The following is a 57,671-nucleotide window of genomic DNA, read 5'->3' as shown; positions in this document are numbered from 1 at the left end:
AATACACGGCGCGCAGCAATCTGGTAGGCGTTATCACCAATGGCAGTGCTGTTCTGGGTTTGGGCAATATTGGCCCGCTTGGCGCCAAGCCGGTCATGGAAGGCAAAGCGGTTCTGTTTAAAAAATTTGCCGGTATCGATGTATTTGACATTGAGATAGATGAGCAGGATCCGGATAAGTTATGTGACATCATTGCCGCTCTGGAACCTACATTTGGCGGCATTAATCTGGAAGATATCAAAGCGCCGGAATGTTTTGATATCGAGCGCAAGCTGCGCCAACGCATGAAAATTCCGGTTTTTCATGATGATCAACACGGTACGGCGATCATAGTTGGCGCGGCCGTTCTGAACGGTTTAAAAATTGTCGGCAAAAAAATGTCTGATTGTAAACTGGTGGTTTCCGGTGCAGGCGCAGCGGCCTTGGCCTGTCTGGATTTAATCGTTGATCTGGGCTTGCCGGTCGCCAATATCTTTGTGACCGACATTTACGGCGTCGTTTATCAGGGACGCAAGGAATTGATGGACCCCAATAAAATCATTTATGCCCAACACACCAGCGCCAGAACCCTGGCCGAAGTCATTACCGGCGCCGATATATTTCTGGGATTGTCAGCAGGCGGCGTATTAACGCAAGACATGGTAAAAACCATGGCGGCAAAGCCCTTGGTGTTTGCATTAGCCAACCCAACGCCGGAAATAACACCTGAGGAAGTCAAGGCCGTTCGGGATGATGCCGTGATAGCCACAGGCCGTTCGGATTATCCGAACCAGGTTAACAATGTTCTTTGTTTTCCCTATATTTTTCGAGGCGCACTGGATTGCGGCGCAACGACTGTAAACCGGTCAATGGAAATCGCGGCTGTCCATGCTATCGCCGAACTGGCAGAAGCAGAACAATCGGATATTGTGGCTGAAACGTATGGCGTCAAAAATTTATCATTTGGCCCCGACTACCTTATTCCCATGCCTTTTGATCCGCGCCTGATGGCCAAGATCGCACCGGCAGTGGCACAAGCCGCTCAGGATTCAGGGGTTGCAAGCCGTCCTATTGTTGATATGCCAGGTTATATCGACCGGTTACAGCATTTTTCATATCAAAGCGGCACGATAATGCAGCCGATCTTTCAGATCGCGAAAAAGACTCCCGATGCCAAAAAACGCGTGGTATTTGCCGAAGGCGAAGATGAACGGGTTTTGCGCGCAGTACAAATTATTGTCGATGAAAAAATCGCCGTTCCCATTTTGGTAGGCCGCCCCGCTGTCTTGGAAAGCCGGATTGTGCGGTTCGGTTTACGGCTTAAATCCGAAATTGATTATCAGGTTATCAACCCGGAATACGATGAACGCTACCGTGATTTTTGGCAGAGTTACCTGCTGATGACCGAAAGAAAAGGGGTAACGGAACAATATGCAAAACTGGAAATGCGCCGTCGGCACACGTTAATCGGCGCCATGTTGATCCATAAAGGTTATGCCGACAGCATGATCTGCGGAACATTCGGCAATTCCACCCTGCACCTGCATTACATCGATCATGTCTGCGGCAAGCGTAAAGGCGTAAATACCTATGGCGCGATGAATTTTCTGATTTTACCAGATAGACAAATTGCCATTGTCGATACGCATGTCAACGAAAATCCAACGGCCGAACAACTGGCCGAGATTACTATTCTGGCCGCCGAACAACTGCGCCATTTTGGACTGATCCCGCGCGTGGCCTTACTGTCGCATTCAAATTTCGGCTCCGGCAACAGTGAATCCGCACAAAAAATGCGCGCCGTATTAAATATTCTCCAGACAATCGCGCCTGAGCTTGAGGTTGACGGCGAAATGCATGGCGATATTGCTCTTGAGCATGGCTTATTAAAGAAAAGAATGCCGAATACCGCGTTAACCGACAGCGCCAATTTATTGGTGATGCCGAATATCGATGCCGCTAATATTTCTTATAATTTATTAAAAAGTGCGGCCGGTAATGGCGTCGCGATCGGCCCCATCTTGCTGGGCTGCGCCCGCTCTATCCATGTCTTGTCGCAATCGGCCACTGTCCGAAGAATTGTCAATATGACAGCGCTTTCGGTGGTAGACACCGAGAAGTAATGTGCCGGTGAAAAAGCGCCTTGCGCTATTAATAGCAAGGCCTTTTTCAGTTTGGCGATAATTGAAAAGAATGACCTATTTTTAAATTCAGAAGATCCTGGGCTTTGCCTTGGTTAACGGCAATTTCGATCAAACCGGATGAATTACAATACCAAAACGGCCGGCCTGTTTCCACTGAACAGAATGTTGACGCCTGATCAATGCAATGCCCATTGATGAATAACTGACAGCCATCCAGATCTGGCTTGTAACGACTACCTGTCATGACGTTCCCGTAAAAATCAAAGTAAATAATTTGATTACAATCTGAGGACCAGCTACTGAGGTCGGATTTTGGCAGCGGTTTGCAATAATCGGACAGCAATCCGTTCGCTAAGGCACAGGCTACCGGAGCAAATAGATCGCGGCCATGAAAGCTGGTTGAACAGACATCAGGACGCCAAATAACTTCATACCATTCAACTGTCTCGGCCTGAACGGCAACGGTATTTAACAGACCATTATCCGGTCCTACAAAATACTGTCCCTCTGCAAACAGCACAACAGGTCGCCGGGTGCCGCCTACACCGGGGTCAACAACGGTTAAAAAAATGGTATTTTCGGGAAAACTGCTTCGCAGCGCGGCTAACAGGTAGCTGCTGGCGAAAGGATTTGCAGAAGGCGCATCACTGACTAAATTAATGACGGGGAGATGCGGAGCAGACTGCCGGAGAACGCTCTCCATTTGACCAAGGTAGGGACCTGCCGGGCCAAAATCAGTGAACAGAGCAAAACAGAAGCTCATGGATCATTGCGCGAGAAGAGATAAGCCCGTGGAAAAATCAATGACTTCACAGTGTTCCAGCGAGCCTTGTTTGAGACCTTCAAAATCAAATAGCTGTCTGTCCGCCAATTGTGAAGGCGCTACGTTTTGCAAGCTGGTAAAAATGGTTTCCAAACGGCCCGGAAACTGTTTATCCCAAGTTTTGAGCATAACCTTCATCGCCTGGCGTTGCAGATTTTCCTGAGACCCACACAGATTGCAGGGAATGATAGGGTAATCTCTGAATGCGGAATAACGTTGAATGTCTTTTTCGCGGCAATAAGCCATGGGACGGATAACGATATTTTTTTTGTCATCGCTTAATAATTTGGGCGGCATGGCTTTTAACTTGCCGCCGTAAAAGATATTCAGAAAAAACGTCTCCAAAATATCGTCACGGTGATGACCCAAAGCAATTTTGGTTATGCCGTGTTCCTCTGCAAAACCGTATAAAGTGCCCCTGCGCAGTCTGGAGCAAAGCCCGCAGGTGGTTTTTCCTTCCGGAATAACGCGCTTAACAACACTGTAAGTGTCTTTTTCAATCACATGAAAAGGCACACCGATGCTCGTCAAATACTCAGGCAACACATGCTCCGGAAATCCGGGCTGTTTTTGATCCAGATTCACGGCAATCAATTCAAACTTTACCGGTGCGGTCCTTTGCAGATTCATCAGGATATCCAGCATCGTGAACGAATCCTTGCCTCCGGACAGACAGACCATGACTTTATCGCCATCCTCGATCATGGTGTAATCGGCAATCGCGTCACCCACCGCGTGACGAAGACGTTTTTGCAGTTTATTGAATTGGGTGCGGGACTTCTGGTTCAGATCGAACATAATCGGCGGAAAAGACTTTTGGGTGTGGATTAATGACAACCGGGCCCAGTAAACGGGTCCGGTTGTTCAATGTATGGGTTTAACTGGCGTAGCGCTGAAAAATAAGGGTTGCATTGGTTCCGCCAAAGCCAAAGCTATTGGACATGATAGTGTTCAGCGTTATGTTATCTTTGTATTTACTGACGATAGGAATGCCTTCGGCCAGTGGGTCAAGTTGAGTAATATTCGCAGAAGCGCTGATAAAGTTTTGCTCCATCATCAACAATGAATAAATTGCTTCATTCACACCGGCGGCGCCTAAGGCATGACCTGTCAATGATTTGGTAGAACTCACAAAAGGCACTTCTTCGCGGCCGAATACGGCTCTTAATGCTTCAAGTTCACGGGTATCGCCGACGGGGGTACTGGTTCCATGCGCATTGATATAATCGATCTTGCCGTTAACTGTTGCCATAGCCTGCTGCATGCAGCGCACCGCGCCCTCCCCTGATGGTTGAACCATGTCATAACCGTCGGACGTTGCACCGTAACCGACCAATTCGGCATAAATTTTGGCTCCACGCGCTTTTGCATGTTCCAGCTCCTCGATTACAAGCACGCCGCCGCCGCCTGAAATAACAAAGCCGTCACGGGTTGCATCATAGGGACGAGAAGCGGTCTCCGGGGTATCGTTATATTTGGAAGACAATGCGCCCATGGCATCGAACAACAATGACATGGTCCAATGGACTTCTTCGCCGCCGCCGGCAAATACGACATCTTGCTTGCCCATCTGGATCAGTTCCATCGCATGTCCGATACAATGTGCGCTGGTCGCACAAGCCGAACTGATCGAGTAATTGACCCCTTTGATTTTAAACGGAGTAGCCAAGCAGGCGGTATTGGTACTGGACATGGTTCTGGGAACCATGTAAGGGCCCACTTTTTTAATGCCTTTTTCACGCAATATATCGGCAGCTTCAACCAAATTGGATGTCGACGGACCGCCGGAGCCCATAACCAGACCGGTTCGGAAATTAGACACGGCGGACTCTTCCAAGCCCGAATCATCAATCGCCTGCTGCATGGCCACGTAGTTGAAGGCCGCGCCATCGCCCATGAATCTTTTGATTTTACGGTCGATATAATCATCCAGATTGATATTGATTGCACCGCGAACATGGCTTCTGAAACCTAATTGCTCGTAATCTTCAGCAAATGTAATACCTGACAGACCTTGTCTAAGGGAATCGACAACTTCATTTCGGTTGTTTCCGATGCTGGAAACAATACCTAAACCGGTCACTACCACTCTTTTCATTTTTGCCAGCCTCTAAAAATCTTCAGTTGAAGTAAACAAACCGACACGTAAATCGGTCGCTTCATAGATCATTTTGCCATCCACTTCCATTGTTGCATCAGCAATTCCCATGACCAGTTTGCGCATGATCAGCCTTTTTAGATCGATTTTATAAACCACTTTTTTTGCAGTCGGTAACACCTGGCCGGTAAATTTGACTTCCCCTACCCCTAGCGCACGGCCTTTTCCAGGACCGCCCATCCAGCACAGATAAAAGCCGACCAACTGCCACATGGCATCTAATCCCAAGCACCCCGGCATAACTGGATCGCCTTGAAAGTGGCAAGCAAAAAACCACAAATCGGGATTAATGTCGAGTTCAGCAATGATTTGACCTTTACCGTATTTACCGCCTTCATCGGTAATAAGAGTAATACGATCCATCATCAGCATGTTAGGTAATGGTAATTGCGCATTTTTAGGCCCGTACAACTCACCTCTTCCGGACTTTAATAATTCTTCACGCGTAAAACTATGCTGTTTCTCCATTATTTCCGTACCTGCCGATATGTTTTTCATTTAAAACTTATTATTATCCATGACTCGCTAAAAAAAATCAGCTCAATTTTTACTTCGCTGATACATCTCGCATAAATTGACTGGCTTTAAGTTCTTCACGATTTAATTTCAATTGATAAATAATCGCATAGCCCAATACTGCCGATATATATTCCCGGGTTTCCTTATAAGAGAGTGTTTCCATCCAGATATCAGCAGGCATTGCCCCACTGTTTAAAAGCCAGGCATCGACCTTAGAAGGCCCGGCATTATAAGCGGCCACCGCCAGCATAAAATGACCGTTAAAGCGATCAAGCATCTGCTTGAAATAGTGAGCGCCCAACCGGATATTGACTTCAGGCTTCAACAAGTCATCGACTGATTCCCAAGGTGAGTTGAGCGCCAAGGCCATTTGCTTTCCAGTTGCCGGCATAAGTTGCATCAATCCTCTGGCACCTGCCGGCGATAGGGCCTCAGGATCAAAGATACTTTCTCTGCGGATCAGACCCAGAATGAGTGATGGCTCCAGTTGGTAAGTGACAGCGGCTTGATTGACATCAGCCATAAAGTCCAGCGGAAAACGAAGATTCAGATCATCCCAATATTCCGCTCTGGCCAGGGTTGTCACGGCATTATGATGCCACCCCCATTGCTGGGCTGTTTTAGCAGCCAAAAGGATTTGCTGCTTGTCCAGCTTACTCAACAGATATTGCCAGTACTGGCCCGCCTCGCTGCGCTGATTTATTGCTCTTAATTCGCTGACGATCAGCAAGTCGGGTTTTGTTTGAAAAGCTGTAAGTTCGGCAGGATCGAGTAAAAGCGGGCGGTCATTTAATTCCGGTTTCAAACCTGATTTTTCAGCAGCCAAAAATCCAAACAGGCTTCGATCTTTCGCCAACGTTTGATAGAGCCTGCGGCTGTTATCGACCTGCCCCAAAGCCTCTAATGTTCGAGCGCGCCAATACTGCCATCGCGGCAGATTAATTTGTTGCGCATCAAGACTGTCCAGGGCATTCAGCACATGCTGCCAATTGCGCTCAATTAATGCAGCTCGCACTTTCCATTCCCTGATTGATGAATCGGGGGTGACGACACGACTGAGCCTTGAGAAAGATGCTGGGTTCTTTTTGAATGTCAAAGCCAAACCCAGCCGTCCTTCAACATAATCTTTACTTTCGGGGGTCAAGGCAAAACGTGAGTTTGTTGAATCCCACACCTCGATAGCCTTATCCACATCGCTATCGGCCAGACGCACAACACCCTGCGCGAAAATTTTTTCCATCCCGACGATACTGTTATCCCAGTTAATTGCCCCGGTAACGCTGGACGGGTCGTTATACACCTTGAGCCACAAGGAGGCTTTTGCCTGATCCGGTTCAGCCATCAACACCATCAACTGACTCGCCAGAGTGGTTCGGTTTTTTTTGATCGATAACTCGAACCGTTCCCACAGAGCCTCTTTTGAAAAATAGTCAGAGTGAATCAATCCTTCGAATAAGCTATCGCAGGCCTGCGGCGTAGTCTCTGATGTGACCCACAGTTTTTTTGCTTCCTGTAACGCTGAGTCTCTATAACCGCTATTCAGCCGTGCCCATTGATAGTGACAGACCAGGGCCCGGTTTGAAGTGGGTTTATAGATTTTTATAAACTCCGGCCATCGGGTTTGTTCAGCCAAATAAAACAGATAATCCCTTCTTAATAAAGCGCTATAAAGCGTATCGGAATAATCGGTCAAAAATCGCTCAACGGCCTGATTCTGATTCAGATTTTGTTTAAGCCACTGATAGCGTAAAAACGGATACAAAGGATAATTTTTCAACGCCTCAGCTGCATCGGGCCAGGGTGCTTGAGGTTGAGTAGTTAGATTTTTGGATATGTTCAAAAAAGAGGCGCGCTGTTCATCAAGTGGTACCGAAGCACCGGCAAGAGAAACCATGAAAAACCATAATACCAAAACAAATCGTGTCATCAGGGCTTATTACTTTTAAGATTGGGTTTATAAAAAAGGGCCGCATCGCTATAATCGGCTTTTTATGACAGGTTAAAGCAACGGTGCAATCAAAAGCCTCCCACCCTCCCAAAGCGTTTACTTACACGTGGGACTACCTTTTTGGTGTTGCTTTACAACACAAAAAACAACTGATCATCGCTCATATCATAGCGATTCTGGCAACGATTGCCAGCGTTCCGGTTCCTTTGCTGATGCCTTTGCTGGTCGACGAGGTATTACTCAAAAAACCCGGCATTACCGTTCACACCATTGATTACTGGGTACCCGCCAACTGGCAGACGCCGGTTGTCTATATTTCAATCGTGTTGTTTGCCAGTTTATTACTTCGCGTCGTATCGATTGCGTTCAATATCGTGCAGGCCAGGCAATTTACCCTAATTTCCAAGGATATCGTTTTTCGCATCCGCCATCGATTGATCAATCATTTGCAAACGATCTCCATGGCGGAATATGAAAGCCTGGGCTCAGGTTCGGTAGTCACGCATCTGGTTACCGATCTTGATACCATCGACAATTTTATCGGCTCAACCATCAGCCGGCTTTTGGTCGCCATTCTAACCATTCTGGGCACTGCTGTTATTTTGCTGTGGATGCACTGGCAGCTCGGCTTGTTTATTTTATTGCTGAATCCCCTGGTAATTTACTTCACTCGAACGGTTGGCAGCCGGGTAAAGGATTTGAAAAATAGGGAAAATTCCGCGTATGAAATTTTCCAGCAAGCACTTACAGAAACGCTGGAAGCGATTCATCAAATCAGGGCGAGCAACCGGGAACGCCATTATTGTCAATTATTGGTCGATGCCGCAAGAACTGTCAAAGAGCAATCCGGCGCTTTTGCCTGGAAAAGTGATGCCGCATCCCGCTTGAGTTTTCTTGTCTTCCTGTTTGGATTTGATGTTTTTAGAGCGACGGCCATGCTGATGGTTTTCTATTCTGACCTGAGCATAGGCGAGATGCTCGCTGTATTCGGCTACTTGTGGTTTATGATGGCCCCTGTTCAAGAGGTGCTGGGTATCCAATATGCCTATTTTGCCGCCAAAGCCGCACTGGCTCGGATAAACCGTTTGACAAAATTACAACAGGAACCGCAATACCCGCACCTCAATAATCCTTTTAAAAACAAAAAAAGCGTTTCCATCCGTGTTGAAAACCTTCATTTCAGTTACACCGACGAACCCATTCTGAACAATATCAATCTGACCATCAAAGCCGGAGAAAAAGTTGCCTTGGTTGGCGCAAGCGGCGGCGGCAAATCGACTTTGGTGCAAACGCTGATAGGACTTTACAGCCCCAGTGCCGGAACCATTTACTACGACAACATTCCCATTGAACAGATTGGCCTGGAAGTGGTCAGAGAGCATGTTGTCACTGTTTTGCAACACCCCATTCTTTTTAACGATACCATTCGCGCCAACCTGACAATGGGTAAACCTGAAGATGATTCTGTTCTCTGGCAAGCCTTGCAGATAGCTCAACTGAAAGACACCGTTAGCGATCTTCCTTTGGGTTTGGATACTGTCATCGGACGACACGGCATGAGGCTTTCCGGCGGACAACGACAACGCATGGCTATCGCGAGAATGGTTACGGCAGATCCTAAAGTCGTGATTCTGGATGAGGCCACATCGGCCCTGGATTCGGCAACCGAGTATCAGGTTCATCACGCGTTGAATGATTTTTTAAAAAATCGCACAACGATTATTATTGCTCACCGTTTAAGCGCGGTTAAGCAGGCCGATCATGTTTATGTGTTTGAAGAAGGCACCGTATGTGAACAGGGACGGCATGACACCCTTATTCAACAAAAAGGCCTTTATGCAAAACTTTATGGCGAGTACCAGTAATCATGACTGAGATATACGATCTTCACTGTCATTCAACCGCATCGGATGGCGCGTTATCACCCCGGGATTTAGTCAGCCGTGCCAAGCAATACGGTGTCACTCACCTGGCATTAACCGATCATGATACGGTGGCTGGCGTTGCTGAGGCTCAACGTGCTGCAGAAATGGAGGGCATCAATCTGATTACCGGTATCGAGTTTTCAACGACATGGCAGTCGCATTGCCTGCATATCGTCGGCTTGAACCTGGACCCCTCCCATCCTTTGGTAGCTGAAGGATCTCACGCGATACAAACGATTCGTAATGAACGCGCTGAAAAAATTTCCATCAAGCTTGAAAAAAAGCGGATTCCCGGTGCATTCGAATCTGTAAAAAAAGCCGCGGGAGACGGCATGATCACGCGTACTCATTTTGCAGAATTTTTGCTGTCTCAAGGTTATGTAGACACCTTGCAAGGCGCATTTGATAATTATCTGGGTGATGGCAAACCCGGTTATGTTTCTACACAATGGCCTGGTTTGGAAGAAGTCGTTAACTGGATTACCGCATCAGGTGGTATTGCTGTTCTGGCGCACCCTATGCGGTACAAATTAAGCGGGTCATGGATGAGGCGTCTTCTGATAGATTTTAAGGAAATGGGGGGATTATCAATAGAGGTGGTGTCAGGAAGAAACAACCCGGACGAAATCAATACTTTAGCGCGCTATGCCAAACAATTTGACTTGGCAGGATCGGCAGGTTCTGATTTTCATAATCCCAAGAATATCTGGGTGGAATTGGGTCGTTTAAACCCTATGCCTGACTTTGTTACACCGGTCTGGCATTTATTCGAAACAAAGGCTTTGACTTCATAATTAAAAACCGGATTAGCGGTTCAAACAAAAAACCGATCTAACCCGGTTGTCTAATTGATAGCGTCTAGCGTTAATCAGGATACAAGCGACATAACAGCAATACCAGCCAGAATAAACCCAACTGCAAAATAGACAACAAATTTATCGTCATCAATATCAGGTTTCATAATGCCTCCGAAGAAGTGTAAACGAATGCGTTATTCACGCAGTTCGATTTAACCATGCATTACCGTTTTATGTAAAGCTTAACGCAGTCAGAGACAACCTCAAACTGCGTTTTAACCTGAAGCTTTTGGTTTTATACCTTTCGCACTTCAAATTTCGGCAGTGCCTAAGGAGGCATCGGGTTGTTCGGCAAAGGCTTTGCCAGCATGGATGCTGGCATAGAGCCTACATGGATGTATTTACGGCGTCCTTTGACGGACACCCCGGTGCCGAATTTCGATCTACGATGGGTATATTTTGTCTAAAAAGGACTTTCCAGAATAATGGTTTCATCTCTGTCAGGTCCGGTAGAAATAATGGCCACTTTTACACCGACCAATTCTTCTATTTTTTTGATATAGGCTTTTGCGTTCTCAGGCAGGTCGTCATAATTCGTCACGCCTGCTGTAGGTTCGCTCCAACCCGGCAACTCCTCTATCACTGCCTCGCAGACTTCATATTGATCAGCTCCTAACGGCGCAATTCCGGTCAATTGCCCGTTTAACCGGTAAGCGTTGCAAATCCCGATTTTTTCAAGACCATCCAGTACGTCCAGTTTGGTTAAGCAGATTCCGCTTAAACTGTTCATGGCCGCAGATTTGCGCATAGAAACTGCATCAAACCAGCCTGTTCGCCTTTTTCTGCCGGTTGTCGCGCCAAATTCATGACCTTTTTGACCGATGTGTTCGCCGATATCATTCAGCAGTTCGGTAGGAAACGGGCCGTTTCCGACTCGCGTTGAATAGGCTTTAGTAATACCCAACACATAATCCAGACTTAAAGGTCCCACACCGGTTCCGGTGGCAGCCCCTCCTGCGGTAGTGTTGGATGAAGTCACATAAGGGTAAGTTCCGTGATCGATATCGAGCAATGCACCCTGAGCCCCTTCAAATAAAAGATGCTTACCTTGCGCCTGATACACCGACAAAATTTCACCTACATCGGCTAACATCGGCTTGACCTGCTCTCCAAACTGCAATGCTTCATCCAGCATGGATTGGACGTCTATTGGCTCAGCATGATAATAGTTTTTCAGCATAAAATTGTGCAGATCGGCAAGTTCGTGCAACTTCTCAGAAAAGCCTTTGACGTCACGCAAATCACCTGCCCGCAGCCCTCGCCTGGCAGCTTTATCCTCATACGCGGGACCTATGCCTCTGCCCGTTGTGCCAATGGCCTTGCTGCCTCTCGCCTTTTCTCTTGCCAGATCAATGGCAACATGGATAGGTAAAATCAATGCACAGGCTTCACTGATCAATAAGCGTTCCCGCACCTTGATGCCGGCTTTCTCAAGAATCTCGATTTCTTTAAGCAAAGCCTGCTGGCTTAATACGACACCATTGCCTATCAAGCATTGGACGCTCTCACGTAAAATACCCGAAGGTATCAGATGCAAGACTGTCTTTTTACCCTGAATCACCAGTGTATGTCCGGCATTATGTCCGCCCTGAAAACGGACCACCGCATCTGCCTGCTCGGTCAGTAAATCAACCAGCTTACCTTTGCCTTCATCACCCCATTGAGTGCCGATTACAACTACATTTTTTCCCATTTTCATTCCAAATTTAAGCCAACGCTTTAACAATCCAGTCTTTATTATTTTTTTCAAGAACCGCAGTGCAACCCATGGAGCGATAATCTCCGGATTGACCTGGCAATTCCTGAACTACACATCTGCCCGCCGCGCGCAGATTTCTGACCGCTTCAGATAATGCCGAATCATTAACGGCCGGTGCAAAAATCAATTCCGCCTGTTCTTTATTTTCGGACGGATTCAATTCTGACAATACTTTTAAATCCGCACTAAATCCGGTCGCGGGTCTGGCCCGGCCAAAGACAGCGCCAATATTGTCATAACGTCCCCCCCGGGCAATTTCACGGCCAACCGACGAAACAAATGCAGCGAAAACAATACCGGTATGATAATGATAACCGCGCAATTCTGCTAAATCGAAGCTGATAGGCAATGAGGGAAAATCAAGCGCCAACCGATCGGCCAGCAAGGTCAGTTCCTGCAATGCTTTATTGACAGTTTCATCCGCCTTGGACAAGACCTGACTCGCTTTGACCAGGGTTTCCCTGCCGCCATTCAGTTCAGGTAAAACCAGCAAAAATTGTTTCAATTGCTCATCGATATCAAGCTCCTGAACAAATACTTGCAATTCTGACTTGGCTTTACGCTGCAAGATGTCAAACAATGACGTTTCCTGAATTTTAGAAAGCCCGGCCTGTCGGCATAACGCCCGGTAAATGCCTACATGCCCCAGATCAATATGGACGTGCTGAATCCCTGAAATAGCCAGCATTTCCAGCATCAATTGAATAATTTCCAGATCGCTTTCCAGTCCATTATGACCGTAAAGCTCAGCTCCGATCTGCATCGGACTTCTGGATTTTTCCAGCGCATCGCCAACTGTGTGGAGAACGGTGCCGGTATAACAAAGGCGGGTCGGCCAGGCATGTTTGAGATTGTGCGCATCAATTCTTGCCACCTGGGGCGTCATATCGGCACGAATACCCAACATTTCGCCGCTTAATTGATCGGTTAGCTTGAAAGTCTGCAGATCAAGATCATGGCCGGAACCGGTCAAAAGTGAATCCAGATAATCAATGAACGGGGTAATAACCAATTGATAACCCCAGCGTTTAAAAACATTGAGAATATTACTTCTAAGGTTCTCAAGACGCTTGGCATCTTCAGGCAATACTTCCTCTATACCTTCAGGTAAAAGCCAGGAATTTTTTTGTTGCATGTTTTTTTATGGGTCTACTCAAACAAAACGCCCCGTTAAAAACGGAGCGTTCATTTTTATTGAAACAATCTCAGCGTTGAGAACGCCGATGTCAGTGATTTACTTTTGTGATTTAAAATACCTGAAAAAATCGGACTCAGGATCTATCACCAGCATTTGATCCGGTTTATTGAATGTTTCACGGTAAGCATTCAAGCTTCTGTAAAACGAATAAAACTCAGGATCTTCTGTGTAAGCCTTGGCGTAAATCTCTGCCGAACGCGCATCACCTTCACCGCGTAACTTTTCAGCTTCTTTGTATGCATTAGCCAGAGTAACTACACGTTGCCTGTCTGCATCGGCTCGAATACGCTCAGCCGCTTCCGAACCTTGAGACCGGAATTCACGAGCTACTCGTTCACGCTCCGCTTCCATTCTCAGGTAAACCGAACTGCTGACTTCGCTAGGTAAATCAATACGTTTAACCTGCACATCAATGATTTCCAGACCAAGATTTGCTGCGACTTCTCTAGACTTCGCTATCAAAATATCGCGGATGATCTTCCGGTCGGTCGAAACCAGTTGCTTGATATCACGCTTACTGAATTCGCTTCTGAAAGCATCTTTGATGATTTGATCGAGACGAAGATTCGCCTGGTTAATATCACCGGCAACAACTGTATAGAACGTTTTTACGTCTCCGATCCGCCATTTGACGAAAGAGTCAACGATCACGTTTTTCTTTTCAGCCGTTAAAAAACGCTCCGGCTTACTGTCCATGGTCTGAATCCGGCTATCAAACTTTTTGACGTTGTTAACAACAGGCAATTTGAAGTAAAGACCCGGCTCGTAATCGTCTTTTACTATTTCACCTAATTGAAATTTGATTGCTTTTTCGGTTTCCGAGACAGTAAAGATACACATTATGCCTAGAAATAAAACCGCTGCTATTCCTATTAAAATTTTATTTTGCATCATTGACGACCTCTTACGTCACGGCCACGCACTGCGCCTCGCTGAATATTCTCGACTGGTTGCGGCTGACTTAAGCTAGGCTGAGGTAAGTTGATAGTCTCAACGTTAGGCACCGGTTGTTTTGCCAGTTTATCAATAGGCAAATAAAGTAAATTATTTCCGCCTTTGACATCGATCATTACCGTATTGGTTTTACTCAGAACGCTTTCAATCGTCTCGATATAAAGTCTTCTGCGAGTAATATCAGGTGCTTTCTTGTATTCCACCAGCAGATTGGTAAAACGGGTTGCTTCACCTTCTGCCTGAGCAATGACCTGTTCTTTATAACCTTCCGCTTCCTGAGATTTTCTGGCAGCAGCACCACGTGCTTTGGGCACTACATCGTTCGAATAAGCTTGAGCTTCGTTGATCAAACGCTGCTGATCTTCTCGAGCCTTGATAGCGTCTTCAAATGCGCCTTGTACCGGTTCGGGTGGCTGGGCATCTTGCAAGTTGACACTGGTAATCTGGATTCCGGACTGATAGGCATCCATGACTTCTTGTATTTCTTTACCGATTTGAGCAACAATTTCGCTGCGGCCTTCTGTTAAAACGAAGTCCATGTTGCTGGAACCGATAACACCTCTTTCAGCGGATTCAGTGACTTGTTTCAGTGTTTCAGAAGGGTTGGCAACATTAAACAGAAACTGTTTGGCATCCTTAACCTGATACTGAACCGCCAATCTGACATCGACAATATTTTCATCTTTGGTCAGCATCAATGCTTCTCTGGGCACAGAACCTAAAGTTTGTTGCGCACCTCCGCTTCTATAACCCACTTCGATGAAACGTTGTTGCTTGACATTGACGATTTGCACCTGCTCAATCGGCGCAGGCATATGCCAGTTTAAACCGGCTTGTGTCGTGTCAGTGAACTTACCGAAACGAGTAACCACGCCATGATTACCTTCGTCGACAATATAGAATCCGCTTAGACCCCAGAGCACAACTGCGCCGGCCGCCAGATAGCCTATGCTCTTCATTGACGATCCGGGCTCATTATTTCCGCCACCGCCAAAAATACCGCCTAATTTCTCTTGTAATGAGCGGATTGCCTCATCCAGATCGGGAGGCCCTTTTTCACTTCCGCGCCCACTCCAAGGGTCTTTTTTATCGCCGCCGCCAGGTTCATTCCAGGACATACATATGCTCCATTGGGATTTTAGTAATTAAAATGATTTTGACTCATTAACGCGAGGGGTTTGATAGACCAATCCGTATAACTTACAAAAATTAATGCTTAATAGAAACAAGCTAAAATTTTTGAAAGTTAAAGAATTTTTCAACTCGTCATATTTTCTTAAATTAAGATTATCCCTATCAGTGGTTTCATATTACTGACTAGAACAACAATATGAAACTCTAAATAACTTTCTTATCTTATCACGATAGTTCAGCATTAAAAGTCATTGCCAATTATCTCGGATAAAAAACTTACATTCAAACTAGGTTATTAGGTATCTGCGCACTCCCTCCCATTTTATTGGGTGTAGAGCCTTGATTTCAACGGACGCATGAATACGTCCCTGTTGAAGAAGCTTTTTCAATCAATCACCTACACCCTCAACTCCAAGCAGGCAAGTGGTTGTGTTATTAGTTAATTGGCTGGTTTCAGAGTATTTAGAAAAATTATTACTACTCTGGCTCCTTAAAAAAGGTACTAAAATTCTTCCATAACAACATCTTTCAATAAGCCCAGTTTTTTTTGATCGATTTCCATCCAAATATCCCAGCCGCCATCGTCCTGGCATTGCTCATTGATGATTTTTGCAAAATCAAACAACTTGGCACGAATGCCGGCCTGATCAGGCCTTAACCGGCAATGCCTTCTGATTTTAGAAGGTGTAAATGATTCGGCCAAAACCTCTTGCAATAAATCCAAGCCTTCGCCCGTCTGAGCAGACAGCCAGATTCTGACCGCGTTGCCCGTATCGTCCCTATCGACATGGGGCTTTACATCAGGAAGTAGATCTATTTTGTTAAATATCTGCAACTGTCTTATCTGGTAAGCATCAATATCGGTTAACACCTGATTGACTTGAAAAATTGTGTCATCCCTGTCTTCTGCGTTGGCATCAATGACATGTAACAATAAATCCGCCTCACTGGCTTCCTGCAGCGTAGATCGGAAGGCTGCAACCAGTTCATGCGGCAAATGACGGATAAACCCTACCGTGTCGGCCAAAACGATTTCAGTATTATTCGGGAGCAAACAATTGCGTAAAGTAGGATCCAGCGTCGCAAATAACTGATCGGCCGCATAGGCATTAGCGCCCGTTAGGGCATTGAATAGGGTAGATTTACCGGCATTGGTATAACCGACTAGCGAAACTGAAGAAATCTCGGCTTTTTTTCGTTTCAGGCGTCCTTGATGACGCTGCTTTTTAACTTTCTCAAGGCGGGCCTGGATTTGTTTTATCCTTACACCCAAAAGCCTTCTATCGGTTTCCAACTGAGTTTCACCCGGCCCTCTCAGACCAATGCCGCCTTTCTGCCTTTCAAGATGGGTCCAACCGCGAACCAATCGCGTCGACAAATGCCGCAATTGCGCCAGCTCAACTTGCAATTTACCCTCGAAAGTCTGCGCGCGCTGCGCAAAAATATCCAGGATAAGCCCATTTCTGTCCACCACCCTGACATTGAGCGCTTTTTCAACATTGCGCTCCTGGCTGGGAGAAAGCGAGTGATTGAACAACACCAAGTCGGCAGAATGCTCTTCTACAGCCTGTCTGATTTCTTCCAGTTTGCCGGTTCCAACAAAATATTTCGAATCGGGGCTTCGCCGGTTGCCTACCACTACGCAAACAGGCTCAGCACCCGCTGATTTGGCCAGTTCCCGCAGTTCCGATAAGTCTTCTTGATTGGCTTGTAGTGTTAGGTGAACGAGCACGGCCCGCTCACCCGATTGAGGACGCTCAAACAATTAAGCGCTCCGAGAAGTTTGATAATAGTTTAATCTTCAATGATTTCGTTTTCGCGGCTAAGTTTGACAGGTTTGCCCGGTACAATCGTTGATATCGCATGCTTATAGACCATCTGACTGACAGTATTCTTAAGCATAATCACATACTGATCAAATGAATCAACACGCCCTTGCAGTTTAATACCATTAACTAAAAAAATGGAAACGGGGGTGTGTTCTTTTCTGAGAGTATTTAAAAAATTATCCTGTAAATTTTGCCCTTTCGACATCCAATTTCTCCTTATTATTACTATTGAGTTCAGTATAGGATCAATTATGCACTGTACCAACACTTGGCATTAAGTCTAACCTAATTTAACAGGTTTTTTAACTTGAATTTTCCTTATTTCAAATTACCAAGGCATGCAAATGAAAACCCATCTTGAGTTATGACGTTTCATTTCTATCAATTACATCTAAAATCCCAAGCGTATTCCGGTTGAATCCAGACGCAACTTGCACAACTTTTAAGTCAGTTCAGCGCTTTTTAGACCAACATCAGGTTTTATACCGGCACTCCACCAAATCCGGCAGGCACCTTCATCAGAAACCATACAAGGCCCTACCGGTTGACTCGGCACACACAAACGGCCATACAATTTACAGTCAACCGGCTTGATCTTTCCCATAACGACGCGCGCGCAATCGCAACCGGGCGGCATTTCGCCGACATGACGGCGCGCGTCTTCCCGGAAAGACCCAAAATGCAGCTGAACATCATGGTGGGCAAAATGCGCTTGTAAGGTATATCCAGAATGAGGAATCGTACCGATACCCCGCCACGGTGCATCGGACACCTCAAAAACTTGAGACAGAAACTGTTGAGCACGGCGATTACCTCCGGGTTTGACCACTTGTTCATAACAATTATCGACGAACAAATGGTTATCCATGCGCTGCCGCAGCACCGAGTAAATGGCTGCCAGTAAACTGTCCGGAGTAAAACCGGCAATCGCAACAGGAAGCTGATGGCGCGAAACGACAAACTGCCATTGTTCGGGACCCATCACCGTCGCCACATGCCCTGGCGCGATCAGCGCATCGAAATTCGGCTGCTCTGAATCCAGCAACAAAGCCACTGCCGGCCATGTCAGACGACCGCTGCTCAAAATCAGCAGATTTCCAGGCGCGCCTTCTGCCAGCATTGCGGCCACAGGCGCGAATGTAGTTTCAAACCCCGCCGCAAAAAATACGACGGTTTGCCCGGGATTCTCTTTTGCAATCATCAACGTCTCGATAGGACTGGCAATCGCTCGAATATCCGCACCGGTAGCTTTAGCCTGCGATAAGGTACGAATAGCCTGTTTACCCGCATTGACAGGCACCCTGAGCATGTCGCCGAAGGCGGCCAGGATGATATTTTTCTCTAGCGAAAGCTGTATAGCTTGATAAATATCTTCCTCGGGACAGACACAAACTGGACACCCCGGCCCGGGTATCAGCTCTATCCATTCCGGCAGCACGCTGCGAAGCCCTGACAAAGCAATTGTGCGCTCATGACCCCCGCAGACATTCATGATTTTTGTCGTTTCAGTCACCGGCAATTCGTTTATTTTTACCAGCCATTGCTGAGCACTTAAGGCCATTATCTGCTCTCTCTATGACTTGCTTACAGGATGGACGGGGCTTAATAAAATGCGGGTTGCATGCAACCCGGCATCAGGCTGTCGCACAGGCCGGAATGAAGGCCGATTTTTAACGTGTTGCTTTTGAAGCTGAATCTGCTCTTCCATCCAGTCCAACCAGACATCGATGCCCTCTCCGTTCCGTGCGGACAAATGAAAAATCGGTACCTGATTGGCCAGATTGCGTAAATTTTGCGCTGCCCTTTCATTTGAGAACTCATCCAGATAGGGCGACAAATCTGTTTTGGTAATCAGCATCACATCCGCCGCGCGGAACATCACCGGATATTTGGCTGGTTTGTCATCCCCTTCCGCAACGGACAACAGAATCACATTGAGATGATGACCTAAATCAAAACTGGCAGGACAAACAAGATTACCGACATTCTCAATAAATAGCACATCAATGCCTGAAAAGTCGATTTTATGCAGCGCCTCGTGGACTAAATGGGCATCCAGATGGCATGCCGAACCGGTTGTGATTTGGTGCGCCTGAACACCGTGTGCGCGGATGCGCAGTGCATCATTTTCAGTTTCCAGATCCCCTTCAATCACGGCCATTCGAAACCTTTCCCGACCCTGCACAATCGTGGCTTCAAGTAATGCGGTTTTACCCGAGCCGGGCGAAGACATTAAGTTAATGACCAAAACACCCAGTTGATCAAAATGCATGCGATTATGGTCAGCCTGCAGATCGTTACCGGCCATCAGCCGGGTCAAAACGGAAGTTGCCCCCCCGTCAGCCGACTTTTCCACTGGAATCTGAGACTCGTTTCCTGATGTAATTTGACAACCACAGGTAGTACACATCTGTTTTAACCCTTAACTTGAATGGATTGGTTCAAACTAAGTATCTACTTACCCCCCATTTTTTGGGTGTAGGTGCTTGATTTCAAAGGACGCATGAATACTTCCCTGTAGCTCTCTGCAGCATCCCTGTTGCAGAAGCCTTTTCAATCAATCACCTACACCCGCTATTCCAAGGGGGCGAGTAGTTACCAATCTTAAATTCTTACTCTTTCAAATGAGAGCGCCGACCGATTACCTGCCGCATCCATTCAGGACGCCACAAAAAGCTCAACCTGACTCAAGATGAACTCGCTGCCACTGAGCAGTTGCGTATCCAAACTTTTGCATGCCGGGCATATAAGTCTATTGGGATCAACATCGGCTTCACGTCCGCAATGATCGCATCTAATTCTGACCGGTACGGTGTTAATGATCAGACGGGCATTCGACGCGGCAGTTCCCGCTTTGAGAATTTCAAATGCCTGGACTAGCAAAACCGGCTCGACACCTGATAATGTGCCTAAACTGACAGTAACTCGCGCGATATTTTGAGCATGATGCTGATCCGCAAGCAATTGAACCTGTCTGATCAAATCATCACACAGCGACAATTCATGCATAGTCTGATTCATTGACGGCGAGTTGATCCAGCAATTCCCAGGTGGAAAAGGCCTCCTCTTCATCAACTTTCTGCAGCGCATAACCAACATGAATCAGAACGTAATCACCCACCTGGATCTCTTCATCCTGTAATAAAAACAAATTAACCGTGCGCTGTATCCCTTTAAATAAACAACGGGCTTCAAAACCATTAATTTCAACAATCTGCATTGGAAAAGCCAGGCACATCGCACTACCTCATTCTGTTATATACTCATTAAAACTCACGACACGACTTTAAACAATAGGGCCCTTTTTATGTCTCTGATAGCGATTTACGCCTTCCATACTGAAAAGTCGTTCGACGTGGCTAATGATGCGGGATGTGTCTGTCGAGAACCACCGTGAACCCGTCCATGGGGGCTTGACCGCAGCTTCCCTGCTGCCGACATCCTCGCCAAACACACCCCACACCATCTGGAAACCAGACGTTTTTTCGATTAGAAAGGAGTAAATCAAACTTATTTTCTAACCCTATCGATCACTTTTCAAATCCATCAGCTGTTCATTCAAAATGAATAACGACCTACTTTATACAAGTTTAACATGAACTCACCCATCCAATTTCCCGATACTCATATCAGTCTTGCTCACGGCAACGGCGGACGGCGCATGCGCGAACTGATAGAAAAACTCTTCGCCAGGCACCTGGCCATCGATACGCTCGATATTCAAAGCGATGCAGCCACTCTCAAAATACCCGTCGCTACTGATGATTTACTCATTACAACAGATGGCTATACGGTAGAACCCCTGGAGTTTCCGGGCGGTACAATCGGCAGTCTCGCGGTTTACGGAACGGTTAATGATCTTGCTGTATCGGGCGCTGAACCGCTGTATATGACATTGACTGCATTCATTGAAGAAGGGCTTGAAATCAGCGTGCTTGACCGGGTACTGAACAGCATGGCGAATGCCTGCCGGGAATGCAAGATAGCTGTCGTTGCCGGTGATACCAAAGTCTTAAAACGCGGCGAGGGAGGTGGAATTTATTTTTCGACCACAGGCGTGGGCTTTAGAAAAACGGCCAGCAACCTGGGTTTGAAACAAATCAAAACCGGCGATCTCATTTTATTGAGTGGCACGGCAGGAGACCACGGCACAGCAGTCATGCTAGCCCGCGAACAATTCGGCCTCAGCGGCACGTTGCAATCGGATGCGGCCAGTGTGCTGCCTATTACCCGTATCCTGATGGCTTTACCCGGCCTGGCTTTTATGCGCGACCCCACCCGAGGCGGAGTTGCAACGGTCATGCACGAAATAACTCAAGCCTGTAACAAAACTGTTCGTCTGTTAGAGTCGTCAATTCCTGTCCACGATCAAGTCAAAGCCGTTTCGGAAATATTGGGCTACGATCCTCTCTATATGGCCAACGAAGGCCGCGTTGTTGCTGTTGTTGACCCTGAGCATGCCAATCAGTCATTGTCGGCGCTTCATGCCTGGGGCTATACCGACGCGGCTATTATCGGTCGGATTGAAGATGGGCGTAAGCACGTCATATTGGAAACCACCATCGGCGGCGAACGGCTGCTTGAACAATTGGAAGACGACCCCTTACCACGGATTTGCTGACATAAGCCAATAGCTACAAAAATATAAGGGCTTTTCCGCACCTTGAAACGGGAGTATGCTGATAGCTGTTTTATTTAACCCTAAAGTACCCACTGACCCCGATTTCTCTTGGCCTGTCTATGAACCATGAATAAAAATCGCGCCCCCTTTATTTCCTCGCATGATCGGCTAAAAAAACTGCGTACTGCTCTGGCAATTGGCCGAGGCTGTCAAGTGCTCGCCAGCTTACAACTGGAAGCTGAAGGCACAATTTCTCATGACGTTACCAAGCGTGTTACTTATCTCACCGGACTGTTTTCCAGGATACACCGGGAAATGTTTCAGGACTGGCGGGAGCAAACCACGGTGAGCCATCGGCCCGGAACAATTGTCGATGCGGATAATCGTCAAAAATTCCGGAAAACCATAGCCCGTCTGGTCCTCGATGAGGACAACAACAGGGATACTGCGATTTTCGACAACAATGGTTTTGTAATTTATACCGAGACTATTGCGGAAAGACTCGCTGATTTTTATGCCAAAATGCGCGAAGTCAGGCCGTTTGGCTATGGAAACCGAATCACGCTGGATCTGTTTATTACTTTATTGGGTAAATTGCCTGCATTTAAAAGCGTTTATCCTCATGGCATCGATTTTCGGCGTATTGATCAAAACGATTCTCAGGCTTTGCATGGCCCCGATTCAGCTCATCCCTTGTTGACCATCGCTTTCCTGCATGCTTTGGACCCATTACGTAACAAAGTCCTTAATAATACGCCCAACGGCTACGGTAAATGGCCGGAAAATAAAAAGTTTATTTCAGGCATTCCTTTTTTGTCGCACACCACAGCCGACGGTGTTAAATGTCTTGTGACCGTTAATGGCGCTTTAATGCCGATTGAGTTGATTCGTGAAGAATTATTTATAGCCGGCAAACATATAGCGGATTACCCTTATTGCACACCTGAAAACATCATCGGCTATCTGCCGGGAACCGAAGATTTGCGTCAGCCGGGTAAAACCGAAATTGACGGTATCACGCTGGGTGATACCGGGTCAGCACCTTTGTTCTGCCTGGATATCAACATGCTGACGGGGCTGCGCTCACCCAGCCATATCGAATTACAGGAATTAATCAGAGAATGTGTGGGTGAAAAAAAACCGGTTTTTGTGTTGGCAAACAACGAAGTACTGAAACAAGAACTGATTAAAGCAGCAAATGGCGACCAGCGTTTGGTCCGAAGTGTCGAAATCGCTTATGAAAGACTGGCCAAAGTCATCCGCATTCTGGATGCCGCAGAAGCTGAGATTTTTTCCGGTAAAACGCCCGACTCGAACCCCAAACTCTTTATGGCAATGGGGGGTGCAGGCGCAGGAAAAACCGCCGTACAAGAAATTGCGCACGCCAGTTGTGGCGGCAATTACGTTATCGCTTCTTTGGATGATTTCCGTAAAAAAAGTGATTTGTACAAAGTGCTGACCGCCGCCAATCATCACAGTGATGATTACGTCTATGTAGAACCGTTTGCCAACCGGCTGCGCGATTCAGTCGCCATGCGGGCCAAACAGCATCGTATCAATCTGATGTATGACGGCACGGGAATCCCCTATAGCCCTCGCTATTCAGGCATCATCGCCAACTTTAAACAGGCGGGCTTTACAACACAAATTATCGCCGTCGATGCCTTTCTGGTAAAACCCGAGGGCCGCGAACACGAACTATCAAGGTTGTCGGTGGTGGGCAGTGTCAAAAAGCGTTTCGGCAAAACCGGCCGCGCCCTGCCCTGGGTTATTACCATTTACAAACATATCCACGCACCCGAATCATTTCTAAATGCGTTTGACGACATGAATCTGGATAAAATCGTTTTGTTTGCCAATGATGGTGATAGAACAAATCAGTATCTGGTGGCCGAAAGCTTCGAGTTGTCCGATCATGAAATCGACATGATCAAAGAACACCAGCAATCGGGATCACTGGCAAAATATCTGACCGGGTTGAGCAAAAACAGGGAAGATTCTGTTTACAGAAACTTTTCCGCTGATGATAAAAATTTATTGAAAGAACTGATTAATCGCAATCCTGAACGCGGCGAAAATAATGCCGCTTATTTGATCACTAACGGAAATAAAGTCTTGGCAATTTATAATGCCCGCCGTTTGGTGGATTTTATCGAAAAACGTCAATTGAACCCCAATGCCTCCTATGAAGCAGGACTGGTGCACAAATCCGCTTCACTGTCGTTTCATGTCGACCCCGATTCTGACACGCCTTGGCTGGTCAGGCTTCAGGATGCTTTTCAGGGATAACAGCCAAGAAGGGAAATGCTGCCATCTTCAGGATCTGCGGTCAAAAGTAAAACCTTGTCAATTGAATTATTTTTGTTTTTTTTCGGAAGGGCCAGAATATTCTCAAGATCATTTATCTTTCTTTTTAATTTAAAAATACAAGAAAAGACCTGATGTTAGGTTGTTGAGCCAACTGGTGCCACAAGAAAAGATGAGGCATTTTTACAATCGGCAGGAAATTATTTACTCAAATCGGTTTGCGATTTTTGAGTAACTTAACTTTTCATTAGAGGCGCTATAGACAAAAAAAGACTTTTGAATAACAGCCAAGTTATTTTCCAAGCCAAATATCGTATGGCTTTAACTCCAAAGAAGAACACAAAGAAAGCTATTGGCAAACCCCGGATTATTTAAAGGCTAATGACCGGGTACCTTATCGAGCATAGCCAGACCGCAAAGTAGTCCAATCGTACCCAGCATCAAAAAATACGGGCCGAAAAACCACAAAATGATCGGGAGGCTGAAAAAGAAAGAACGAGTTCCCAAGGTATAAAAACTGCCTGCTTTGTTTAAAAAGGCACACGTTTTTTTAAACAAAACGTTATCCGTCGACCCTAAACCGGGAACATTAATCATATAGCCGACATGATTAAAGTAACGTATTGCCATCGAGAAACAATAAAAGGCAATAGAAAAATTGAGAAGCAATAATCCTAGTTTTAGTTGCCATAATTCGGTGGATACGGATACTGCTAAATGTGATGGATGCCAAGCGAGTGCCCAGGACCCAATTTTTTCACTTAAGTTTAAGGTTCCGATTATCAACAATATGGCGGTTGTTGCCATGAAGTTTGCCGCCATGACAGAGTTGCGCAAAGTTTGAATAGCCAGTATTTCCATATTGCCTCTCGTCATCACCATTTCCACCCATTGCTCCCGGATAGTGGAATTTAGCGAATGCAGGCTTGACTCCGGTTCAAGCCGGGTGCGCCGTTTTAAATAGACATAATAAGCCAATACCAGCAGGAAACAGACTATAAAAGCAATGATATCGTAAGACATGCGGTTGTTTCCTTTTTGGTACTTTAGGTCAAATACAGTAAGACTATCAGTTCGCGAGATAACTCATACTTCTAATTTTAGGCCGATTGAACGGTTTAATCTTTCTAAACTGTCTTTATGTGTGTTTCACGCAAGGTAAATTAGCTTGAATGATCTTATAATATTAGAAGATAATAATATACTCTTATCTAATCGAAAAAACGTCTGGTTTCCAGAAAGCATGAGGCGTGTTTAGCAGGGATTTCGAAAGCTTGAAGAGCTTTTAAGTAAGCAACGTGGCGACAAAAACAGGGATTAAAACATATTGAGTTGTGCCGGCCTTTTTTGGGTTCCTGTAAAGGTATTCTGAGCTTTTTACTTAAAATGCAGAATTTCTTATTTATTGAAAGGGGAAACGCAGTGGAAAGCAAATTTAAACCGTTCGCTTTCATTGGCTTAACGGGGTTAACTCCCACATCGTTGAGCAAAGAAATTCTTGCGGCTTTAATTGTAAAATTTATTTTACTGAGCGGTCTCTGGTGGCTGTTTTTTGCCGGTAATAAACAACCGGTGGACGATCAGCGGGTACACACATTATTTTTTAATGAATCTGAAGGTTCAATCGAGAGGAAGTAGCTGATGATTATCAATGAAGTCGTTGAATTGTCGAGACTACAGTTTGCCTTGACAGCCTTGTATCATTTTTTATTTGTACCGTTAACCTTGGGCCTATCGTTTCTGCTCGCCATTATGGAGTCGGTCTATGTGATGACCAACAAACTCATATACAAGGATATGACGCGCTTTTGGGGAAAGTTGTTCGGCATAAATTTTGCCATGGGGGTGACAACCGGCATTACCATGGAATTTCAATTCGGCACCAATTGGGCTTACTACTCACATTATGTTGGCGATATATTTGGTTTGCCGCTTGCCATCGAAGGGATGATGGCCTTTTTTCTGGAATCGACCTTTGTCGGCTTGTTTTTCTTCGGATGGGACCGGTTAAGCCAGTTACAACATCTCATGATTACCTGGTTGTTGGCATTAGGCACGAGTTTATCTGCTTTGTGGATTTTAATTGCCAATGGCTGGATGCAACATCCGGTCGGCGCTGAATTTAACTTCGAAACCATGCGCATGGAATTGACCAGTTTTCCTGATCTTTTCTTCAATCCGATTGCTCAGGTCAAATTTGTGCATACCGTTGCCGCCGGTTATGTCACAGGATCCATGTTTGTATTGGGTATCAGTGCCTATTATTTATTGAACAATTGTGATGTTGCCTTTGCCAGGCGGTCTTTTCGAATCGCTGCCGGGTTTGGCTTGGCTTCTATTTTATCGGTTATCGTCTTGGGCGATGAAAGCGGCTACACGGTGGGTGAAGTACAAAAAGCCAAACTGGCGACCATTGAAGCCGAATGGGAAACTGAGGAAGCCCCCGCCTCTTTTACGCTGATTGGTTTTCCAAATGAAGACACGATGACGACTGATTACGCTATCAAATTTCCCTGGCTATTGGGACTGATTGCCACGCGGACTTATGATGAAAAAGTAGGCGGCATCAAGCAGATTCTTGATAATAACCGCGAACGCATCAAAAACGGCATGTTGGCTTATCAGAGTTTGGAAAAGCTGAGAAAAGATGCCGCCAATCCTGTTTTGAGGGCGGAGTTCGCAACCCGGCAGGATGATTTGGGCTATGGCTTATTGCTTAAAAAATATACACCGAATGTAGTCGACGCGACGCCAGAACAAATCGAAGCGGCAACACGTACTTCCATTCCAAAAGTCGCCCCCATGTTCTGGGCTTTTCGGGGTATGGTATTTAGCGGCGTCATCATGCTCTTTATCTTTGTTGCCGCATTTTATTTTAATGCGAAACGAACTGCACACAGCAAGCGCTGGTTACTACGACTGGCCTTTTACGGCATGCCCCTGCCCTGGATAGCCGCCGAACTGGGCTGGGTGGTCGCAGAATACGGAAGGCAGCCCTGGACTATCGCCGGAATTTTGCCGACTCATTTGAGCAGTTCCAGTCTCAGTGTCGATCAACTGTATCTCAGCCTGGCCGGATTTGCTTTGTTTTATACCGTACTGTTGTGTATCGAATTATTCCTGATGGTCAAGTATGTAAAATTAGGACCCAGCAGTTTGCATACCGGTCGTTATCATTTTGAACAACCCGGAGTTAGCCATGTTTGACTACGAAACCTTAAAAGTAATCTGGTGGGGCCTTCTGGTATTTCTGGTGTGCGGATTTGCCGTTCTGGATGGATTTGATTTTGGTATAGGAATGCTATTGCCTTTTCTGGGTAAAACCGATGACGAGCGACGAGTGATGCTCAATACTGTAGGACCGACGTGGGAAGGAAGCCAAACCTGGCTGGTCACTTTGGGCGGCATCACCTTTGGGGCTTGGGCTTTAGTCTATGCCACATTATTTTCAGGACTTTATACAGGTCTGCTGGTGCTCTTATTCGGCTTGTTTTTGCGCCCGGTCGGCTTTGATTACCGAAGCAAACTGGTGGATACTCGCTGGCGATCTACATGGGATTGGGCTTTATTTTGCGGAGGATTAGTCCCTGTGCTGGTCTTGGGTTTGACAGTTGGCAACTTGATAGTGGGATTACCGTTTCAACTGGATGCCGATTTACGCTCAACCTATTCGGGAGGTTTTTGGGATCTCTTTAGTCCGTTCGCCTTATTGACAGCCGTCATTGCCATTGCATTATGCTGCCTGCATGGTGCCGTATTTTTACAATGGCGCACAGAAGGTGATTTGGCTGAGCGGTCAAAGCGGATTATTCGCTGGAGCACGATTATTTTTGCACTCAGTTTTATGCTAGCCGGATTCTGGATCGCCTTCGGTATAGAGGGATATCGTATCACGCAACTCATGGACACTTCGCATGCCCTGAATCCATTGACTAAAACGGTAGAAAAAGCCGTTGGTGCCTGGCTCGATAACTACCAACACTATCCTTTATTAATAATTGCCCCCGTGACGGCACTGCTGGGTTGCGCACTCAATATCAAATTAAGCAAGGACGAACATGAAGGCCTGGCTTTTTTGGTCAGCAGTCTGGTCATGATTGCGGCGATAGTGACTGCCGGAGGCTCAATGTTTCCTTTCATTATGCCGTCCAGTCTTGACTACAACAGCAGCCTTACTGTGTGGGACGCAGGCGGCAGCCAACATACACTGCAATTATTGTTTTTCGCAACCGTGATACTGATGCCGATTGTCTTGTGCTACACCATTTGGGTTTACCGGGTAATGCGGGGCAAAGTGACGGTTGAACATATTCAACAAAATCAAACCAGCTTGTATTGAGGAGACAATTATGTGGTATTTCGCGTGGATATTGGGTGTCAGTTTGGCCTGTGCGTTAGCAATCATCAATGCGATGTGGCTGGAATTGTATGAAGATGACGAGCATGAGCACGATACCCGCTAGTATCCTCACTTTCACAGGCATAAAGAAAAAACCGAGTAGTGAATAACTTGTAGAGACCAATTCAGCCCTCAATTCCGTTAATGGTAGGAGCGGGCCATGCCCGCGATTAAAAGTGGTTCAATCGCGGGCATGGCCCGCTCCTCCAATATTCTACCTATAGATACAGTGCGATGGCGTTAACGGCATTGACTCATCCCTCCCCGGCTGATCATGCCGCCACTACCAAGCCAGCCAAAAGTTTCAGTGACGCACTTTGTTTCCTGAATGCGGCCTCAAGAAACCATCAAAATTCTTGCTTTAATGCAAGCGTTTTCAGGACAATATAAGCAATTACTCACATAACAGACTGGCTTATCAATCAAGTAAACCGGAGTTCCTCTTCCTGCCGGTACTATCCATATCAAATCAAACTCGAGAAGACAGTGAGACGAATCTATTTTTTAGCCCCAGACATAAAGACAACGCATAAAATTGTTGATGATTTGCGAGCAGAGGGCTTAGAGGAACACCATATGCATATCTTGGCAAAACGAGACACGCCTTTAGAAGATATGCCTGAAGCCTCGGAATTTCAGAAAACCGATTTTATTCCTGCAGTTGAACGAGGTGCGGCTCTGGGCGCTGCCACAGGCTTACTGGCAGGGCTTGTTGGCTTGCGTTTTGCCGGATTTGCGATTGCCGGCGGCCCTGTACTTGGGGTTTTGTTTTACGGTGCAACCATCGGCGCGATGATGAGTGGTTTGGCCGGTCTTGAGGTAGGTAACTCAAGAGTTAAAGATTATGCCGATGCGATTGAAAATGGCCAAGTATTGATCATGGTGGATATTCCAAAAGATCGCATAGACACAATCCGTCAAGTGATTGTCAAGCATCATCCTGCTGCCAAATTCGAAGGTATTGAACCGCTTTTACCGCCGTCTTATTAATTCGCTTTTTTTCAATAGCCTATTGAAAGGATGATTTGTAACCACTCAATAGAGAATTAATATGAAAATTGCCGTTGCCAGTCAAAACCGAAAAGAAATAACCGGTCATACCGGCCGTTGCAGAAAATTCTGGGTTTATACCATCGAGAATAATGAAATTGTCGAGAAAGAATTACTGAAGTTGCCGAAAGAACAATCGTTCCATGATTCATCACCTTTCGAGCCATCCCCTTTGGATCACATGCAAGTGCTGATTACCGGAGGCATGGGGGCAGGCTTGGCTCGGCGTTTGGAACAGAAAAACATTCAAGCCTTGATAACCAAAGAAACGGATCCCGAAAAAGCCGTGAAGGATTTTTTAAACGGCACCCTGAAAACCGAACCTTTTGAACCCCATGAACATGAACATGGACATGCGCATGAACACAGCCATCACTGAATCCATGCCTTTTGTCCACTACCCCTTTTGGAGGCAACATGATTATTTCTAAGAAAATCCGGGCTCTGTCATTATCATCTATCGGAATCCTGCTGATCAGCTTATCAAATATTGTCTTTGCAGCGGAAAAGGTGGATGTCGGAAAAAATGAATACAATTCGGCATGTGCCGTTTGTCATGGCTTAACCGGCAAGGGTGATGATGGTCCGCTAAAATCGTTGTTAGCGAGACCAGTGCCCAACCTGACCGTACTCGCCAAGAATAACAATGGCGTTTTCCCGTTTGACCGGGTTTTTCAGATCATAGACGGACGTCAGGAGGTCAAAGCGCATGGACCACGAGAAATGCCGATCTGGGGGAATGCATTTAATAACCAAAGTTCATTGTATTTCGACAATTATCCTCCGCAAGATAGCGAATCAGCTGCTCGCAGTCGCATTCTGGCGCTGACAGAATATCTGTATCGACTGCAGGAATAATAAGTTTTGGTCTTTCCCTGATGGGTAGCCGCCGCGGCCGCTTTGGCGATTTGTTCGGAGTGGCCGAGATAGTCAAATTCTTTATTTCATCACAGCCAAACCGGGGTGGAACCCAAGGTTGCTTTCAATTTTTGCCTGAGTATTCATGTTTTATCCAAAATGAAACCCTGCAATCTTACCAATACCTGCCAGTAACAGTACTAGCTGACGAAGCGAAGCAATAGCGTTTGCCTGCCTGTGTAGCATGGGAATGAGATCTGCGGTCGCGATGTAGATAAAGCTGGCAGCAGCTATCGCCAGAATATAAGGCGTTGCTTCGCGTGTCTCGGCCAGCCAGTAATAGGCGATCAGTGCGCCAGGCAGGGTGGCGATGGATGATAGTCCATTCATCAGCAATGCCTTTCCTCGGCAGTAGCCACTGTCGAGTAGAATGGCAAAATCACCAACCTCCTGGGGTATCTCGTGCGCAATCACTGCGAATGCTGTGGTGATTCCCAATGGAACAGATGTCAAGAATGCGGCTGCAATCAGCACACCATCTACAAAGTTGTGAAAGGCATCGCCAATCAGAATTAACGATGCGGCTCGGTCATCTACTTGACCCTCTGCATCATGACTGTGGCGCCAAATGACCAGTTTCTCCAAAACGAAAAAACCCACCATACCGGCCAGTACCGTAGCCATCACCGAAACTGCCGGTGCTTGTAGCAGTGCATTGGGAAGCATGCCCAGGAATGCGGCACCGAGCAGTGTCCCGGTCGCATAACTGATCAGACAAGGGATAAGCACTTTGCGAATACTTTCAGGAAAAAACAAAAACAAGGCTGCGCAACCCACAGCCCCGACGCTGCCTAAGGCACTAAAGCCCATGATCCATAACAACATTTATCGTCTCTTTTTGAATAACGGTTTACGCTCAGGGCTGTTGTTCAACAATGGTTTCGGCAGCATTTTCTGAACTGATCACCAATGGCTCTGCCGGACTCATAGGCTTTCGACGGGTGATTTCATCCATTTTCTGAAACAAAGGCCCGACCGGAGAATTTTCAATGCCGGTGAAATACAGACGGCTGGCATTGACCACAACAAAGACCGAACTGAGATGATGAAATAGCGCGGCCACGATAGGGTTAAGCACGCCGAGGGTTGCCAGGGTTAGCCCAATCGCATTAAAGCCCATTGCCCAGGTATAATTTTGCTTGATAATGCCGCCCATTTTTCGACTAAGTCGCAGAATGGTAATCAAGTCCTTGGCGTCGTCGCCAAGAATCACAATATCGGCAGACATGACCGCCAAACTGACATTCTTGTGCCCGCCTATGGCAATGCCGACATTGGCCGCAGCCAGGGCTGGTGCATCGTTGACGCCGTCACCCACCATGGCAACTTTGCCTTGCAATTGCATTTTCTTGACTAAAGCGGTTTTGTCATCCGGCTTGAAGTTGTAAAAATAACCGTCAGCACCGATGTATTCAGCCACCCGCTTGGCTTCGCTTTCCTCATTGTCACCCGTGGCCAGCAGTACCGTTTCGATGCCGCATTCATGAATAGCGGCAACCAAACCCTGCATTTCGGCACGGATAATGTCGCGAATAACAATGACACCTTTAACTTCGCGGTTAACAGCCACCCAAATCGCCCGGCCGGTGTAATCTAAAGGCGGTAGTTCGATATCCAGTTGCTGCAGGGTTTCCTGACTACCGATCAATACGGTATCTGCGCCGATTCGGGCTTTTATGCCACGGCCCGGCAAGTCTTCAACCTGGGTCACGTTTAACAAGTGCGACACACCGTGCCCTTTGGAATAAGCGACGATCGTGTTGGCAATGGGATGGTCGAAGCGGGATTCAACCGATGCGCATAAGGTCAGCAAGTCCTGCTCCGGCATGGCGAGGGCAATCACCTGGCTGACTTCCGGCACGGCCTTGGTGACGGTGCCGGTTTTGTCCAAAATCAGGGTTTTAATATCCTGCATATTTTCCAACGGCTCGCCGCCGCGTGCCAAAATGTTGCTACGCGCCAAGCGGCCGATATTGGCGGCAAAGGCAGTGGGCGTTGCCAAGGCCCAGGCACAGGGACACACCACGGCAAGCGCCGTAGCCATCAGATGCAGACTGCCGGTCATGAACAACAGCAAAAAGGCATAGGCTGTGACGCCGAGGATGAGCACCTGCACCGTTAAATCGGCGCGTTTCTGTAAGGTGGATTTTTGCTGTAGACCGGCTTCGATTTCCCGGGTCATAATCGCAATAAACGCGTCATTACCGTTTTTTTTCCGCGACCACCTTTAGCGGCGCGGTCAAATTCAATGTCCCGGAAATCACTGCATCGCCGCGTTGCTTAAATACTGGAAACGGCTCGCCGGTAACAAAGGCTTCATCGATAGACGACTCACCGTCGCTGATAAGCCCGTCGACAGTGATCATGGCGCCTTTGGCGACAATGATCACATCCTGCTTTTGCACCTCCAGCAGCGGAATTTCATGGATTTGATCACCGCGCAGGACTTGTGCGGTTTTCTTGCTGTCCTGTATAAGCGCTTCGATTTTTTCCCGGTTTTTTCTAATAATCGTAAACGAGATATACAACCCCAAGCCGATAAACCAAGCCACCATCGCACCGCTCAACGGCTCCCCGTCAAGCAGGGTGACTATCATCACCAAGACGATTAACAATTCGGCTGAAACCTTGTGCATCAATAAGATGGTTTTTAACAAGGCTTCCAGATAAAGCGCCAGACAGATCAGATAAAAAGGGATGCCCAGCCAATAAAGCACCGGCATGTCATAGAAGGCATCCAAAGCAAAACACACCACCGGAATGACAGCGGCAATCACGCGCAATAACATAATGTCGCGAGCAGGGCTGATTTTCAGCAGTTGGGCATCAATTTTGTCGAAATAAGTTTTATAAGGCATTCGTTAGTCCTTGGTTGAAGGTTTAATGGCGTTGTTGGACATAGAAGCTTGATGCTGTCCGCCCCAATAACGAAATATCAGCACCACAGCGATTATGATTAACGCAATCATTGTCAGCCATGCCATTGAGGTTCGCGGATGCTGGCTATAGGTCGCTAATTGATAAAACAGCGTTGCAGTCAGATAGGCTAGACCGGTGGACCAGAACACCATGAACACCGACCAGCGCAGGCTGGATTCTCTATAGGCAGCCGCCAATGTGGCAATACAGGGAAAATAAAGCAAAATAAACAGCAAATAGGCAAAAGCGCCTACTTGTCCTTCAAAATGAGTATGCAATTCGGCAATAAATGTATTTTGGCTAGTCGGTTGCGTTACACCAATCCCGATCATTTTTTTCAGCCCCATGGGGATTGTCATAAAAGCCCGTTTGACCGCACCATAAAGATTAAATTCTTGCGCTTGAAGAGCTGCTTTAGCGGCGGGACTTTCCGAGTAGATGGTTTTCAGCGTGCTGATCACGACGGCTTTATGCAGAATGCCGGTAAATAACGCAACGGTTGCAGGCCAGTTATCTTCTCTGATACCCAGTGGCGCCAGCGTCGGCGTCAATGCACGCCCAGCCGCACTGAGCACTGAATGTTCAATATTATTCGCTTGATATGAGCCGTCTGTTCCCAACGAACTGAGCAGGTTCAAGATCACCACCATGGTAATAATGATTTTACCGACCCGCACCATAAAAGCTTTGAGCCGAGTCCAGCTGTTAATCAATACATTTTTCAGCTTCGGGATGTGATAGCTGGGGATTTCCATCATCACCAGAGAGGATTCCTCTTTCAGAAAACTGTGTTTCAGCAGTAACGCCGTCAGCAGAGCAGCCACAATCCCTATCATATAAAGTACAAACACGACCATCCCGCCGTTATCCGGAAAAAAGGCGGCGGCAAACAGTGTAAATACCACCAAGCGAGCGCCGCAAGTCATGAATGGATTCAACACCAGACTCAAGAGCCGGTCACGCGGACGCTCCAGCGTGCGGGTCGCAAGCATGGCCGGGACGTTACAGCCAAAGCCCAGGATCATTGGTACAAAGGCTTTGCCGGGGAGTCCCAATACACGCATGAAACGATCCATCGCAAAAGTCGCTCTGGCCATATACCCGGACTCTTCAAGTACTGAAATAAACAGATACAGAAAACCGAGAATCGGGATAAACGCAGCCACCTCCCGAATGCCGTTACCAACACCCGTGGCAATCAGTGTTATCAGCCATTGCGGGCTGTTCATCAGTCCTAAAAATGCGCCCAACCCGTCCACAAAAAATGCCTGAGCCAGGTCGTTAAAAAACGGCTTGAAGACCCGGCCCAGTTTAATGGTGAAGGTGAACATCAAATACATCACCCCGAGGAAGATCGGAATGGCTAAAAATCGATGTAATACCACGTTGTCGATTTTATCCGACAGACTCCGAGCCTGCCCGGATTGCCGGGTCAGTGTCTTTTGTACCAGAAGGCTGATAAATCCGTAGCGGCTGTCAATAATTATGATATCCGCATCTTCAGTGGCTTTGTCTTCAATCTCATTGCGCAGTTTTTCCGCTGTCTCAGTCAGCAGAGCATCGGCATGACTCAGCGCGAAACCGTCCCGCTCCAGCAGTTTGCCTGCAAACCAGCGCGAATTGCCAAACCGGTTGGCTAATTTTTGTTCAACTAATGGCGAGAGCTTATCCAGCGCAGCTTTGACCTCCAGCGGATAGTCGATAGAGAAAGTCGACAGCGTTTTATTTTCGGCTAACTGGTTAATCGTCGCTTTCAGGGCTCTGATATCATCGGCCCGCGTTGCGGTCAACGAAACCAAGGGGCAATCGAGGTTGCGGGCCAATTCATCGCTGTCGATTTTGATACCTTTGCCTGTGGTATCGTCCATGTTATTCAAAACGACCAGTATCGGCAGTTCCATTTCCAGCAGTTGTATCGTCAGGTACAGGTTATGTTCGAGATGGGAGGTGTCGACGATATTTATGATCAGGTCGGCCTGCTGGGAAAGGATGTAATCCCTGGCGATTTTTTCATCCAGAGAAGTAGCCGTCTCATTCACGTCCAGCGCATAGATGCCGGGTAAATCGACCACTTTGATGGCTTTGTTTTCGTAACGGTAAAAGCCGGTTTTTTGTTCGACAGTAACCCCCGCCCAATTGCCAACATGTTGACGGGCACCGGTCAGACCATTAAAAAGGGTGGTTTTACCGCAGTTGGGATTGCCGATGACAGCGATGGTATATTCCGACTTCTGTTCCGGTGTTGGCTTCAAACGGGGTGCTTCGCTTTTAAGACGCTCAATTTTCAATCCAGCCACCTCACCCCGCCGCAGACTAAGATCGGTGCCGCGCACTCTGATTTCAACCGGATCGCCTAAGGGCGCAATGCGTACCAGTTCAAATTCAGTGCCAGGCGTTAAACCCATAGACAGCAGTTTCTTTTGATAAGGCAAAAAGTTTTTCCGGAAACCTACCACGCGTCCCCGATCACCCCGCTTCATGTCACATAAATTGATACACATTTGAAACTTCCCTGAAAGAGCGTTCTTAATTGAGCCGTACGGAAGATAGTCAGAACAGCACTGTACGTTTCGTCATCCCCGCATTCGCTAGAATGAGGAAGTTGATTTATTCAACGGGACACCCTAGCCGTGCTTTCTCATGCCACCTTTACCGTGTTTCGAAGCGTTGCGTTCGAAAGCCGGCAAATGACGGTCACGGGAAGCGGATTGCAAGTTTTCCAATACCCGGCGAATATCCGGTTCCGGACTAGCAGCGATCAGCTGGTCATACATTGCCATATTGGCTTTTTCGTCAGCGACCGCATTCAGGCACGCTTGTTCAAACGTATCTGGAACAGTGATCCGTTCAGACCAACGATCTTCCGGAACCGGTATTTGATACTTCTCAAACAATGCAATCAAGGCGTCGACGTGGCGACCCTCGGCCTCAACAATGTTGACGAATGGACGGACCGGACCGAATTTTTCAATTACTTTTCGATAGGTCGCACGCGATTTATATTCATCTTGCAAAGCGTCTGTCAAGCACTGCGTTATCGTTTGTTGCATTTTCATTCTCCAAAAAATATGGACGTCGCTTCAATGGATAGCGACGCAAAATGTTGCGTCTCACAGCCTGTTGGTACGGTTCAATCAATAAGGGCCCAAACGCACTAAATAATCACTTGATTTATAGCGTCGTGAGGTTTGATCGGCGCTCATGTCATAATTGAGTCTTAGCCTTTCTCCGTCGTACCTGCTAACTTTAAAGTCTCCAATGATTTATGTCCGACCACATTCCACAAGTCGATCACTGACACCTCGGGGTGATGATGATCGTAGCCCAGCATGCTCACTGACGCGGTTCCCAGCGGGAAATGACTGGATTCAGTGATCGGTAATCCGATCCACCGCGCCGCCAAAATGCCGCCGAACTTGCCATGTGAAAACAAGGCAACATTGCCTTTAAGCCTACGCAAACGGGCGATCAGCCGATCAGTGCGCGCTAAAATTTGTGCGGGCATTTCACCGTTTGGACAACCGTCCGCCAACACATCCCAGCCTGGGTGTATTTTTTGAATCTCGGCTAAATGCAGTCCTTCAAAATCACCAAAAGCCCATTCCGCCAAATCAGGCTCGATTTCAGGCGCTTGATCCAGTCCAACCAGCTCACAGGTTCGCTGAGCTCGCATGAGCGGACTGCACAACACCTGGGTAAAATCAATGTCGCGGATGTGCCTACCTAGTTCACGGGCTTCATTCTCGCCATTTGTGGTTAATGGAATATCCGAGCTACCGGTGTGGCGACCGGAGATCGCCCACTCGGTTTCGCCATGACGAATCAGGTAAAGGTGCAAAGGCTTGGCGATATTTTCATCCCTGCTTAATAGGTCGTTGTCTCCCTGGACCCTGGCTTGTTGTGAATTCATGGGCGGTTGCTCCACTTCCAATTAAGAATCTCCGGCATGTCTTCACCGTACTGGTTGATGTATTGCGTGTGCTCAATCAGTTTATCTTGAAGTTGCCGTTTCAGATCAAGGCCTTTTTTGCCGGTCTGTGGCAGCCGGTCGATGGTATCCATCACCAGATGGAAGCGATCCAGATCATTCAGTACCGTCATATCGAAAGGCGTGGTAATCGTGCCTTCTTCCTTGTAGCCACGCACATGAATATTCTCATGATTGGTGCGTCGGTAGGTGAGCCGGTGGATTAACCAGGGATAACCGTGGAAAGCGAAAATGACCGGTTTGTCCTTAGTGAAAAGAGCATCGAAATTCGTATCACTCAAACCGTGCGGGTGCTCGCTCTGAGGCTGCAGCTTCATCAGATCAACGACGTTGATCACCCGGATTTTCAATTCGGGCAGATGTTCATTCAGGATAGACACTGCGGCCAGTGTCTCCAAAGTGGGTACATCGCCACAGCAGGCCATCACCACATCGGGCGTATTACCATGATCATTGCTGGCCCACTGCCAGATACCGATGCCTTCGCGGCAATGCTTAACGGCGGCCTCCATGGTCAGCCATTGCGGTGCTTGGTACTTGCCGGCGATCACGACATTAACGTAATGACGGCTGCGTAAGCAATGATCCCACACGGAAAGCAGACAATTCGCATCCGGCGGCAGATAAACGCGCACGATTGCCGCTTTTTTGTTGACCACATGGTCAATGAAACCAGGATCCTGATGGGTAAAGCCATTGTGGATTTGGTTCCAGACGTGCGAGGCCAGCAAGTAGTTGAGCGAAGCAATGGGCTTTCGCCAAGGCAACTGCGCAGTGATTTTTAACCATTTGGCGTGCTGGTTGAACATCGAATCAATGATGTGAATGAACGCCTCGTAGCAATTGAAAAGCCCATGCCGTCCGGTGAGCAAATAGCCTTCCAGCCAGCCTTCGCATTGATGCTCGCCCAACATTTCCATGACCCGTCCGTCTTCAGCCAGAAATTCATCACTGCCCTGCGTTCGTGCATCCCACTGCCGATGGGTCACTTCAAACACAGCGTTCAATCGGTTGGATAGCGTTTCATCGGGGCCGAAAATACGGAAATTGCGTTGCGGCTGATTAAGCTTGACCACATCGCGCAAGAAAACGCCCAGTTCGTGGGTATCAGCGGCGTTAACGGAACCGGGTGACGGCACATCAACTGCGTATTTTCGAAAGTCCGGCATTATCAAATCGCGCAGCAGCAGACCGCCGTTAGCATGAGGGTTAGCGCCCATGCGGCGCTCGCCCTTAGGCGCCAATTCGGCCAGCTCCGAAAGTAAGCGGCCCGATTCATCAAACAGTTCTTCAGGACGGTAGCTCTTGAGCCAGTCTTCCAGCATTTGGAGATGCGCAGGATGGCTGGCCGGATCAGAAAGCGGCACCTGATGCGAGCGGAAACTGCCTTCGATTTGCTGGCCATCCACCCATTTAGGACCGGTCCAGCCTTTGGGCGATTTCAGCACGATCATAGGCCAGCGCGGCCGGGTCAAATCACCATTGATGCGGGCGTTGTGCTGAATGGTTTGTATCTGTTCCATCACCGTGTCGAGGGTGGCGACCATCGCTTCATGCATCAGCGACGGCTCATCGCCTTCTACGTAGTAAGGTGCCCAGCCACAACCGCGCAGAAACTGATCCAATTCATCTGGCTCAATGCGGGCAAAAACAGTCGGCGTGGCGATCTTGTAGCCGTTGAGGTGAAGTATCGGCAGCACCACTCCATCGGTGAGCGGATTAAGAAACTTGTTGGAATGCCAGGATGTGGCCAGGGGCCCTGTCTCTGCCTCGCCATCGCCGACCACGCAAGCCACAATGAGATCGGGATTATCGAACACGGCTCCGAACGAATGGCTGATTGAATAACCCAGCTCACCGCCTTCGTGAATCGAACCCGGACATTCCGGAGAAACATGGCTGGGGATGCCGCCGGGAAACGAAAACTGCTTGAACAGCTTTTGCAGCCCTGCTTCGTCTTGACTGATGTTGGGATAGATTTCGCTGTAAGTGCCTTCCAGATAAGTGTTGCCGACCAGCGCCGGGCCTTCGTGGCCGGGGCCGGACACGTAAATCATATTAAGGTCGTATTGTTTGATGATCCGGTTTAAATGCACGTAAATAAAGTTCTGACCTGGTGTCGTTCCCCAATGTTCGAGCAGCATACGTTTAATATCCGAAAGCTTGAGTGGCCGTTTCAGCAGTGGATTATCGTAAAGGTAAATCTGACCGACTGACAGATAGTTGGCTGCGCGCCAGTAGGCATCGATGTTGGCAAGTAGTTTGTTTGACAATGCTTGCTGCGTTACATTTTTGTTGTTCATCATTTATGCTCGTGTTTATTCCAGTTGAATTACACCTACATAATTCCAGAACAAAATAGAGGGTGTCAGGAATCGTGCAATGCCGTTTCTCAGGGGAATCCCTGGTTCGAGGTCAATGAATTGTTTAGAAGTCTGACCCTGCTAAAAAAACCTGCTTAACACGTTAAACTCATAATCAGCCAATGTCGGTTCGATACCGCACCTCCAGAAGTCAATAATAGAGCGCATAGACGCAATCAAACATCACCCTGCTGCCAAATTCGAAGGCATTGAGCCGCTTTTACCGCCCAATTATTGATTCACTCTTTTTCAATAGTTTATAAAAATATGATTTTAGAGCGCTTGATCGAGGATTAGCATGAAATTGACTGTCGCAACTTGATGAATCTTGATTTTATCGCAACATACCTAACACAATCATATCCGTTGCCTGCTCTGGCGATAGGCCATGACAAATCAGCGTCTCCATTTGTTTTTTGTCAACGGTGCCGATGGCCGCTTCGTGAGTTATCTTGGCTAATGGATGACTGACTTTAACGATGGGCGTCGATTGACCAACAGCCGTATCTTTAATGATTTCCATACAATCCATATGACCGCGCGCGCCTTCAGCCCGGCCTTCGGTCATACTGACTATATCCGCTCTGGCTTGACCTTCCAAGGCAACCCGGCTTTTGATGATGCTGCGGGAAAACTGACCATTAAGACTGACCGCTTCGTTGATGTTGATCAGGTCAGTGCCATGCCCAAATACACGAGAAACCAGCTCGACAATCGCATAATCGTCAGCCACTATTGATTCTTTCAAATCAAGCCGACCTACCCTACCCGTTGTCAAAGAAAAATCGGAACGGTATCTTGCTTTTTTTCCTACTGTTACCTGTCCCGATGAAATAACTTTCATATTTCCAGACATACCGTGAATGTGGCTGTCGGTAAAATACACGTCTGCCCCCTCACCCACTTCAATGGTTTTCTCCATAGCGTGTCTGACGTCATCTGCATTGGCAAAGACGCCATGAGCGATAAAATGGACTTTGGCACAGGGCTCTACACAGATATGCAGGCTGACGCGCTGCCGGCCGATAGCTTGCAGCAGACCGAAGCAAAGATGAATCGGGTTGGAAACCGCGTTATCACGAACAATCGTTATTTCGGCAGTCAGGACCTCATGCTTATCCTCGATAGTCATTGTTACACCGGGAATCTCTTGATGACTCAGCAAGATTTGGCCATCCAGGACGACATGAGCCTTAGTACGGTCATTTAGAACAGCGCTATCGATGCCGGCCATGTTCAATAACGAAAAAAATTGCTCAAGTCGTTGCATAGCTGCACGCCTTACCGTTACAAATGGCACAATGTCTTTTTTTATATTGACTGATAATGTATTCCGGTATGCCTGTCATGATAACTTTACCTCCACAAAGCAGCGAAGCCCGGTCGGCAATGGCAGCGACTTCCTCCCGGTGTGTGATCAAAAGAATCGATGTTCCGTTTTGATTAATCCTGCCGATCACGCCCAGAATATTCTGCATTGAAACCAGATCAATGCCTGATACCGGTTCGTCCAAAATGCAGAGCCTTGCCCTCAACGCCAGCATCGAAGCCAGCTCAATGCGTTTCCTTTCGCCGCCACTCATCGATTTGTCTAGCAGTCTATCAAGATAATCAGAGGGCTCCAGGCCCACCTGAGCCAGACAATCGGGCAGATCGCACTGATTGCTACCCAAATTTAAATAACTGCGCACCGTGATGCCTTCGAACAGCGCCGGTTCCTGCCAGACCATTGAGATACCCAATTGAGCGCGTTTATGTAGCGGCCATTCACCGATATCCTGCCCGGCGAAAAAAATTTGGCCTGAACCTAAGCGATAACCTTCGCTACCCATGATCAATCGCGCTAACGTGCTTTTGCCGGTTCCGTTCGTTCCTATCAGAGCATGAATTTCGCCTTCTTCGATAGCAAAATTCAGATCATCAAGAATATTATTTTGGCCTGCCGCATAACCGGCATGACAAATCTCCAATAAAGGCATACTGTCAACGCTCTTGATCAATGGGTGTTCCGGTCATTTTTTCACTATTACTCATCTTTTACCGTGCCGTTAAAATATCAACGACCGGCAATAACCACGACAAAAACAGAGCAGAATGGAAAACATCATGGGGCATGATGGTTGGAGTTAAGATAAAAGTAATGCCCCTGATAATCAACTTCCTGCAGTTGTCCTTTTTCTAGCATCTGTTGCACGATACGCCAGTCTTCATGGCATTTATCCAGCAGCATTAAAACTGCATCTTTTCGCATAGGATGAACGGCAGTGATGGACAGTATGTCCTCGGCAAAATTGCCAGTCGCTGCAAATGCGGTGCCTTCATAACCGGTCAAGAGTTCCACATGAGAAATACTTTGAATTAGCGTTTGGTAGACTTCATTTATTGTATCAGCGGCGGGCGCGAGCGCGCTTGAGTCGGCAGTAGGTCGTGTAGGTACGGCTAAATAAACGGTATCGGGTGCCAATTTTTGCAAAAATGCAGCCAGACGAGACACAGAATCATCGTCTGTATTAATGCCTTCGAGAAGCATGGTTTCGGTGACCAAGGTTCCTTGATATTCTTCTGCAAACGTCAACATTGCTGACATTATTTGTTTCAATCCCATTTTTTCATGAGGCCGATTAATGCGTTGCCAAACGTCGACATCGACACTATCAATCTTAAGCGAAACCCAGTCAACCATTTTCAAAATGTCACGAACCGGCTCCTGACAAATCAGCGACCCGTTGGAGATCACGGCAATTTTGATATTCAAGCGGCGCAAAAGCGCGATAGTTTCCCCCAGACGGGCATCGAGCAGAGGTTCGCCATCAGGTACGAAGGTTAAATAATCCACTGATTCATTTTTTTCCTTCAGCTTTTCCAGGTGCGCCACAACGGCATTAAAAATAGCTTCAGGATCATAAAAAGCAGAGGGTTTTATCTCTGTAGCTTTTGTCGGACCTACCTGGCAATACAAACAAGAGTAAGAGCAGTGTTTAGGCGGTATGTTATTGATACCTAAACTACGACCCAGCCTTCTTGAGGGCACAGGACCGAATACGATCATATATAAATCTCTTTAAGCGAATGACTGTTTCAATTTTCCTATGATGGATAATAAGCGGCCGCATTTTTTCGTCCCTTGGAGCTTTATTCAAAACCAAAAGCAGCTACCTAAATTATCCTGCTAGTTAAATTAACATTAGACAATATTAATATACTCGTGCTAACGTCCATATTCACTATTTTTTAGTTTCTGCCAATTTATATTATTCCGCTGGTCTCTATCCTCTTTAGAGAACCATGATTGATGCCCTGAAATTTGACAAGAGATAGAGTATGTCAAAACACGATACTATCCTGACGGTCAACCACTTACAGATGGCTTATGAAGGCCTTCCCGTTATCGAGAATCTTTCTTTTACGGTATCCCCGCACGATATTCTGGTTATCTTGGGCCCCAATGGTGCCGGCAAAACCACCTTACTCAGAGGTTTACTGAATCTGTTGCCCTATCAAGGCAGTATCGCCTGGAATGCGAGAAAAATCGGCTACCTTCCCCCTCAAGAATTTTTGCAGAGGCAAAACCTCCCGCCGCTGACAATAGCCGAGTTCTTCGCTTTTAAAACCAAAGATACTAAAGCTGTTCAATCGATACTGATGGATGTTGGTCTCGATAACTCAGTTTTAAGTTGTCAATTTGGCGAACTCTCTACCGGACAATTTCAACGTATGCTGATCGGCTGGTCTTTACTGGAAAATCCGGACGTGCTAATTCTGGATGAGCCGACGTCGGGCATTGATGTCGGTGGCGAAGAAACTATTTACAGTTTATTGCACCAGTTTTGGCAGAAAAATGATTTAACGATTTTAGTAGTGACCCACGACCTGAATATTGTCTGGGAATATGCCTCACAAGTGCTTTGTCTTAACAAGCAACAATTCTGCATGGGCAAACCCGATGAAGTGCTGACACCGGAAAAGTTGAAACAGCTTTACGGAACGGGTATCAAATTTTACAAACATCTGCACAGTTAACAACATGTCAGCCAAAATTATCCTTGCACTTATTTTAGGCAGTTCAGTTGGAGCTGTTTCGGGGTATCTCGGATCATTAATGCTGACCAAACGCATGACCTTGATGGGCGGTGCTTTAGGCCATCTCGCTTTGCCAGGTATCGCGCTGGCTCTGCTTTATGATTTTGACGTTTCGTTAGGTGCCTCTCTATTTCTGGCTCTAGGCGTTTTGACGATAGGTTACCTGGAACGTAAAACAGGATTACATCTGGAAGCGCTCACAGCAGTGGTATTTTCAGCTTCTTTAGCAACGGCCTTTCTGTTTCTACCCAAAGAAGAACTTGATATTGCTCTGTTGGGTAATGTTTCGCAAATCTCTTCCATGTCTGTGTTGATTACCGTGCTCTTGTCACTAGTGCTTTATGGCGGGATCAAATCGATCTACTCCGATATGGTTCTAGCCAGCATCTCAGCCGACTTGGCCCAGATTAATGGTGTAAACCTGAAATTTAACAATACCCTTTACCTTATCTGTATTGCTGTCACCGTCGCGTTGGGGGTTCGTATCGTCGGGGGCTTAATGACGGCAGCGCTGCTGGCTATACCTGCTTGTACGGCCAAAAATATCAGTTCAAATCTTCATCAGTATTCGATTATAAGCACTATAACAGGCGCTCTCGCCTGCATCCTTGGCATTGTTTCTTCAACGTTTACGGCAATACCTGCCGGACCGTTAATTATTATTGCCAGTGCGTTGTTATTTTTGATTTCAGTTGTCAAAAAGTTTCAGAAACCCATGAAATCCTGAACTTGATTCGACACATTACCCTCCCCATAAAAACAGGATAACCTTATGAAAAGAATATATTTTTTAGTCCCAGATATTGCCACAACACATAAAATTATTGATGAGTTACGTGCAGAAGGCATAGAAGACCGTTACCTGCACATCTTGGCAAAACGAGACACACCATTGGAAGATATACCCGAAGCGTCAGTATTTCAGAAAACTGATTTCATCCCTGCGCTGGAAAGGGGAGCCGCACTGGGCGGTGTAACCGGTGTTTTGGCAGGCATGGTGGGTTTGCGATTTGCCGGTTTTGCAATTGCAGGAGGACCGCTTTTAGGCATTTTATTTTATGGCGCGACCATCGGCGCCATCATGAGCGGACTGGCAGGTCTTCAAGTTGGTAATTCAAAAGTTAAAAACTATGAGGAAGCTATTGAAGCGGGCCAATTGCTGGTCATGGTGGATATTCCAAAAGATCGCATAGACGCAATCAGTCAAGTGATTGTCAAACATCATCCTGCTGCCAAATTCGAAGGCATTGAGCCGCTTTTACCGCCCTCTTACTAAAGGTTGACGATCAGCGTTTTAATGAATCTGAAGGTCCAATCGAGAAGAAATATATTATCGGCAAAGTAGGTTGCGGTTGGCGAAAGCCAACCCAACATTTCAAGGCCATGGCGTTTTTGTTGGGTTACGAAAGCATGAAGACTAACCTACGCAACTTGAGTGAGGTGTTCGGCGAAGCCTGTATAGATGTAAAGCCTCAATTGATGAATTCGAAAAAAACTTCGTTCAGAACTTCGTCAACATTTTGGATGTTTTCCAGAACCTCCTCGGGTGCTTTTCCTTGTACACAAATGTTTCTTATGATCAGAAGAAGCGGGGACATCCCTTTCAAGTTTCGAACACTCTCCCAACTCATGGCCTCGTCAATGTGGAATATAGCGCGATCCCAACCTTCAAAACCTGCCGCCTCAACCACGGAGGATCTGAGGACAACCCATGCACCTTGAAGATCGGAAAGTATTGTCTTTTCGTATCCTGTTGACTCTTGTACAAAAGCCATTTGCTTATCCTTCAAATATGCAAAACGTGGAGGTGACCTGAGCTACGCAGCTTCATCCCGTAGCGTCCAGAGAACGAAGCGAATGGGTGGCAAGACTTGAGTCTGATCTTTGATCACTGATCACTGCTTTAAAACCTAACGCCAGCCATCACCGGTGACAAAACCTGTAATGAAGCGAAAAATCTGGCATCCGGTCGGAATGTGTCAATGACATTGAGACACCCAGTTGTTTTATTTAGTGTCTAACTGTTGTGTATTTATGGGTCAAGTTTCTCCCTTGGTGTTGGTAGGCGGATTGATCCAAACGGTGTTGGGTAACTTGGGCGGCAAGGGGCACTTTCCTTTGAATCGCTTAGGATTAGCGTGGAAAGCCGTTTCCAGGGTTTTGGCACGGGCTTGGTATACCGTAGCTGCTTGGTCGAAATGGACGGTGGCCGGGGTCATGTAACCGATGCCCGAGTGGCAATGGGACTGGTTGTACCACGCGAAGAAGCGTTGGCAATGGCTGCGGGCATCTTCAAGGCATCCGAAGCGAGCGGGGAAATCATGCCGATATTTCAGGATTTTGAACTGGGCCTCGGAATAGGGATTGTCATCTGAGACATAAGGCCGGCTATGGGTCTTGGCGACCTCCAGATCAACCAGCAAGGCGGCCACCGGCTTGCTGCGCATGCTGGAACCGCGGTCGGCATGCAGCGTCAGCGTATGCGGCGTGATGTTGTGCTTGGCCACTGTTTCGGCGATGAGCTGCTCGGCCAGTTCGGCGGTTTCCCGCGGAGCGACCATCCAACCGACCACATAGCGGCTATAAATATCCAGGATCACATACAGGTGGAAACAGGTCCATTTGGCCGGGCCTTTGAGTTTCGTGATATCCCAACTCCAGACTTGATTGGGCGCGGTGGCCAGGAGTTCCGGCTTGGTGTAAACCGGGTGCAGCCGTTGGCGCCTGCGCTCTGCCGACAGGCCGTCCGCCTCCAGGGCGCGGTACAAGGTGCGCACCGAGCCGATGTAGCGCCCCTCGTCCAGCAGGGTGGCATAGACAAAATACGGCGAGCAGTCGGCAAAGCGTTCACTGTTAAGCACCGCCAGCAGTTGCTGGCGCTCACTGGTCGAGAAAGCCAACGGGGCGGACGGACGAGGCACCCGCGTTACCGGCACAGGCACCAAGAGGCGCCGGCGGGCATCCTCGCGATAGACCGAACTGCGGTTCAAATTCAGGGCCGCGCAAGCCGGCGCCAGGCCGACCTCCGGGGCCAACTGGTTAAGGGCTTGCATCAGCAGGACTCGCTCGGCGTCTCGTCCGTCGACAGACCGAACAAGACGCAAAGTTTTTTTTGGACATCAATAATGGCATTGGCCTGAGCCAGTCTGCGGCGCAGACGCTCATTTTCCTGGGTAAGTTGGTGCACACGACGATCCTCGGCCTGCGCAGGGTCGGCCTTACGCCCACGTTTTTGCGGCGCCAACGCGGCGCGCTCATCGGCAGCACGCTGCCTACGCCAAGTGGACAGATGGGAGGAGTAAATCCCTTCTTTGCGCAATAAAGCGCCAATCTCACCCAGCTGGGTACAGCGATCAGCGGCCTCCAGGATGCGGCGCTTGTCGCTGCGGGTAAATTGTCGGCGCTGGGCGGTGGCAACCACCTCTGAGTCGGGCCGCGCGCCGGAGGTCGCGTTTTCAGCCGCCCTACGGGCGTCTTCCAACGCGACCTCCGGCGCAGTTACTTGTGGTGATTCCATGGTCTCTGCTTTTGATTTGCTCATGATTCTGGCCTACCTTTATACTCTAATTTCCGAGGGGTAGGTGTCTCAGGTCATATTGGCACAGGGGGGGTGCATGGCTGGCGTTAGCTAAAGCACCTCATGCAAGCGACCTTCCACATATTTATGGAGAATGCTGGCAACCAGTGTCTGATAAGGAATGCCTTCCACCAGTGCTTTCTTCTGAAGTCCCTAAAGGTCCTTGGAAGAAAGCCTGATATTGATACGTGCATCTTTCTTGAACATGGCCTCTGCATACTGCTGATGCCGCGTCCTCCTTTCCTCGGAATCAAGTGACCTCGGGAGTTCTCCAGCATCGAATATGTCCAGAATTTCCTGCTCTTCTTTATCCAGCTTGCTCATTTCGAACCTCCCAAAACGCAGTTATGTGCGGTTTCTCCAAGACGTAGGATCTTTCTTCGCATGAAGCACAGCCGTAACAATGATATTTTTATTTTGAACTAAATAGAATTCACGGAGAGGAAAGCGAGTTATTGAAGTGCGCCTTAGTTCTTTGAAAATTTTGCGGTAAATGAGCGGATTCTTTTGAAGTTTATCTAAGGCTTCTTCTACGCAAAGTAGAAAATCATGGCCAAGGCTTACCCTTTTCTCTTCGAAAAATTCGAATTGCTCCTCGATATCAAACTCTGCTTCTTTCCGAAGCGTGAGTTTATATTTCATTTCTTAGATAGTATTCGAGCTTTAACATTAGACCACGAAGATCCTACGAGCTGATCAATTTCGAAAGATGCGAGTCGCCGATCTAGTTCCGCTTTCTGAACTTCTGTGAGCTCTATTTCCGAATCTTCAGCAACAATGCTGTCCCATAGGGCTTCGGCAAGAATAATACGTTCAGAAACAGTAAGAGATTGAATCTCCACAACATTTACCTCGTGTTGGACAGGCAAAGAGGATTTTAACACAACTCTTGGGCAGAACAAGATGGGTAGAGAAGAGAGCAGACTTATAGTACTTCCCCACAATTCAAACACGTCATGCACCCGTCCATTAACACCATGGCCTTGGTGCTGCATTTGTTGCACAGTACCGCTTTTTCCGGAAAACCCGTATGGTGGATTCGCCGCAGGCAATCCACCCTAGCTTTGAGGTTGACGGTTTGCTATCGCGAAACCATCCTACGAGCTATCAGAGGTTCAATTCGACCGAACCCGGTGGTTGCAAATGCGTGATTGCAAAACTTGACCCAAATCTTTTGACTCCAATCTTTCTTTGCCACGTCGTGGTGGGCTTCGAATTCGTGGCGTTTTTCGGCGATCAGAGACGGCATGAATACGCCGCCTTTTTCGAAGTAGCCGTCGCGCATTCTGAATACCGCAATCTACACGCTATTCGATAACGATAGCGTCATGCGGCATCCAATTCCCTCAATGGCAAATGCAGCAATGACAAATTCTGAATATCGGCCTTTTGACTGGCATGCTGGACGTCGATACCGACCAAAGCACCGTTTTCATCAAAGTCCAAAACAACGCCATCGGCCACTTCGTCTGAATCGACGGAAGGCCGATCCGCTAAATGAATGTAAAGAGAGTCCGTTTTTTGGTCGTAATTTAGTTTCATAGTTTAAATCTCCGATCAGGGAAAGCATTGTGGACGGTTTTACCGTCTTCAAGCGTGACGACCCGCAAGAATTTATTGAGCTAAGGCACAAATATCCAATGCCGAATCCGTCCGTCATCTTGAACTTCCCGGCGAATGGGATGAGATAACGCGGTTTGGCACCACTCCAGTTTTAGATAAGGCCTTTTCAGCAATATGTTGTCACGAAAATAATCGGTTGTAGTTAATTCGTCCATCGCATAAATATATTGAGCAGTTTACTATTAAACACACTTAGACTCCCCACAATTCAAACACGTCATCCAACCATCCAATAACAACATGGCCTTGGTGCTGCATTTGTTGCACAGCACCGCTTTTTCCGGAAAATCGGTATGGTGGATTCGCCGTAGGCAATCCGCCCTAGGTCTGAGGTTGACGGTTTGCTATCGCGAAACCATCCTACGAGCTAATTTGAGTGCCCGAACATACCAAAGCTTAATTGTTGACCTCCCTCTTAAAAAGGCTTTGTCCGCGTTAATAGTTGCTGTCGCCCCAGAACGGATTTACTTTCAACTACTAAGCAGAAAATGTATGCGTAGCTTTATCGCGTAGCGTTCAGCGACCAAAGGGGAATGGTCAGGAATCAATCACACAAATGCGTGATAGCAAGACTTTATTCCATATTCAACTCTTCAAAGCTGTAACTCACCTTTACGATCCTCATTGCTTTATTGAGCAATTCAATTAGTTCTTTGTCATTCGGCCGATTTCTTTTTACTCGATTATCTTTTTCTTCAAAGTACGCCATTGCAAAACTTCGGTAAAAAGGATCAATAAAAGAATACTTTTGAGAGTTATCCTCAAGCTTAACAAGCTCACCAAACTCTTCCTTTACAAGGCTTTCAAGGTCTTCTTTGAGCTTTTTCTTGCTCACTTTAATGTTGTTATCTTTTGCATATTGATATAGATCTTCTATGTGAGCACCATTTGGTTCCTGCGCGACAAGGACCCGTAAAGTAGGCTCTACTTTTTCAACTTTTAATGCACTATCGAAAGCATTTCTCAACGTATCTTCTTCATCTTTAACATACTCAGAAAGGGCTTTATGTAAGTCTTCTATATTAAACTCAAGAGTATTATCCAAAGTTTCAGTTATAAAGGCTGAGCTGCACATTAGGTAGCAAATTTTGTGACAGATTGACGCAAGTCCATTTGAATGGCGTACTATGTCATTTTGTAAAACGTCATCTATCTTAATATTCAAAGCTTTGCAGCCTTTGTTAATTATTTCTTTTATTTCTTCTGGCTCCATTAAATCTACATGGATCTCAGATACTCGTTTGCGCATCTCTTTATCAGACTTTACTACCTGCCGAGCAGTATTAACTGCCCCTAATGCAACAATTTTTAGGTCTTTGTGTTTCAACGAAAGGTTGACGAAAACCTTCATCATTTGAGCAAGTTTATCTTTCTCTTCACCCTCAATCTTATGAAAGTCCTCCAAGACCCAACAATAGCCGGATTGACCCAATAGCCTCCCTAGATTTTGAGGAGTTAACTGGGGGGGAAGCATTCTGACTTGTTTTTGACCGTCTACATTTTCATAGACTGCACCTATTTGAGCTTGGATTGCTAGATAATCAGCTTTTGCTTTTATATCAACTTTCGTTTTCTTATCATTAGTAACCTCGCTAACATAGAATTCTTGTAGCTGATCGAATGCGTCGAGTATGACCTCTTCAAAAGTCATACCTTTCATACAGTTTGTGTTTACTTGCTTTTCATAGGTTCTATAGAGAACATTCTCTAACAAGGTGCTTTTACCAGAACCAGAATGACCATAGATAACAACCTGGTTACCAGGCAGTTCAAGTGCTCGTACTAACCGGATATTTACATCTTCTTTTAGGCGGTCTACAAATGTCACTTTCGCAGTTGATGTCGGTGTAAAAACGTCCACAAGTTGGTGCTTTATCATAAATTACCTGCTCTCTAACGCCGCCAACACGCGCGGCTTTGTTGTGGAAGTGAAGCCGCAACGCAAAAGTCGTCACCGTTGTTAAGCTTACATATCGTATATTTACATATCCGGCCAATCTACTGACTTTTGCATGAATTTATTAAGGGGATCAAGTCTTGCAATGAGGCAATTTCGTGATTTCAAAGATTGAGTCCCGATCTTTCTTGAAACCTTCGCGACTAATCGATGATTATTTCACCTCACCGGGGGGCTTTTGATTTTGAGATTGGTTATCCTGTGGTTTTGCTTGAGGCTTTAAAGCACTGATACCATCAAAGCTCTTTTTTTCGACAGGCGACTTTGGAGCCATGTTTGATATTCCGTTTACACTTAGTTTCTCAGTTCTTGCCGAATCGATCGTCAAAAATTGTTTGGAACTCTCTGTAGTCATTTTTGTTACCTCTATTGTGTAAGTTTGTATAGCTGATGAAATACCAATGATTGTCGACAAAAGAGCTCCAATACCAAATGAACCAGTAGCGACATTGTCCAAAAATGCTAGGTTACTGTCACTGCTTTGATGCCCCTTTAAAACTTGCTCAATATGAGTCCTATTTTTTTTAAATATAACCAGCACAACCACTAAACAGATTAGAAAGCCAATGATAGCACCAACGTATAAAACCAATGTCTCTGGGGAGTGAATCCCAACGGTCCTTATTAACGTCAACAATATACCAATCCCTCCGGCGGACAGCGTAAGAAGACTTTTATCGTGCTCCATTGAAGTGTTTAACCAAGCAGAGACTCCAGCAGCATAAAACGCCAGTTCTTTTTTTTCATTAATGTCTTCTATATCACCCACACTTCGACTCGCCACAATTCAAACAAGTCATACACCCGTCCATTAACACCATGGCTTTGGTGCTGCACTTGTTGCACAGCACCGCTTTTTCCGGAAAAGACTCGCCTTCCGTTTCACCGTGCATGGCTTCAAATTCGCGGCGTTTATCGGCTAGAAACTGTTTCTGATGGTCTGTCATGATTTCCGGTTTGATCATGCCGATGTGTTTCATGTGGGTTTCGATGGCACAGCCGATCTCGGCGACCAGGGACGGCATGAACACGCCGCCTTTTTTGAAATAACCGCCTTTGGGATCAAACACCGCTTTTAATTCTTCAACCAAAAACGTCGCATCGCCGCCTTTGCGGAATACAGCCGAGATAACCCGTGTCAGTGCCAGTACCCACTGAAAATGCTCCATGTTTTTGGAGTTGATGAAGATCTCGTAAGGGCGGCGCTCTTCGTGAGCGGTGTGCTGGTTCAGAATAATGTCGTTGATGGTGATGTACAGCGCATGCTCGGACTGCGGCGTTTTGATCTTGTAGGTGGAGCCGATCAGCACTTCCGGGCGTTCGACATTTTCATGCATGCTTTCCACAGATTGCTGGGGTTCTTGCGGCTGGGCTGCTTCGGTATTTTCTTTGGTCAGCACTTTATAACTGACGATTTTTTGAGAAATTTTGTGTAGGGTCATGATCTTGGGCCTAAAAAAAGGGGGTACTGGCGCTGAATAGGGCGCCACTCAAATTTTGAACAAACTGACTTAGGATGCGTTTTCCAATTTAACGGCATCCAAATAGAGAGTATCCGGACAAATATCCTGCTGGTTAGGCCAGACTACCGTACCGTTGTCGACCGACGCACGTTTAAAATAGGGTTTGTCGCGTAATTCCTTGAACACGCCAAAGTCCAGTAATGACTTACAGTCATAAACACCTTGCGCTCCATCGGTGAATTGTAGAACCAACGCATAATCATCGGTGGCTTGAACGGATTTAACGCGTGGATTCATAGTGCTACCTCAACGGTTCGATTTTATAAGGCAATTCACCAGACACGGCCAACTGCCAATCCGCTATTAATTCGTCTCTATGCAATTCTATCCAAGCCTGCAACAGTTTCATTGAAATGGCAGGCATAATGTTTCCTCGGCAGAATTGATTGGTCGGACAATCCTAAAACTTGCCGTAGTAACCTTCTTTCAACGCATCGAACAAATTGGCGGCGGTATGAATTTCGCCGTCGTATTCCACTTCTTCGTTGCCTTTGTATTCCACTACGTGACCGTCATCCAGCGTGAACTGGTAGGTCGTGTTTTCCAGATCGGATTCCTTGACCAACACCCCCTGGAAGACTTCCGGATTGAACCGGAACGTGGTGCAGCCTTTCAGTCCTTGGTCGTAAGCGTATTCGTAGATAGACTTGAAGTCTTCATACGGATAATCGGTAGGCACGTTGGCGGTTTTGGAAATGGATGAGTCTATCCATTTTTGTGCGGCCGCTTGAATATCGACATGCTGTTTGGGCGTGATTTCATCGGCACAGATAAAATAATCCGGCAGTTGCCTGGCTGGATCATCGCTGTAAGGCATGGCTTCAGGATTAACCAAATGGCGGTAAGCCAGCAGTTCGAACGAAAATACGTCGATTTTTTCTTTGGATTTTTTGCCTTCACGAATCACATTGCGTGAGTAATGGTGGGCAAAGCTGGGTTCTATGCCGTTGCTGGCATTGTTGGCCAACGATAACGATATTGTGCCGGTTGGAGCAATGGAGCTGTGATGCGTAAAACGGCAGCCGGTTTCGGCCAGTTCGGCAACCAGCTTCGGCTCTTCTTTAGCCAGTTGCTGCATGTAACGGCTGTATTTGGCGTGCAGGATCTTACCGGGAATCTGATCACCCACTTTATAACCGTCTTGTTTCATTTCGGGACGTTTATGCAGCATTTCGCCGGTGACGGTGAACAGCTCGTTCATGATCGGTGCCGGACCTTTTTCTTTGGCCAGTTCCAGACCGGCTTTCCAGCCTTCAACCGCCAATTCCTTGGTAACTTGTTCGGTAAACGCCAGTGATTCCGCTTCACCGTATTTCATGCCCAGCATCGCAATGGTCGAGCCCAGGCCCAGATAGCCCATGCCGTGACGGCGTTTACCGGTGATTTCCTTGCGTTGTTTTTCCAGTGGCAGACCGTTAATTTCAACCACGTTGTCCAGCATGCGCGTGAAAATGCGGATGGTTTTGCGGTACGCGTCCCAATCGAACTGCGCGTCTTTGCCAAACGGCTGCGTTACAAAGCGGGTCAGGTTGATAGAACCCAGCAAACAGCTGCCGTAAGGTGGCAAGGGTTGCTCGCCGCAAGGGTTGGTCGCGCGAATATGTTCGCAAAACCAGTTGTTGTTCATTTCGTTGACTTTATCGATCAGGATAAACCCCGGTTCGGCGTAATCATAGGTAGAGGACATGATGATGTCCCACAAGCGGCGGGCCGGCATGACCTTACTGATGCGGCAAGCCACCAGGCCTGCGTCATTGACCACATAACCCTTTTTGTTGGGTAAATCGCGCCAAACGATTTTGCTGCTGTCAGTCAGATCCAGTTTGTCGACTTTGGCTTCACGCTGGGTGACCGGGAATGACAACGCCCAGGGTTTATCATTTTTGACCGCTTCTACAAATTCACTGGTAATCAGCAGCGACAGGTTAAATTGACGCAGGCGGCCGTCTTCGCGTTTGGCTCGGATGAAATCGACGACATCAGGATGAGCGACATCAAACGTAGCCATTTGTGCGCCACGGCGGCCACCGGCAGACGAGACGGTGAAACACATCTTGTCGTAGATATCCATGAATGACAGCGGCCCGGATGTGTAGGCACCAGCACCGGATACATACGCGTCTTTAGGCCTCAAGGTAGAAAATTCGTAACCAATGCCGCAACCGGCCTTCAGCGTCAAACCGGCTTCGTGGACTTTGGACAGAATATCGTCCATAGAATCTTCGATGATGCCGGATACGGTACAATTGATCGTCGATGTGGCGGGTTTGTGTTCCAACGCGCCGGCATTGGAGACAATTCTACCGGCTGGAATTGCGCCTTTGCGCAACGCCCATAAAAAGTCTTTGTAATTTTTTTCTTGCAGTGCCTTGTCTTGCTCGACTCCAGCAAGGGCTTTGGCGACCCGTTTGTAGGTTTCATCAATGTTGGTATCGATGGCTACGCCGTCTTTGGTTTTGAGGCGGTACTTACTGTCCCAAATGTCAAGCGAAGCACTTTGTAGCGGAATTTCGTCATCGTTTGGCGTAACAATATGGAGTGTAGCGGTCATTCGTTGATTCCCTTTTCTGGTTGAGCAATTGACTGTTTTTTTCGCACTAAATCGGAGCGGAGCCGTCTAAGATATTGATGTATATTAAGTTACAGACAAAAAATGACTTTAACCGTAAATACACCTTATGTAGTGGCTGTGAAAATATACTAGCACAATATATTGTGCTGTCAGCAGGAATTTTCTACCCACAGGCAGAGGTTTTTCAGGTAGTTTTTATAGTTCAATGAGTTAGCTTAAGGATTTGAAATTTGCATGAAGCAAAGGGTGACTTGAGCGCTGAAAATGGCTTTCTCACTTTACAGGCAAACAATTTGGATCGGATTATTCAGCCCATTTCATTTTATCTATTCTTTCTTCAGGCGAAGTTTAAAATACTGCTTGTAAAATATGCAGGAACAAAATTCATGTTGAGCAAAAGGCGAAGCATGGGTGGTTTGCAAAGTATTCCAACCGGTCTTTTTAGGCTAATTTTTTTCTTACAACCCGCGATGCCACTGCCATGAAAAATTACACGTTGCCGGTATTACTCTTTCTATTTGTGATCGGCATTAATGATGCCCTTGCCTTACGATGCGGTAAAAGACTGGTTCGGATAGGCGAACATAAAATCGATGTGCTGCAAAAATGCGGGGAACCGGATTACGCCGAAACCCGATTAGGCGTTGAAGGAAGCCGATTACGGCATAATCGAGGTGTACTCGAAATTGAAAGTTATGAACAAGTCGTCATAGATGAGTGGGTATACAACTTCGGCCCACGAAAATTAAAGCAATTTTTACTGTTTGAAAACAGCGTATTAAAAGAAACTCGCAACCTGGGTTACGGGGATTGATGCTATTGCAAGGATTGCCGGATTCAGGCGAACTTATCCGGAAGCCAGCCCCGCTCGACACAATCACGAAAACACCACTCCGGGGTGGTTTCGGTTTTGTAGCTCCAAAAAAACCAACCCAGATATTTTTCAAAAGTGATTAATTGGGCAGCGGCAAAAGCACGATTGGCAATAGACAATTGCACAGTGTCGATTGCTGTCAGCGTATGATTAAATGAGCCCTCTGCCCATAGAGAAAACACGTTCTTATCCATTCCCAAACTCCATTCACTTACATAAACCGGCAACGTTAAACCGTTAATAATGTCGTCAGCTTCGTTTTTCCAGTCAATAGCCGCTTTTTGGATATGACCATAGATATCCAGATCAATATCCTCTTGAACAAAACACTGATAACGGTGAATATCGAACACAACATTCTGATAGTCGGGTTCGCTCATGAAGCCCTGGTATTCCTTGTAAGAACGAAAACCGTCATGAACTACGACCGCCACCTGCTCTGGCTGGCAGTGCTGCCGGATACGCTGATAGGCTTCCAGATGGTATTGCTTTAATACATCAGTGGCGATGTCCCAGCGAGGCTCGTTCAATGTCTGAATGGCATGCAAGGCCGGACTGGAGGCGTATCTTTCCGCCAACCGTTCCAGAACTGTCAGAGAATAATCGATGAAAGCGGGTTGAGTATGCCACTCGCAGACATTCTGGATGCCGCCGTTGTCAAAGCCGTTCTGACACCCCGGTGCGGCATGTAAATCCAGCACAACATGCAAACCGCATTCTACAGCCCACTTCATCGCCTGGTCCAGAATGTCGATGCCGCCTTGAACAAAGGGATAACGCAAGGACCCATAGGCAGCATGGTAGGGATAGTCGGGGCCGAAGATCCAATGTCCGACAGGAATTCGCACTGCATTGATGCCGGTTTTAGCCAGCCAGGCAAAATCATCCCAAGTAATAAAGCTGTTCCAGTGCTGTTTTAATAAAGGTCCGGCCCGCTCGCCCAATTCAACACAATATGCGGTTTCATCCAGTGCCTCCAGGCCTTCAAAGAGGCTGGGCGTCATCCATTTCTCTAAAACCAGCCAGCCGCCCAGATTAACGCCACGCACCTTTTCCCTGCGTTTATTTTCAAACATCAGATCTGCTCTAGCTTAAAGCGTCAAACGGCGTTCATGAAAAGCATCTGCGGTCGGTTGGTTCATAATGGTCAGCAAAGCGGCGTCCGGCAACCTTTCAGTAATCAATCGCAGCATGTCAGCCTCGCCTACGGGATCCAGTGAATCAAAAGCTTCCTGGACTAAAATCCACTTGGGCTTGACCAGCAGTAACCGGACCAATCCCAACCGCTGCTGTTGTTCGCGGGACAACGATTTCTCCCATTGCTCAACATGATCCAGCTGTTCGAGTAAGTCATTAAGCCCAGCGGCATCGACCGCCTGTTCAAGATCAGCCTGATTAAAAGCCGACACAGGATAGGGGTAACAAATTGCCGAACGCAGCGTGCCTGTCGGCAAATAGGGTCTTGGCGGCATAAAGTACATGGGTTCATCATCGGGCAAATAGATGGTTCCTTTACCCCAGGGCCACAAACCTGCTACTGCCTTGAAAAGTTTGGCGGCCGTTGCGCCATTGCCCGATATAAGGACGTGCTCGCCTTTTTTAATCTGATCTTCGATACAGGCGATGATCATTTCTCCATTCAGTTTAGCGATACAAACCTGATTGAAACCAAG

At 47.0% G+C, this 57,671-nt stretch carries 58 protein-coding genes and 2 pseudogenes (2 of these 60 cut by a window edge); 17 read left to right on the top strand and 43 right to left on the bottom strand.

The features are described from left to right. A protein-coding gene (locus GO003_RS15130; RefSeq protein WP_159655757.1) for an NADP-dependent malic enzyme crosses the window boundary here: on the top strand, nt 1–2,102 show its 3' portion. It extends 205 nt beyond the left edge of the window; only the last 2,102 of its 2,307 coding nucleotides appear in the window; the start codon falls outside the window, past its left edge; the stop codon is at nt 2,100–2,102. 46 nt (nt 2,103–2,148) lie between these two features. Here GO003_RS15130 and GO003_RS15125 read toward each other — a convergent pair whose 3' ends face one another. The 5 genes from GO003_RS15125 to GO003_RS15105 form a co-directional block, all read right to left on the bottom strand. Next, the gene (locus GO003_RS15125; protein ID WP_159655755.1) at nt 2,149–2,886 is read right to left on the bottom strand and encodes an SAM hydrolase/SAM-dependent halogenase family protein; all 738 of its coding nucleotides are present in this window, start codon (nt 2,884–2,886) and stop codon (nt 2,149–2,151) included. A 3-nt stretch (nt 2,887–2,889) separates the two neighbouring features. Next, nucleotides 2,890–3,744 (bottom strand): tRNA 2-thiocytidine(32) synthetase TtcA, encoded by an 855-nt coding sequence (ttcA, locus tag GO003_RS15120; protein WP_159655753.1) that lies wholly within the window; start codon nt 3,742–3,744, stop codon nt 2,890–2,892. A gap of 79 nt (nt 3,745–3,823) precedes the next feature. Further along, a complete protein-coding gene (gene fabB, locus GO003_RS15115; RefSeq protein ID WP_159655751.1) occupies nt 3,824–5,044 on the bottom strand; it encodes a beta-ketoacyl-ACP synthase I in 1,221 nt (406 codons plus the stop codon). A gap of 12 nt (nt 5,045–5,056) precedes the next feature. After that, nucleotides 5,057–5,572 carry a 3-hydroxyacyl-[acyl-carrier-protein] dehydratase FabA gene (fabA, locus tag GO003_RS15110; protein ID WP_159655782.1) on the bottom strand — a complete coding sequence of 172 codons (516 nt, stop codon included), beginning with the start codon at nt 5,570–5,572 and terminating at the stop codon, nt 5,057–5,059. Nucleotides 5,573–5,651: 79 nt separating this feature from the next. After that, nucleotides 5,652–7,550 carry a lytic transglycosylase domain-containing protein gene (locus GO003_RS15105; RefSeq protein ID WP_231089014.1) on the bottom strand — a complete coding sequence of 633 codons (1,899 nt, stop codon included), beginning with the start codon at nt 7,548–7,550 and terminating at the stop codon, nt 5,652–5,654. A gap of 83 nt (nt 7,551–7,633) precedes the next feature. Here GO003_RS15105 and GO003_RS15100 point away from each other — a divergent pair, with 83 nt between their 5' ends. Continuing rightward, nucleotides 7,634–9,436, top strand: coding sequence for an ABC transporter ATP-binding protein (locus GO003_RS15100; protein WP_159655749.1), 1,803 nt, complete (start codon nt 7,634–7,636; stop codon nt 9,434–9,436). A gap of 2 nt (nt 9,437–9,438) precedes the next feature. Continuing rightward, nucleotides 9,439–10,290 (top strand): PHP domain-containing protein, encoded by an 852-nt coding sequence (locus GO003_RS15095; protein WP_159655747.1) that lies wholly within the window; start codon nt 9,439–9,441, stop codon nt 10,288–10,290. Between the two features lie 466 nt (nt 10,291–10,756). On the opposite strand, the gene GO003_RS15090 is transcribed toward GO003_RS15095, so the two are convergent. The 10 genes from GO003_RS15090 to GO003_RS15045 all read right to left on the bottom strand — a co-directional run bounded on the left by GO003_RS15090 (nt 10,757) and on the right by GO003_RS15045 (nt 20,465). Then, on the bottom strand, nt 10,757–12,046 hold the full coding sequence (locus GO003_RS15090; protein ID WP_159655745.1) for an adenylosuccinate synthase: 1,290 nt from the start codon (nt 12,044–12,046) through the stop codon (nt 10,757–10,759). Nucleotides 12,047–12,059: 13 nt separating this feature from the next. Next, a complete protein-coding gene (locus GO003_RS15085; protein WP_159655743.1) occupies nt 12,060–13,247 on the bottom strand; it encodes an ATP phosphoribosyltransferase regulatory subunit in 1,188 nt (395 codons plus the stop codon). 99 nt (nt 13,248–13,346) lie between these two features. Then, nucleotides 13,347–14,204 carry a protease modulator HflC gene (gene hflC, locus GO003_RS15080; RefSeq protein ID WP_159655741.1) on the bottom strand — a complete coding sequence of 286 codons (858 nt, stop codon included), beginning with the start codon at nt 14,202–14,204 and terminating at the stop codon, nt 13,347–13,349. Then, the gene (hflK, locus tag GO003_RS15075; RefSeq protein WP_159655739.1) at nt 14,201–15,382 is read right to left on the bottom strand and encodes an FtsH protease activity modulator HflK; all 1,182 of its coding nucleotides are present in this window, start codon (nt 15,380–15,382) and stop codon (nt 14,201–14,203) included. The genes hflC and hflK overlap by 4 nt, the downstream gene beginning before the upstream one ends. Before the next feature lie 518 nt (nt 15,383–15,900). Beyond that, a complete protein-coding gene (hflX, locus tag GO003_RS15070) occupies nt 15,901–17,163 on the bottom strand; it encodes a ribosome rescue GTPase HflX (protein ID WP_159655737.1) in 1,263 nt (420 codons plus the stop codon). A 29-nt stretch (nt 17,164–17,192) separates the two neighbouring features. After that, nucleotides 17,193–17,432: an RNA chaperone Hfq gene (gene hfq / locus GO003_RS15065; protein ID WP_159655735.1), complete on the bottom strand. Its 240-nt coding sequence runs from the start codon at nt 17,430–17,432 to the stop codon at nt 17,193–17,195. 237 nt (nt 17,433–17,669) lie between these two features. Further along, nucleotides 17,670–18,788, bottom strand: a complete 1,119-nt coding sequence (gene hypD, locus GO003_RS15060; RefSeq protein WP_159655733.1) for a hydrogenase formation protein HypD — start codon at nt 18,786–18,788, stop codon at nt 17,670–17,672. Nucleotides 18,789–18,800: 12 nt separating this feature from the next. After that, the gene (hypB, locus tag GO003_RS15055; protein WP_159655731.1) at nt 18,801–19,637 is read right to left on the bottom strand and encodes a hydrogenase nickel incorporation protein HypB; all 837 of its coding nucleotides are present in this window, start codon (nt 19,635–19,637) and stop codon (nt 18,801–18,803) included. A gap of 248 nt (nt 19,638–19,885) precedes the next feature. Then, nucleotides 19,886–20,236: a hydrogenase maturation nickel metallochaperone HypA gene (gene hypA, locus GO003_RS15050; RefSeq protein WP_159655729.1), complete on the bottom strand. Its 351-nt coding sequence runs from the start codon at nt 20,234–20,236 to the stop codon at nt 19,886–19,888. Beyond that, nucleotides 20,229–20,465, bottom strand: a complete 237-nt coding sequence (locus GO003_RS15045) for a HypC/HybG/HupF family hydrogenase formation chaperone (RefSeq protein ID WP_159655727.1) — start codon at nt 20,463–20,465, stop codon at nt 20,229–20,231. Before GO003_RS15045 ends, hypA begins: the two co-directional genes overlap by 8 nt. 357 nt (nt 20,466–20,822) lie before the next feature. Between GO003_RS15045 and hypE the strand changes: the two genes are divergently transcribed. Beyond that, nucleotides 20,823–21,848 (top strand): hydrogenase expression/formation protein HypE, encoded by a 1,026-nt coding sequence (gene hypE / locus GO003_RS15040; protein ID WP_159655725.1) that lies wholly within the window; start codon nt 20,823–20,825, stop codon nt 21,846–21,848. 126 nt (nt 21,849–21,974) lie between these two features. After that, nucleotides 21,975–24,137, top strand: coding sequence for a zeta toxin family protein (locus tag GO003_RS15035; RefSeq protein ID WP_159655723.1), 2,163 nt, complete (start codon nt 21,975–21,977; stop codon nt 24,135–24,137). A gap of 396 nt (nt 24,138–24,533) precedes the next feature. Here the strand turns inward: GO003_RS15035 and GO003_RS15030 are convergent, their stop codons facing one another. Then, nucleotides 24,534–25,178: a DUF599 domain-containing protein gene (locus GO003_RS15030; RefSeq protein ID WP_159655721.1), complete on the bottom strand. Its 645-nt coding sequence runs from the start codon at nt 25,176–25,178 to the stop codon at nt 24,534–24,536. A gap of 399 nt (nt 25,179–25,577) precedes the next feature. On the opposite strand from GO003_RS15030, the gene cydP reads away from it, so the two are divergent. The 7 genes from cydP to GO003_RS14995 all read left to right on the top strand — a co-directional run bounded on the left by cydP (nt 25,578) and on the right by GO003_RS14995 (nt 30,462). Next, on the top strand, nt 25,578–25,793 hold the full coding sequence (gene cydP, locus GO003_RS15025; RefSeq protein WP_159655719.1) for a cytochrome oxidase putative small subunit CydP: 216 nt from the start codon (nt 25,578–25,580) through the stop codon (nt 25,791–25,793). Nucleotides 25,794–25,796: 3 nt separating this feature from the next. After that, a complete protein-coding gene (locus tag GO003_RS15020; RefSeq protein ID WP_159655717.1) occupies nt 25,797–27,362 on the top strand; it encodes a cytochrome ubiquinol oxidase subunit I in 1,566 nt (521 codons plus the stop codon). Beyond that, on the top strand, nt 27,355–28,494 hold the full coding sequence (cydB, locus tag GO003_RS15015; protein WP_159655715.1) for a cytochrome d ubiquinol oxidase subunit II: 1,140 nt from the start codon (nt 27,355–27,357) through the stop codon (nt 28,492–28,494). The genes GO003_RS15020 and cydB overlap by 8 nt, the downstream gene beginning before the upstream one ends. A gap of 10 nt (nt 28,495–28,504) precedes the next feature. Further along, complete coding sequence (cydX, locus tag GO003_RS15010) at nt 28,505–28,618, top strand: cytochrome bd-I oxidase subunit CydX (RefSeq protein WP_159655713.1); 114 nt, start codon at nt 28,505–28,507, stop codon at nt 28,616–28,618. Nucleotides 28,619–29,040: 422 nt separating this feature from the next. Then, entirely contained in the window at nt 29,041–29,544 is a 504-nt protein-coding gene (locus tag GO003_RS15005; protein WP_159658663.1) for a DUF1269 domain-containing protein, read from the top strand. 61 nt (nt 29,545–29,605) lie between these two features. After that, on the top strand, nt 29,606–29,983 hold the full coding sequence (locus GO003_RS15000) for a NifB/NifX family molybdenum-iron cluster-binding protein (protein WP_159658662.1): 378 nt from the start codon (nt 29,606–29,608) through the stop codon (nt 29,981–29,983). Between the two features lie 38 nt (nt 29,984–30,021). Beyond that, entirely contained in the window at nt 30,022–30,462 is a 441-nt protein-coding gene (locus tag GO003_RS14995) for a c-type cytochrome (RefSeq protein WP_159658661.1), read from the top strand. A 150-nt stretch (nt 30,463–30,612) separates the two neighbouring features. On the opposite strand, the gene GO003_RS14990 is transcribed toward GO003_RS14995, so the two are convergent. From GO003_RS14990 to GO003_RS14945, 10 genes are all read right to left on the bottom strand, one after another. Further along, complete coding sequence (locus GO003_RS14990) at nt 30,613–31,347, bottom strand: ZIP family metal transporter (protein ID WP_159658660.1); 735 nt, start codon at nt 31,345–31,347, stop codon at nt 30,613–30,615. A 31-nt stretch (nt 31,348–31,378) separates the two neighbouring features. After that, nucleotides 31,379–32,704 carry a heavy metal translocating P-type ATPase gene (locus GO003_RS14985; RefSeq protein ID WP_269144402.1) on the bottom strand — a complete coding sequence of 442 codons (1,326 nt, stop codon included), beginning with the start codon at nt 32,702–32,704 and terminating at the stop codon, nt 31,379–31,381. A gap of 19 nt (nt 32,705–32,723) precedes the next feature. After that, nucleotides 32,724–33,380: a P-type ATPase gene (locus GO003_RS26210; RefSeq protein WP_269144401.1), complete on the bottom strand. Its 657-nt coding sequence runs from the start codon at nt 33,378–33,380 to the stop codon at nt 32,724–32,726. A gap of 3 nt (nt 33,381–33,383) precedes the next feature. Next, the gene (gene feoB / locus GO003_RS14980; RefSeq protein ID WP_159658658.1) at nt 33,384–35,942 is read right to left on the bottom strand and encodes a Fe(2+) transporter permease subunit FeoB; all 2,559 of its coding nucleotides are present in this window, start codon (nt 35,940–35,942) and stop codon (nt 33,384–33,386) included. Nucleotides 35,943–36,065: 123 nt separating this feature from the next. Continuing rightward, on the bottom strand, nt 36,066–36,491 hold the full coding sequence (locus GO003_RS14970; protein ID WP_206444778.1) for a ferritin-like domain-containing protein: 426 nt from the start codon (nt 36,489–36,491) through the stop codon (nt 36,066–36,068). A gap of 167 nt (nt 36,492–36,658) precedes the next feature. After that, nucleotides 36,659–37,351, bottom strand: a complete 693-nt coding sequence (locus GO003_RS14965) for a histidine phosphatase family protein (protein WP_159658656.1) — start codon at nt 37,349–37,351, stop codon at nt 36,659–36,661. Continuing rightward, nucleotides 37,348–39,735 (bottom strand): phosphoketolase family protein, encoded by a 2,388-nt coding sequence (locus tag GO003_RS14960; protein WP_206444777.1) that lies wholly within the window; start codon nt 39,733–39,735, stop codon nt 37,348–37,350. Before GO003_RS14960 ends, GO003_RS14965 begins: the two co-directional genes overlap by 4 nt. 391 nt (nt 39,736–40,126) lie before the next feature. Next, on the bottom strand, nt 40,127–41,062 hold the full coding sequence (locus GO003_RS14955; RefSeq protein ID WP_159658655.1) for a SufB/SufD family protein: 936 nt from the start codon (nt 41,060–41,062) through the stop codon (nt 40,127–40,129). Then, a complete protein-coding gene (locus tag GO003_RS14950) occupies nt 41,049–41,792 on the bottom strand; it encodes an ATP-binding cassette domain-containing protein (RefSeq protein ID WP_206444776.1) in 744 nt (247 codons plus the stop codon). Before GO003_RS14950 ends, GO003_RS14955 begins: the two co-directional genes overlap by 14 nt. A 104-nt stretch (nt 41,793–41,896) precedes the next feature. Further along, on the bottom strand, nt 41,897–42,841 hold the full coding sequence (locus tag GO003_RS14945) for a radical SAM protein (RefSeq protein ID WP_159658653.1): 945 nt from the start codon (nt 42,839–42,841) through the stop codon (nt 41,897–41,899). Nucleotides 42,842–43,113: 272 nt separating this feature from the next. On the opposite strand from GO003_RS14945, the gene GO003_RS14940 reads away from it, so the two are divergent. The 3 genes from GO003_RS14940 to GO003_RS14930 are packed head-to-tail and all read left to right on the top strand — an operon-like array spanning nt 43,114 to nt 45,148. Next, entirely contained in the window at nt 43,114–43,812 is a 699-nt protein-coding gene (locus GO003_RS14940; RefSeq protein ID WP_206444775.1) for a metal ABC transporter ATP-binding protein, read from the top strand. A 4-nt stretch (nt 43,813–43,816) separates the two neighbouring features. After that, entirely contained in the window at nt 43,817–44,599 is a 783-nt protein-coding gene (locus GO003_RS14935; protein WP_159658652.1) for a metal ABC transporter permease, read from the top strand. Between the two features lie 45 nt (nt 44,600–44,644). After that, complete coding sequence (locus GO003_RS14930) at nt 44,645–45,148, top strand: DUF1269 domain-containing protein (RefSeq protein ID WP_159658651.1); 504 nt, start codon at nt 44,645–44,647, stop codon at nt 45,146–45,148. A 196-nt stretch (nt 45,149–45,344) separates the two neighbouring features. Here GO003_RS14930 and GO003_RS14925 read toward each other — a convergent pair whose 3' ends face one another. From GO003_RS14925 to GO003_RS14850, 15 genes and pseudogenes are all read right to left on the bottom strand, one after another. Beyond that, entirely contained in the window at nt 45,345–45,647 is a 303-nt protein-coding gene (locus GO003_RS14925; RefSeq protein WP_159658650.1) for a hypothetical protein, read from the bottom strand. A gap of 264 nt (nt 45,648–45,911) precedes the next feature. Continuing rightward, nucleotides 45,912–47,389 (bottom strand): IS3 family transposase gene (locus GO003_RS14920; protein ID WP_407942125.1). Its coding sequence is split into 2 segments (ribosomal slippage): nt 45,912–46,943 and nt 46,946–47,389, totalling 1,476 coding nucleotides; the frame shifts between segments, so codons are not numbered across the junction. 213 nt (nt 47,390–47,602) lie between these two features. Beyond that, a complete protein-coding gene (locus GO003_RS14910) occupies nt 47,603–47,773 on the bottom strand; it encodes a hypothetical protein (protein ID WP_231089010.1) in 171 nt (56 codons plus the stop codon). A gap of 21 nt (nt 47,774–47,794) precedes the next feature. Further along, nucleotides 47,795–48,091 carry a type II toxin-antitoxin system RelE/ParE family toxin gene (locus GO003_RS14905; protein ID WP_159657135.1) on the bottom strand — a complete coding sequence of 99 codons (297 nt, stop codon included), beginning with the start codon at nt 48,089–48,091 and terminating at the stop codon, nt 47,795–47,797. Next, nucleotides 48,088–48,291: an addiction module protein gene (locus GO003_RS14900; protein WP_159657137.1), complete on the bottom strand. Its 204-nt coding sequence runs from the start codon at nt 48,289–48,291 to the stop codon at nt 48,088–48,090. Before GO003_RS14900 ends, GO003_RS14905 begins: the two co-directional genes overlap by 4 nt. 83 nt (nt 48,292–48,374) lie before the next feature. Next, nucleotides 48,375–48,476, bottom strand: a pseudogene (locus GO003_RS14895) (NrdJb); the annotation flags it as partial. Nucleotides 48,477–48,530: 54 nt separating this feature from the next. After that, on the bottom strand, nt 48,531–48,734 hold the full coding sequence (locus GO003_RS14890) for a hypothetical protein (protein WP_231089009.1): 204 nt from the start codon (nt 48,732–48,734) through the stop codon (nt 48,531–48,533). Nucleotides 48,735–48,775: 41 nt separating this feature from the next. Beyond that, nucleotides 48,776–48,991: a DUF2283 domain-containing protein gene (locus GO003_RS14885; RefSeq protein WP_159657139.1), complete on the bottom strand. Its 216-nt coding sequence runs from the start codon at nt 48,989–48,991 to the stop codon at nt 48,776–48,778. Between the two features lie 263 nt (nt 48,992–49,254). Beyond that, a pseudogene (locus tag GO003_RS14880) lies at nt 49,255–49,359 on the bottom strand (NrdJb); the annotation flags it as partial. Nucleotides 49,360–49,646: 287 nt separating this feature from the next. Then, on the bottom strand, nt 49,647–50,951 hold the full coding sequence (locus GO003_RS14875; RefSeq protein WP_159657141.1) for a hypothetical protein: 1,305 nt from the start codon (nt 50,949–50,951) through the stop codon (nt 49,647–49,649). A 232-nt stretch (nt 50,952–51,183) separates the two neighbouring features. Next, nucleotides 51,184–51,798: a hypothetical protein gene (locus GO003_RS14870; protein ID WP_159657143.1), complete on the bottom strand. Its 615-nt coding sequence runs from the start codon at nt 51,796–51,798 to the stop codon at nt 51,184–51,186. Then, nucleotides 51,791–52,471, bottom strand: coding sequence for a TSCPD domain-containing protein (locus GO003_RS14865; protein ID WP_159657145.1), 681 nt, complete (start codon nt 52,469–52,471; stop codon nt 51,791–51,793). Before GO003_RS14865 ends, GO003_RS14870 begins: the two co-directional genes overlap by 8 nt. A gap of 69 nt (nt 52,472–52,540) precedes the next feature. Continuing rightward, nucleotides 52,541–52,789: a DUF2442 domain-containing protein gene (locus GO003_RS14860; protein WP_159657147.1), complete on the bottom strand. Its 249-nt coding sequence runs from the start codon at nt 52,787–52,789 to the stop codon at nt 52,541–52,543. Between the two features lie 4 nt (nt 52,790–52,793). Further along, entirely contained in the window at nt 52,794–52,916 is a 123-nt protein-coding gene (locus GO003_RS14855; RefSeq protein WP_159657149.1) for a DUF4160 domain-containing protein, read from the bottom strand. A 36-nt stretch (nt 52,917–52,952) separates the two neighbouring features. Further along, nucleotides 52,953–55,103 (bottom strand): adenosylcobalamin-dependent ribonucleoside-diphosphate reductase, encoded by a 2,151-nt coding sequence (locus GO003_RS14850; RefSeq protein ID WP_159657151.1) that lies wholly within the window; start codon nt 55,101–55,103, stop codon nt 52,953–52,955. 251 nt (nt 55,104–55,354) lie between these two features. On the opposite strand from GO003_RS14850, the gene GO003_RS14845 reads away from it, so the two are divergent. Both GO003_RS14845 and GO003_RS14840 read left to right on the top strand, forming a co-directional pair. Continuing rightward, nucleotides 55,355–55,609 carry a hypothetical protein gene (locus GO003_RS14845; protein ID WP_159657153.1) on the top strand — a complete coding sequence of 85 codons (255 nt, stop codon included), beginning with the start codon at nt 55,355–55,357 and terminating at the stop codon, nt 55,607–55,609. Then, nucleotides 55,606–55,938, top strand: coding sequence for a DUF2845 domain-containing protein (locus tag GO003_RS14840; RefSeq protein WP_159657155.1), 333 nt, complete (start codon nt 55,606–55,608; stop codon nt 55,936–55,938). Before GO003_RS14845 ends, GO003_RS14840 begins: the two co-directional genes overlap by 4 nt. A 23-nt stretch (nt 55,939–55,961) precedes the next feature. Here GO003_RS14840 and GO003_RS14835 read toward each other — a convergent pair whose 3' ends face one another. Next, nucleotides 55,962–57,074, bottom strand: coding sequence for a glycoside hydrolase family 5 protein (locus GO003_RS14835; RefSeq protein ID WP_159657157.1), 1,113 nt, complete (start codon nt 57,072–57,074; stop codon nt 55,962–55,964). A 15-nt stretch (nt 57,075–57,089) separates the two neighbouring features. Next, on the bottom strand, nt 57,090–57,671 hold the 3' portion of the coding sequence (locus tag GO003_RS14830) for an ABC transporter ATP-binding protein/permease (protein WP_159657159.1). Its footprint extends 1,110 nt past the window's final position; only the last 582 of its 1,692 coding nucleotides appear in the window; the start codon falls outside the window, past its right edge; the stop codon is at nt 57,090–57,092.

The organism is Methylicorpusculum oleiharenae (assembly GCF_009828925.2).
GTDB lineage: Bacteria > Pseudomonadota > Gammaproteobacteria > Methylococcales > Methylomonadaceae > Methylicorpusculum > Methylicorpusculum oleiharenae.
The sequence above is the reverse complement of the archived record's forward strand: the minus strand, read 5'-3'. Positions and strand labels throughout refer to the sequence as shown.

Excerpts from the sequence above, each read along its gene's own strand:
- GO003_RS15125 (WP_159655755.1), bottom strand. The coding sequence starts at position 2,886 with ATGAGCTTCTGTTTTGCTCTGTTCACTGATTTTGGCCCGGCAGGTCCC.
- ttcA (WP_159655753.1), bottom strand. The coding sequence starts at position 3,744 with ATGTTCGATCTGAACCAGAAGTCCCGCACCCAATTCAATAAACTGCAA.
- fabB (WP_159655751.1), bottom strand. The coding sequence starts at position 5,044 with ATGAAAAGAGTGGTAGTGACCGGTTTAGGTATTGTTTCCAGCATCGGA.
- fabA (WP_159655782.1), bottom strand. The coding sequence starts at position 5,572 with ATGGAGAAACAGCATAGTTTTACGCGTGAAGAATTATTAAAGTCCGGA.
- GO003_RS15105 (WP_231089014.1), bottom strand. The coding sequence starts at position 7,550 with ATGACACGATTTGTTTTGGTATTATGGTTTTTCATGGTTTCTCTTGCC.
- GO003_RS15095 (WP_159655747.1), top strand. The coding sequence starts at position 9,439 with ATGACTGAGATATACGATCTTCACTGTCATTCAACCGCATCGGATGGC.
- GO003_RS15090 (WP_159655745.1), bottom strand. The coding sequence starts at position 12,046 with ATGGGAAAAAATGTAGTTGTAATCGGCACTCAATGGGGTGATGAAGGC.
- GO003_RS15085 (WP_159655743.1), bottom strand. The coding sequence starts at position 13,247 with ATGCAACAAAAAAATTCCTGGCTTTTACCTGAAGGTATAGAGGAAGTA.
- hflC (WP_159655741.1), bottom strand. The coding sequence starts at position 14,204 with ATGATGCAAAATAAAATTTTAATAGGAATAGCAGCGGTTTTATTTCTA.
- hflK (WP_159655739.1), bottom strand. The coding sequence starts at position 15,382 with ATGTCCTGGAATGAACCTGGCGGCGGCGATAAAAAAGACCCTTGGAGT.
- hfq (WP_159655735.1), bottom strand. The coding sequence starts at position 17,432 with ATGTCGAAAGGGCAAAATTTACAGGATAATTTTTTAAATACTCTCAGA.
- hypD (WP_159655733.1), bottom strand. The coding sequence starts at position 18,788 with ATGGCCTTAAGTGCTCAGCAATGGCTGGTAAAAATAAACGAATTGCCG.
- hypB (WP_159655731.1), bottom strand. The coding sequence starts at position 19,637 with ATGTGTACTACCTGTGGTTGTCAAATTACATCAGGAAACGAGTCTCAG.
- hypA (WP_159655729.1), bottom strand. The coding sequence starts at position 20,236 with ATGCATGAATTGTCGCTGTGTGATGATTTGATCAGACAGGTTCAATTG.
- GO003_RS15045 (WP_159655727.1), bottom strand. The coding sequence starts at position 20,465 with ATGTGCCTGGCTTTTCCAATGCAGATTGTTGAAATTAATGGTTTTGAA.
- hypE (WP_159655725.1), top strand. The coding sequence starts at position 20,823 with ATGAACTCACCCATCCAATTTCCCGATACTCATATCAGTCTTGCTCAC.
- GO003_RS15035 (WP_159655723.1), top strand. The coding sequence starts at position 21,975 with ATGAATAAAAATCGCGCCCCCTTTATTTCCTCGCATGATCGGCTAAAA.
- GO003_RS15030 (WP_159655721.1), bottom strand. The coding sequence starts at position 25,178 with ATGTCTTACGATATCATTGCTTTTATAGTCTGTTTCCTGCTGGTATTG.
- GO003_RS15020 (WP_159655717.1), top strand. The coding sequence starts at position 25,797 with ATGATTATCAATGAAGTCGTTGAATTGTCGAGACTACAGTTTGCCTTG.
- cydB (WP_159655715.1), top strand. The coding sequence starts at position 27,355 with ATGTTTGACTACGAAACCTTAAAAGTAATCTGGTGGGGCCTTCTGGTA.
- cydX (WP_159655713.1), top strand. The coding sequence starts at position 28,505 with ATGTGGTATTTCGCGTGGATATTGGGTGTCAGTTTGGCCTGTGCGTTA.
- GO003_RS15000 (WP_159658662.1), top strand. The coding sequence starts at position 29,606 with ATGAAAATTGCCGTTGCCAGTCAAAACCGAAAAGAAATAACCGGTCAT.
- GO003_RS14995 (WP_159658661.1), top strand. The coding sequence starts at position 30,022 with ATGATTATTTCTAAGAAAATCCGGGCTCTGTCATTATCATCTATCGGA.
- GO003_RS14990 (WP_159658660.1), bottom strand. The coding sequence starts at position 31,347 with ATGTTGTTATGGATCATGGGCTTTAGTGCCTTAGGCAGCGTCGGGGCT.
- GO003_RS14985 (WP_269144402.1), bottom strand. The coding sequence starts at position 32,704 with ATGACCCGGGAAATCGAAGCCGGTCTACAGCAAAAATCCACCTTACAG.
- GO003_RS26210 (WP_269144401.1), bottom strand. The coding sequence starts at position 33,380 with ATGCCTTATAAAACTTATTTCGACAAAATTGATGCCCAACTGCTGAAA.
- feoB (WP_159658658.1), bottom strand. The coding sequence starts at position 35,942 with ATGTGTATCAATTTATGTGACATGAAGCGGGGTGATCGGGGACGCGTG.
- GO003_RS14970 (WP_206444778.1), bottom strand. The coding sequence starts at position 36,491 with ATGCAACAAACGATAACGCAGTGCTTGACAGACGCTTTGCAAGATGAA.
- GO003_RS14965 (WP_159658656.1), bottom strand. The coding sequence starts at position 37,351 with ATGAATTCACAACAAGCCAGGGTCCAGGGAGACAACGACCTATTAAGC.
- GO003_RS14960 (WP_206444777.1), bottom strand. The coding sequence starts at position 39,735 with ATGATGAACAACAAAAATGTAACGCAGCAAGCATTGTCAAACAAACTA.
- GO003_RS14955 (WP_159658655.1), bottom strand. The coding sequence starts at position 41,062 with ATGCAACGACTTGAGCAATTTTTTTCGTTATTGAACATGGCCGGCATC.
- GO003_RS14945 (WP_159658653.1), bottom strand. The coding sequence starts at position 42,841 with ATGATCGTATTCGGTCCTGTGCCCTCAAGAAGGCTGGGTCGTAGTTTA.
- GO003_RS14940 (WP_206444775.1), top strand. The coding sequence starts at position 43,114 with ATGTCAAAACACGATACTATCCTGACGGTCAACCACTTACAGATGGCT.
- GO003_RS14935 (WP_159658652.1), top strand. The coding sequence starts at position 43,817 with ATGTCAGCCAAAATTATCCTTGCACTTATTTTAGGCAGTTCAGTTGGA.
- GO003_RS14930 (WP_159658651.1), top strand. The coding sequence starts at position 44,645 with ATGAAAAGAATATATTTTTTAGTCCCAGATATTGCCACAACACATAAA.
- GO003_RS14925 (WP_159658650.1), bottom strand. The coding sequence starts at position 45,647 with ATGGCTTTTGTACAAGAGTCAACAGGATACGAAAAGACAATACTTTCC.
- GO003_RS14910 (WP_231089010.1), bottom strand. The coding sequence starts at position 47,773 with ATGAGCAAGCTGGATAAAGAAGAGCAGGAAATTCTGGACATATTCGAT.
- GO003_RS14905 (WP_159657135.1), bottom strand. The coding sequence starts at position 48,091 with ATGAAATATAAACTCACGCTTCGGAAAGAAGCAGAGTTTGATATCGAG.
- GO003_RS14890 (WP_231089009.1), bottom strand. The coding sequence starts at position 48,734 with ATGCGCGACGGCTACTTCGAAAAAGGCGGCGTATTCATGCCGTCTCTG.
- GO003_RS14885 (WP_159657139.1), bottom strand. The coding sequence starts at position 48,991 with ATGAAACTAAATTACGACCAAAAAACGGACTCTCTTTACATTCATTTA.
- GO003_RS14875 (WP_159657141.1), bottom strand. The coding sequence starts at position 50,951 with ATGATAAAGCACCAACTTGTGGACGTTTTTACACCGACATCAACTGCG.
- GO003_RS14865 (WP_159657145.1), bottom strand. The coding sequence starts at position 52,471 with ATGACCCTACACAAAATTTCTCAAAAAATCGTCAGTTATAAAGTGCTG.
- GO003_RS14860 (WP_159657147.1), bottom strand. The coding sequence starts at position 52,789 with ATGAATCCACGCGTTAAATCCGTTCAAGCCACCGATGATTATGCGTTG.
- GO003_RS14855 (WP_159657149.1), bottom strand. The coding sequence starts at position 52,916 with ATGCCTGCCATTTCAATGAAACTGTTGCAGGCTTGGATAGAATTGCAT.
- GO003_RS14850 (WP_159657151.1), bottom strand. The coding sequence starts at position 55,103 with ATGACCGCTACACTCCATATTGTTACGCCAAACGATGACGAAATTCCG.
- GO003_RS14840 (WP_159657155.1), top strand. The coding sequence starts at position 55,606 with ATGAAAAATTACACGTTGCCGGTATTACTCTTTCTATTTGTGATCGGC.
- GO003_RS14835 (WP_159657157.1), bottom strand. The coding sequence starts at position 57,074 with ATGTTTGAAAATAAACGCAGGGAAAAGGTGCGTGGCGTTAATCTGGGC.